Annotated in this window: 56 protein-coding genes (2 of these 56 cut by a window edge); 12 read left to right on the forward strand and 44 right to left on the reverse strand. The window is 60.4% G+C overall.

Annotated features, from left to right (window positions below):
• The 20 genes from P3T17_RS28875 to P3T17_RS28970 form a co-directional block, all read right to left on the reverse strand.
• On the reverse strand, window positions 1-1,229 hold the 5' portion of the coding sequence (locus tag P3T17_RS28875; RefSeq protein ID WP_429409828.1) for an amidase. It extends 298 nt beyond the left edge of the window; 1,229 of the gene's 1,527 nt are visible here — the first part of the coding sequence; its start codon is at window positions 1,227-1,229; its stop codon lies off the left edge, out of view.
• A 34-nt stretch (window positions 1,230-1,263) separates the two neighbouring features.
• Window positions 1,264-1,908: a GntR family transcriptional regulator gene (locus tag P3T17_RS28880; RefSeq protein ID WP_254369000.1), complete on the reverse strand. Its 645-nt coding sequence runs from the start codon at window positions 1,906-1,908 to the stop codon at window positions 1,264-1,266.
• Between the two features lie 40 nt (window positions 1,909-1,948).
• Window positions 1,949-3,229 (reverse strand): amidase, encoded by a 1,281-nt coding sequence (locus P3T17_RS28885; protein ID WP_429409830.1) that lies wholly within the window; start codon window positions 3,227-3,229, stop codon window positions 1,949-1,951.
• Window positions 3,226-4,248, reverse strand: coding sequence for an ABC transporter substrate-binding protein (locus P3T17_RS28890; RefSeq protein ID WP_429409832.1), 1,023 nt, complete (start codon window positions 4,246-4,248; stop codon window positions 3,226-3,228). Before P3T17_RS28890 ends, P3T17_RS28885 begins: the two co-directional genes overlap by 4 nt.
• Window positions 4,245-5,063, reverse strand: a complete 819-nt coding sequence (locus P3T17_RS28895) for an ABC transporter permease (protein WP_429409834.1) — start codon at window positions 5,061-5,063, stop codon at window positions 4,245-4,247. Before P3T17_RS28895 ends, P3T17_RS28890 begins: the two co-directional genes overlap by 4 nt.
• Window positions 5,060-5,929, reverse strand: coding sequence for an ABC transporter ATP-binding protein (locus P3T17_RS28900; protein ID WP_083611678.1), 870 nt, complete (start codon window positions 5,927-5,929; stop codon window positions 5,060-5,062). The genes P3T17_RS28895 and P3T17_RS28900 overlap by 4 nt, the downstream gene beginning before the upstream one ends.
• A gap of 113 nt (window positions 5,930-6,042) precedes the next feature.
• Window positions 6,043-6,843 (reverse strand): carboxymuconolactone decarboxylase family protein, encoded by an 801-nt coding sequence (locus P3T17_RS28905; protein ID WP_429409836.1) that lies wholly within the window; start codon window positions 6,841-6,843, stop codon window positions 6,043-6,045.
• A gap of 66 nt (window positions 6,844-6,909) precedes the next feature.
• The gene (locus P3T17_RS28910) at window positions 6,910-7,296 is read right to left on the reverse strand and encodes a cupin domain-containing protein (protein ID WP_074267991.1); all 387 of its coding nucleotides are present in this window, start codon (window positions 7,294-7,296) and stop codon (window positions 6,910-6,912) included.
• 17 nt (window positions 7,297-7,313) lie between these two features.
• The gene (locus P3T17_RS28915) at window positions 7,314-8,219 is read right to left on the reverse strand and encodes an NAD(P)-dependent oxidoreductase (RefSeq protein ID WP_074267990.1); all 906 of its coding nucleotides are present in this window, start codon (window positions 8,217-8,219) and stop codon (window positions 7,314-7,316) included.
• Between the two features lie 33 nt (window positions 8,220-8,252).
• On the reverse strand, window positions 8,253-9,602 hold the full coding sequence (locus P3T17_RS28920; protein ID WP_429409839.1) for an MFS transporter: 1,350 nt from the start codon (window positions 9,600-9,602) through the stop codon (window positions 8,253-8,255).
• 32 nt (window positions 9,603-9,634) lie between these two features.
• Entirely contained in the window at window positions 9,635-10,030 is a 396-nt protein-coding gene (locus P3T17_RS28925) for a carboxymuconolactone decarboxylase family protein (protein ID WP_074267988.1), read from the reverse strand.
• A 147-nt stretch (window positions 10,031-10,177) separates the two neighbouring features.
• Window positions 10,178-11,608 (reverse strand): aldehyde dehydrogenase family protein, encoded by a 1,431-nt coding sequence (locus P3T17_RS28930; RefSeq protein WP_429409842.1) that lies wholly within the window; start codon window positions 11,606-11,608, stop codon window positions 10,178-10,180.
• A 28-nt stretch (window positions 11,609-11,636) separates the two neighbouring features.
• A complete protein-coding gene (locus P3T17_RS28935) occupies window positions 11,637-12,524 on the reverse strand; it encodes an NAD(P)-dependent oxidoreductase (protein ID WP_429409844.1) in 888 nt (295 codons plus the stop codon).
• Window positions 12,525-12,536: 12 nt separating this feature from the next.
• Entirely contained in the window at window positions 12,537-12,863 is a 327-nt protein-coding gene (locus P3T17_RS28940; RefSeq protein WP_122156458.1) for an NIPSNAP family protein, read from the reverse strand.
• Between the two features lie 67 nt (window positions 12,864-12,930).
• Window positions 12,931-13,884: an NAD(P)-dependent oxidoreductase gene (locus P3T17_RS28945; RefSeq protein WP_429409966.1), complete on the reverse strand. Its 954-nt coding sequence runs from the start codon at window positions 13,882-13,884 to the stop codon at window positions 12,931-12,933.
• Between the two features lie 33 nt (window positions 13,885-13,917).
• Window positions 13,918-15,294: an MmgE/PrpD family protein gene (locus P3T17_RS28950; RefSeq protein WP_429409968.1), complete on the reverse strand. Its 1,377-nt coding sequence runs from the start codon at window positions 15,292-15,294 to the stop codon at window positions 13,918-13,920.
• Window positions 15,295-15,304: 10 nt separating this feature from the next.
• A complete protein-coding gene (locus P3T17_RS28955; RefSeq protein WP_429409846.1) occupies window positions 15,305-16,090 on the reverse strand; it encodes an SDR family oxidoreductase in 786 nt (261 codons plus the stop codon).
• Between the two features lie 12 nt (window positions 16,091-16,102).
• Complete coding sequence (locus P3T17_RS28960; RefSeq protein ID WP_429409848.1) at window positions 16,103-16,903, reverse strand: N-acyl homoserine lactonase family protein; 801 nt, start codon at window positions 16,901-16,903, stop codon at window positions 16,103-16,105.
• A 74-nt stretch (window positions 16,904-16,977) separates the two neighbouring features.
• Complete coding sequence (locus P3T17_RS28965; protein WP_429409850.1) at window positions 16,978-18,378, reverse strand: MFS transporter; 1,401 nt, start codon at window positions 18,376-18,378, stop codon at window positions 16,978-16,980.
• Between the two features lie 86 nt (window positions 18,379-18,464).
• A complete protein-coding gene (locus tag P3T17_RS28970) occupies window positions 18,465-18,758 on the reverse strand; it encodes an SDR family NAD(P)-dependent oxidoreductase (protein WP_429409852.1) in 294 nt (97 codons plus the stop codon).
• Between the two features lie 89 nt (window positions 18,759-18,847).
• On the opposite strand from P3T17_RS28970, the gene P3T17_RS28975 reads away from it, so the two are divergent.
• Window positions 18,848-19,096: a hypothetical protein gene (locus P3T17_RS28975; protein WP_429409854.1), complete on the forward strand. Its 249-nt coding sequence runs from the start codon at window positions 18,848-18,850 to the stop codon at window positions 19,094-19,096.
• 49 nt (window positions 19,097-19,145) lie between these two features.
• Here the strand turns inward: P3T17_RS28975 and P3T17_RS28980 are convergent, their stop codons facing one another.
• Together P3T17_RS28980 and P3T17_RS28985 are read right to left on the reverse strand one after the other, a co-directional pair.
• Window positions 19,146-20,120, reverse strand: a complete 975-nt coding sequence (locus tag P3T17_RS28980) for a 2-dehydropantoate 2-reductase (protein ID WP_074267978.1) — start codon at window positions 20,118-20,120, stop codon at window positions 19,146-19,148.
• Window positions 20,121-20,175: 55 nt separating this feature from the next.
• A complete protein-coding gene (locus tag P3T17_RS28985; protein WP_429409856.1) occupies window positions 20,176-21,144 on the reverse strand; it encodes an AraC family transcriptional regulator in 969 nt (322 codons plus the stop codon).
• Between the two features lie 157 nt (window positions 21,145-21,301).
• Between P3T17_RS28985 and P3T17_RS28990 the strand changes: the two genes are divergently transcribed.
• Window positions 21,302-22,696, forward strand: coding sequence for a dihydrolipoyl dehydrogenase (locus tag P3T17_RS28990; protein ID WP_429409858.1), 1,395 nt, complete (start codon window positions 21,302-21,304; stop codon window positions 22,694-22,696).
• A gap of 5 nt (window positions 22,697-22,701) precedes the next feature.
• Here P3T17_RS28990 and tehA read toward each other — a convergent pair whose 3' ends face one another.
• Entirely contained in the window at window positions 22,702-23,673 is a 972-nt protein-coding gene (tehA, locus tag P3T17_RS28995; RefSeq protein ID WP_429409860.1) for a dicarboxylate transporter/tellurite-resistance protein TehA, read from the reverse strand.
• A 165-nt stretch (window positions 23,674-23,838) separates the two neighbouring features.
• Window positions 23,839-25,416, reverse strand: coding sequence for a UxaA family hydrolase (locus P3T17_RS29000; RefSeq protein WP_429409862.1), 1,578 nt, complete (start codon window positions 25,414-25,416; stop codon window positions 23,839-23,841).
• Between the two features lie 128 nt (window positions 25,417-25,544).
• Here P3T17_RS29000 and P3T17_RS29005 point away from each other — a divergent pair, with 128 nt between their 5' ends.
• The gene (locus P3T17_RS29005) at window positions 25,545-26,522 is read left to right on the forward strand and encodes a LysR family transcriptional regulator (protein WP_429409864.1); all 978 of its coding nucleotides are present in this window, start codon (window positions 25,545-25,547) and stop codon (window positions 26,520-26,522) included.
• On the opposite strand, the gene P3T17_RS29010 is transcribed toward P3T17_RS29005, so the two are convergent.
• The 15 genes from P3T17_RS29010 to P3T17_RS29080 form a co-directional block, all read right to left on the reverse strand.
• On the reverse strand, window positions 26,492-27,397 hold the full coding sequence (locus P3T17_RS29010; protein WP_074267973.1) for an SMP-30/gluconolactonase/LRE family protein: 906 nt from the start codon (window positions 27,395-27,397) through the stop codon (window positions 26,492-26,494). The genes P3T17_RS29005 and P3T17_RS29010 overlap by 31 nt on opposite strands.
• A gap of 78 nt (window positions 27,398-27,475) precedes the next feature.
• Window positions 27,476-28,396: an ABC transporter permease gene (locus tag P3T17_RS29015; RefSeq protein WP_254369089.1), complete on the reverse strand. Its 921-nt coding sequence runs from the start codon at window positions 28,394-28,396 to the stop codon at window positions 27,476-27,478.
• A gap of 74 nt (window positions 28,397-28,470) precedes the next feature.
• Window positions 28,471-29,436 (reverse strand): ABC transporter permease, encoded by a 966-nt coding sequence (locus tag P3T17_RS29020; RefSeq protein WP_429409866.1) that lies wholly within the window; start codon window positions 29,434-29,436, stop codon window positions 28,471-28,473.
• Window positions 29,433-30,944, reverse strand: a complete 1,512-nt coding sequence (locus P3T17_RS29025) for an ATP-binding cassette domain-containing protein (protein ID WP_429409868.1) — start codon at window positions 30,942-30,944, stop codon at window positions 29,433-29,435. The genes P3T17_RS29020 and P3T17_RS29025 overlap by 4 nt, the downstream gene beginning before the upstream one ends.
• 64 nt (window positions 30,945-31,008) lie before the next feature.
• Window positions 31,009-32,025 carry an ABC transporter substrate-binding protein gene (locus P3T17_RS29030; protein ID WP_429409971.1) on the reverse strand — a complete coding sequence of 339 codons (1,017 nt, stop codon included), beginning with the start codon at window positions 32,023-32,025 and terminating at the stop codon, window positions 31,009-31,011.
• A 204-nt stretch (window positions 32,026-32,229) separates the two neighbouring features.
• On the reverse strand, window positions 32,230-32,856 hold the full coding sequence (locus tag P3T17_RS29035; protein WP_429409870.1) for a DAK2 domain-containing protein: 627 nt from the start codon (window positions 32,854-32,856) through the stop codon (window positions 32,230-32,232).
• A gap of 14 nt (window positions 32,857-32,870) precedes the next feature.
• A complete protein-coding gene (locus P3T17_RS29040) occupies window positions 32,871-33,881 on the reverse strand; it encodes a dihydroxyacetone kinase subunit DhaK (RefSeq protein WP_074267968.1) in 1,011 nt (336 codons plus the stop codon).
• A gap of 19 nt (window positions 33,882-33,900) precedes the next feature.
• Window positions 33,901-34,902 (reverse strand): ABC transporter permease, encoded by a 1,002-nt coding sequence (locus tag P3T17_RS29045; RefSeq protein WP_074267967.1) that lies wholly within the window; start codon window positions 34,900-34,902, stop codon window positions 33,901-33,903.
• Window positions 34,899-36,452: a sugar ABC transporter ATP-binding protein gene (locus P3T17_RS29050; protein ID WP_429409872.1), complete on the reverse strand. Its 1,554-nt coding sequence runs from the start codon at window positions 36,450-36,452 to the stop codon at window positions 34,899-34,901. Before P3T17_RS29050 ends, P3T17_RS29045 begins: the two co-directional genes overlap by 4 nt.
• A 66-nt stretch (window positions 36,453-36,518) precedes the next feature.
• Complete coding sequence (locus P3T17_RS29055) at window positions 36,519-37,622, reverse strand: sugar ABC transporter substrate-binding protein (protein ID WP_074267966.1); 1,104 nt, start codon at window positions 37,620-37,622, stop codon at window positions 36,519-36,521.
• A 77-nt stretch (window positions 37,623-37,699) separates the two neighbouring features.
• On the reverse strand, window positions 37,700-38,356 hold the full coding sequence (locus tag P3T17_RS29060; protein WP_429409874.1) for a class II aldolase/adducin family protein: 657 nt from the start codon (window positions 38,354-38,356) through the stop codon (window positions 37,700-37,702).
• Window positions 38,353-39,432 carry an S-methyl-5-thioribose-1-phosphate isomerase gene (gene mtnA / locus P3T17_RS29065; RefSeq protein ID WP_429409876.1) on the reverse strand — a complete coding sequence of 360 codons (1,080 nt, stop codon included), beginning with the start codon at window positions 39,430-39,432 and terminating at the stop codon, window positions 38,353-38,355. The genes P3T17_RS29060 and mtnA overlap by 4 nt, the downstream gene beginning before the upstream one ends.
• Before the next feature lie 44 nt (window positions 39,433-39,476).
• Window positions 39,477-40,733 carry an S-methyl-5-thioribose kinase gene (gene mtnK / locus P3T17_RS29070; RefSeq protein ID WP_429409878.1) on the reverse strand — a complete coding sequence of 419 codons (1,257 nt, stop codon included), beginning with the start codon at window positions 40,731-40,733 and terminating at the stop codon, window positions 39,477-39,479.
• A gap of 39 nt (window positions 40,734-40,772) precedes the next feature.
• The gene (locus P3T17_RS29075) at window positions 40,773-41,468 is read right to left on the reverse strand and encodes a GntR family transcriptional regulator (RefSeq protein WP_429409880.1); all 696 of its coding nucleotides are present in this window, start codon (window positions 41,466-41,468) and stop codon (window positions 40,773-40,775) included.
• Window positions 41,469-41,556: 88 nt separating this feature from the next.
• Entirely contained in the window at window positions 41,557-42,486 is a 930-nt protein-coding gene (locus tag P3T17_RS29080; RefSeq protein WP_429409882.1) for a LysR family transcriptional regulator, read from the reverse strand.
• Between the two features lie 163 nt (window positions 42,487-42,649).
• On the opposite strand from P3T17_RS29080, the gene P3T17_RS29085 reads away from it, so the two are divergent.
• Window positions 42,650-44,053: an MFS transporter gene (locus P3T17_RS29085; RefSeq protein ID WP_429409884.1), complete on the forward strand. Its 1,404-nt coding sequence runs from the start codon at window positions 42,650-42,652 to the stop codon at window positions 44,051-44,053.
• Between the two features lie 45 nt (window positions 44,054-44,098).
• A complete protein-coding gene (locus P3T17_RS29090; protein ID WP_074267961.1) occupies window positions 44,099-45,160 on the forward strand; it encodes an isocitrate/isopropylmalate dehydrogenase family protein in 1,062 nt (353 codons plus the stop codon).
• Between the two features lie 50 nt (window positions 45,161-45,210).
• On the opposite strand, the gene P3T17_RS29095 is transcribed toward P3T17_RS29090, so the two are convergent.
• On the reverse strand, window positions 45,211-45,567 hold the full coding sequence (locus P3T17_RS29095) for a cupin domain-containing protein (RefSeq protein ID WP_429409887.1): 357 nt from the start codon (window positions 45,565-45,567) through the stop codon (window positions 45,211-45,213).
• A gap of 187 nt (window positions 45,568-45,754) precedes the next feature.
• A complete protein-coding gene (locus P3T17_RS29100; protein WP_429409889.1) occupies window positions 45,755-46,696 on the reverse strand; it encodes an aromatic alcohol reductase in 942 nt (313 codons plus the stop codon).
• Window positions 46,697-46,997: 301 nt separating this feature from the next.
• Here P3T17_RS29100 and P3T17_RS29105 point away from each other — a divergent pair, with 301 nt between their 5' ends.
• Entirely contained in the window at window positions 46,998-47,900 is a 903-nt protein-coding gene (locus P3T17_RS29105; RefSeq protein ID WP_429409891.1) for a LysR family transcriptional regulator, read from the forward strand.
• A gap of 347 nt (window positions 47,901-48,247) precedes the next feature.
• On the opposite strand, the gene P3T17_RS29110 is transcribed toward P3T17_RS29105, so the two are convergent.
• A complete protein-coding gene (locus P3T17_RS29110; protein ID WP_074267957.1) occupies window positions 48,248-48,706 on the reverse strand; it encodes a hypothetical protein in 459 nt (152 codons plus the stop codon).
• A 470-nt stretch (window positions 48,707-49,176) separates the two neighbouring features.
• On the opposite strand from P3T17_RS29110, the gene P3T17_RS29115 reads away from it, so the two are divergent.
• The 3 genes from P3T17_RS29115 to P3T17_RS29125 all read left to right on the forward strand — a co-directional run bounded on the left by P3T17_RS29115 (window position 49,177) and on the right by P3T17_RS29125 (window position 52,817).
• Window positions 49,177-50,328, forward strand: coding sequence for an aminoacyl--tRNA ligase-related protein (locus P3T17_RS29115; protein ID WP_429409893.1), 1,152 nt, complete (start codon window positions 49,177-49,179; stop codon window positions 50,326-50,328).
• 384 nt (window positions 50,329-50,712) lie between these two features.
• Window positions 50,713-52,428 carry a methyl-accepting chemotaxis protein gene (locus P3T17_RS29120; RefSeq protein WP_429409895.1) on the forward strand — a complete coding sequence of 572 codons (1,716 nt, stop codon included), beginning with the start codon at window positions 50,713-50,715 and terminating at the stop codon, window positions 52,426-52,428.
• A gap of 14 nt (window positions 52,429-52,442) precedes the next feature.
• Entirely contained in the window at window positions 52,443-52,817 is a 375-nt protein-coding gene (locus P3T17_RS29125) for a hypothetical protein (RefSeq protein ID WP_429409897.1), read from the forward strand.
• Between the two features lie 57 nt (window positions 52,818-52,874).
• Here the strand turns inward: P3T17_RS29125 and P3T17_RS29130 are convergent, their stop codons facing one another.
• The gene (locus P3T17_RS29130; protein WP_429409899.1) at window positions 52,875-53,759 is read right to left on the reverse strand and encodes a LysR family transcriptional regulator; all 885 of its coding nucleotides are present in this window, start codon (window positions 53,757-53,759) and stop codon (window positions 52,875-52,877) included.
• A gap of 126 nt (window positions 53,760-53,885) precedes the next feature.
• Between P3T17_RS29130 and argC the strand changes: the two genes are divergently transcribed.
• Window positions 53,886-54,812 carry an N-acetyl-gamma-glutamyl-phosphate reductase gene (gene argC / locus P3T17_RS29135; RefSeq protein WP_429409901.1) on the forward strand — a complete coding sequence of 309 codons (927 nt, stop codon included), beginning with the start codon at window positions 53,886-53,888 and terminating at the stop codon, window positions 54,810-54,812.
• Between the two features lie 38 nt (window positions 54,813-54,850).
• On the opposite strand, the gene P3T17_RS29140 is transcribed toward argC, so the two are convergent.
• The gene (locus tag P3T17_RS29140; protein WP_429409903.1) at window positions 54,851-55,627 is read right to left on the reverse strand and encodes an SDR family oxidoreductase; all 777 of its coding nucleotides are present in this window, start codon (window positions 55,625-55,627) and stop codon (window positions 54,851-54,853) included.
• 103 nt (window positions 55,628-55,730) lie between these two features.
• Between P3T17_RS29140 and P3T17_RS29145 the strand changes: the two genes are divergently transcribed.
• Window positions 55,731-56,162: a winged helix-turn-helix transcriptional regulator gene (locus P3T17_RS29145; RefSeq protein ID WP_074267952.1), complete on the forward strand. Its 432-nt coding sequence runs from the start codon at window positions 55,731-55,733 to the stop codon at window positions 56,160-56,162.
• A gap of 324 nt (window positions 56,163-56,486) precedes the next feature.
• Window positions 56,487-57,289 carry the 5' portion of a DUF3466 family protein gene (locus P3T17_RS29150; protein ID WP_429409905.1) on the forward strand. Its footprint extends 382 nt past the window's final position, so only the first 803 of its 1,185 coding nucleotides appear in the window; its start codon is at window positions 56,487-56,489; its stop codon lies beyond the right edge, outside the window.

Here is a 57,289-nt window from a genome sequence, read left to right on the forward strand (position 1 = left end):
CCCAGCCAGCGGTAGTAATTTTCGAGCGGGCGTCCATCCATCTCCGTGAGCGCGACCTGTTGCCAGGGGAACGGCGAGACGGGACAGGTCGGCGAAACGATCAGATCGTACGTGTCGAACGCGGCCTGGAAGCGCCGAAATATGCGGGTCTGCTCTGCATGCGCCCAGACGGCGTCACCGAGCGACATGGCCAGCCCCATCTCGTAGTTGGTACGCGTATTCGCTCCCAGCAGATTGGGGTCACGCTCGTAGATCTCCTTGAAGCCCGCGATGAAATTCTGCGCGCGAATCACATCGAAACAGCGGTTGACCTCGCCCAGCTCAAAACTCACCGGTTCGCAGACACCGACGTAGCCCGACAGCGCCGCCATCTTCGCGCGAAACGTCTGCCGCGTAGCTTGAGATACCTCGCAGACTCCGAAGTCTTCGGTGTACCCGATCCGCAACGCGTTCAGATCGACGTCGCGTGCCCGCAGAATGGTCCGGAAATCGCACTCGACGCCGAGCGGTTCGCCACCGTGCAGGCCCACCGTCGCCGCCATTTGCAGCCGCATATCGGCCACGGTGCGTCCCATCGGGCCCGACACGGTCAACGGCGACCAGCCGAGCAGACGGCTGTCGCCAGGCACGAGTCCCGGAGACGGGCGAAATCCCACGACACCGCAATACGCAGCGGGAATACGCAGCGAGCCGCCGGTATCGGACCCCGTGCACAAGGGCAGCATGTTCGTCGCCAACGCGACGGCAGAGCCACCGGACGAGCCGCCGGCGTTCAGCGCGGGATCGAAGGGATTACCGGTGGCGCCCCATACCGCGTTGCGTGTATTGGCGCCCGCACCCATTTCCGGCGTGTTGGTCTTCGCGGTCAGAATTGCGCCCGCGGCGCGCAAACGCGCGACCATCGCGTTGTCGTGAGCGGGCACGTTGCTGCGAAATATCGGCGAGCCGTAAGTCGTCAGCAGACCGCCAGTTTCTTCCAGGTCCTTTACACCTAGCGGCAGCCCATGCAGCAAACCCAGTTTTTCACCACGCATGACCGCCTGCTCGGCAGCGCGTGCTTCGCTGCGCGCCTGTGCGAAACGCGTCGCCGCGAGCGCATTGACGCTGGGATTGACGGCTTGCATCTGCGCGATACAGGCGTCCAGTAGTTCGACCGGCGAGACCTGGCGGCTGGCGATCAGACGCCTGGCGTCTACCGCCGACAACGTGTTCAATGCAACGGAATCCATATGCGGGCTTTCCCGGCTGATGATTGAGGGACGATCAGCCCGATTTTCTCTGAAGCCGGCTCTCCGTGTCGAGCCACTGGTTCACGTACTCAACCACGGCGTCGCGGGTATTTTCCAGGTGGCTACGGGTTTGCGCATATACGGCGTCGACATCGCCCGCCTCGTAGGCAGCGAGAAGTCCTGCATGCTCGCGATTGTTCGATGCCATGATGTCTTCATTCACATGCATCGAAAGACTCACGTAAGGACGCGCCGCGAGCGAAAGCGATTCGCACATGTCGAAGAGGCGCGTGTCCGCCTGGCTCTTCACCAGATGCGAGTGGAAGTCTTCGTTCAGCAGCGACCACTGTTCCGGCGATGTGGTCGCCTCCATCGCGTCGTGCGTGCCTTGCGCCGCTTCCAGATCGGTTGCCGTAATCTGCACGCAGGCGCGCTGCGCCAGCATTGGTTCGAGCATCATGCGCAGTTCATAGATGCCGGTCACATCCGCGAGCGTTAGCCCTCGGGTGACGACGCCCTTGTTCGCGTCAATCGAAACAAGGCCTTCTGCGCGTAAGTCGCGAAACGCCTCACGTACCGGCGTCGTGCTGACGCCAAGACGCTTCGCCACCTCCTCCTGACGCAGATGCGTGTTAGCCGGATACAGCCCTTGCAGGATTTCCGCTCTAAGCGTACTCAATACATATTGTTGAGCTGTCCGATAGAATCTGGTCAATGCCCTACCCCAAAACAGTTTCGATCCACGCCGCGGCTTGCAGGGTCGGCAGATCGTCACCCTGTCTGCCCAGCACCTGAAAACCTAGCGGCATGCCGTCCGGAGTTTGCCCCGCAGGCACCGTCACAGCGGGAACACCGAGAAAACTCCACGGCGCGCAGAACGTCGCGTCACCCGTATCGGCGAGACCCTCGGGCGCTCCACCCGTTGCTGGTACCGTCACCAGCGCGTCGCAGCCGTCGATGAAACCAGCAAATTCGCTGCGTAGCTTCGCCTGAAGCGCCAACGCGGTTTCGTACTTTTCTGGTGACACCGCTGCGCCTGCGCTCGTCAGCGCAAGCATATGCGTACTGATCAGGTCCGGATGGTCCGCTGCTAACGGTCCGATCGCGCGAGCTGCTTCAACCTGGAGAATGGTCTGCAAGGCATCGAGCATCGACGGCATCGCGTCGAACGGATCGAGTTCGACCAATGTCGCGCCCGCAGCCTGCAGACGCGCGAGCGTGGCATCGAAATTGGCCTTCTGTTCCGGTGTCACACGGTCCCAGAACGGCGTACGGACAACACCGAGCTTACGCGGCGGTTGTGCCGTAAAGTAGGTATGCCAGGCATCGAGACTTTCGAGCACCTCGGGTTTCGCGTCGACGAACAGCGCGTGACAAAGTGCAGCGCCTTCTACAGTCCGGGCAAAAAATCCCACGTGGTCCAAAGACGGCGCCAACGGATGCACGCCCGCCTTCGATACATTGCCGTGACTCGGCTTATAGCCGACCACACCGCAAAACGCTGCAGGCCGGATCACCGAGCCGACAGTCTGCGTGCCGACCGCAAGCGGTACGATGCCTGCACCGACCGCGGCAGCCGAACCACTCGACGAACCGCCTGGCGTATGAAGCCGGTTCCACGGATTGACCGTCGGACCCGGCTCGCGCCAGGCAAATTCGGTGGTGACGGTCTTGCCGAACACAATGCCGCCGAAGTGGCGAATCCGTTCGACGATCCACGCGTCCTCGGCAGGCTGAAAACCTTGATAGATGGGCGAGCCGTAGGTCGTCGGCATGTCGTGCGTCGCCATCAGATCCTTCACGCCGATCGGCAAACCAGCCAGCGGTTTAGCCACTGCGTCCACGGTCTCGTGGCTATCGGGCCGGTAAACGAAAGCCTTCAGCCATGGTTCGCACTCTTGAGCACGCAGCTGCGCGGCTTCGAGCCGCGCGCGACAACGCTGCGGATCACCGCGACTGGCAATCAGTTCAGCGATAAATGCGCCACTCTGCTCACTCATTTCGCACTGGCCTTGGCAAAGGAATCGTCTACCGCGCTGTCGTACGTGACACTGCCCGGTTTGATATTGCCGATGTATTCCTGCAGGTCCAGCGCATTGCGGAACGCCTGCTGCGAGATGTCGGGGTTCGCCGCATAGATTTTCTGACTGATCAGACGGTCCACTGCAGTCTCCACGATCTTCTTGTCGAGCGTCGGAAATTCCGCCACGGCGACAGCCTTGGCCGTATCGGGCGATTGCTGGATCAAAGCTTCCGCCTGCGCGACCGATTTCACAAAGGCCGCCACCATCGCAGGCTTCGACTTGATCGTGGCCGCAAGTGTGTCCATCGTCGAGAAAGCGTAACCGCCAGGGTAAGCCTTGGGAAACGCATAAAGAATCTTGTAGCCCGACGCGATTCCCTGATCCACTTGCGGCTCATAGATTGCAGCGGCCTCGGCGCGTCCTGCCGAGACGGGCGCCAGTTCAGTGCCGATCTGCACCGTATTCAGATTGACGCCAGCGACTTTCTCTTCCTTGATCAGGCGCTGCAGCAGATAGGTGCTGGTCGACGGCGGCAATGCGGTCGACACCGTTTTGCCCGCGAGGTCCGCTGGATTCTTCAGCGCCGAGTCGGGCGGCGTCAGGATCCACACCGGCACGCCCGCCACGACATTCGCCACGTTAACGAGCGTTGCGCCTTTGAGGTTAGCCAGCACCGCGGTCATCGGATCCTGCAGCGAGAAGTCGGCGTGCCCGCCGATCACCGCGGCAACGCCTTGCGCGCCGCTGCCGGCCGTGACCTTCTGCACGTCGAGACCGTTCTGCGCGAACAGGCCCTTGTCTATCGCGACATAGAGCGGCAGATACTGAATCGATTGAAATGCCTGGTAGACCACAACTTTTTCCGGCGCGGCTACTGCGGGCTGACTCGCCGCCATCGCAAACACCGCACCGGTCGCGGCGCCAAGCATGAACCGGTTAAGCGTCACAATGCTGAACGACGACGGTTTTCGCTGCGAGACAAGAGACTGCTTCATCGCTTCGTTTTCCATGAAATGATGCGGTTTTCCGCGAGTTGAACGATCCAGGAGAGCAGCGTCGCCATCAACGTCAGGATGATGATGCCGAGCCAGACTGTATTGAGGTCGAAGAGCGAGCCTGCCACGAACACGGCATGACCAAGACCTGCTTGCGACGCGATGTATTCGCCTACGACAGCGCCGATCAACGCGAAGCCGATATTCACGCGCAGCGTCGAGAAGATCCACGGTAGCGCGCCCGGCACGATCAGTTTGCGAAAGATCATCCCGGGCTTCGCCTTGAAAGAGCGAAACAGGTTCAACAGATCCTGGTCGACTTCGCGCGCGGCGGCGCAGGAGGAAATCATCGCAACCGCGAAAGTGGAGATACCGGCCAGCCAGACTTTCGAGGTCATGTCCGAGCCGAACCAGATGACAATCAGCGGGCCGAGCGCAATCTTGGGAATACTGTTGAGAATCACTGCAAAGCCTTCCGTGACACCCGCTACGCGCGGCACGAACCAGAGCAGCAAGCCGATCCCGATCCCCAGACCGCTGCCGATCACGAGTCCCAGCACGGTCTCATACAGCGTCGTCAACGTGTCCGTAATGAGACTGCCCTGCGCGAGCCCCACTGCCGCGGCTTTATAGATGCCGAGTGGCGAGCCGAACAACTGGCCGTTGATCCACCCGCGCCCAGCGGCCACCTGCCACAGCACAACGAGCGCCACCATGATCAGCGTCACAACGCCACTGGTCGCTCCCAGGCCTTTCAGACGCCGCACACGCATACGCCGTCCCGCTGCTTGTGCTGTCATGACTGCATCACTCATGTCGACGCTCCTGCATGATGAATCGTATTGCTGCGCAGACCGCCCCAGATGCGCTTATGCAAGGTGCGAAACTCCGGCGCCTCGCGAGCCGATACCGCCGTGCGCGGCCCCTGCGTAGACAGTTTGACGTCGACGGAGTCTTCGATGCGCGCAGGCCGGCCGCCGAGCAGAATCACCCGGTCGCTCATCGCAATCGCCTCTTCGATGTCGTGCGTGACGAGCACCACGCTGGTTCCGCTGCTTTGACGCAGCGCCATGACGTCGTCCTCGAGTGCGAGGCGCGTTTCATAGTCGAGGGCCGAGAAAGGTTCGTCGAGCAGCACGAGGGTCGGGTCGACCAGCAGTGTGCGGGTCAGTGCAACCCGCTGCCGCATGCCGCCCGATAACGCCTGTGGATAGGCATCGACCACCGAGGTCAGCCCATAGCGCGCGAGCATCTCACGGGCGCGGGCGATGTCGTGAGGCGTTACCTTTCTGTAGAGCTCGATGCCCAGCAGCGCGTTTTGCAGGACCGTGCGCCACGGCATCAGCAGATCTTTTTGCAGCATATAGGCGATGCGGCCCGCACCGCCGTCCGCGCGGCGGCCGACTTCGATACGCCCGCTTTGCGGGCTAAGCAGTCCCGAAACCAGATTGAACAGCGTGCTCTTGCCCGCGCCGCTGCGACCGACGATCGAGACGATCTCCCCCGCTCCGACGCTGAAATTCAGCCCGGAGAAGAGCGCGGTTCGCACGCCGTCGTCGGTTTCGAATCCATGGTTAAGACCTGCAACCGTAAGGCGGGGATCCGGCCGGACATTAGGAGAAGAAACCGCCTTTACGGACTCGGACGATGTCGTCGAATCCGGCGTGTTCGGTGTGTTCATTGGCAAGCCCGAAATCCGTTGTGCACAATGCACAATGAGCGAAAAAAATTCGGATCACAACTCGCCATAAAAAAATCTAGAGATTTACACCGATGCCTACCGAAGGCGCTTTGTCAGGATGGCGGTGCAGTTTCTTTAGTTTTTTGTAATGCCGCCTCAAGCAACGGCGCACCGAGTTCCGCACCGTGAATGCCCGTCGTGCTGACAATCTCCAGCAGTTCCATGATTTCCTCGGCCGTTGCTCCGTAGCGCAGCGCGTTACGCATGTGAAGCTTCAGTCCCGGGACGTACAGATGCGTGGAAGAAGCGTCAAACGCGCAGTAGATCAGTTCCTTGACCTTCGGACTCAGCACGCCGGTTTTCCATGGCACCGATGAAAACTCGACGTAAGCTTCAAACAGATCGGGATCGAGTTCAAGCAGCCCCTCCCAGGTGGGATGCCAGTAGCCACGGTTCTTCTCGAAAGCGGCCTTCAGTGCGAGCCTTCGATCGTCGAGCGGCACGGGGCCTGCACGCAGGCCCTCTTCCTCTAGCACTTCGAGCAGTACCGGCACGCCTACATTGCTTGTATGGATGCCGATCGTGCACACCAGTTCAAGCACCTCCATCAGTTCATTGCGCGTCGCGCCGAACGACAAGGCGCGCTGCAGATGATGCGCGACGCCCGGCGCGTACAGTTGCGTCGCACAGGCATCGGCGGCGAGCGCGATGAATGCCCGGACCTTGTCGCCAAGATGGTTTTTCCGCTGCGGCACGCAAGAAAACTGCAGATAAGCCGCCACGAAACCCGCGTCGAGACGCAACATGCTCTCCCACTCGGGAGACCACGCACCATGCACGCGGATGAATTCGTCCTTGATATGCTGGACGTCGTGCTCTTGAGATGACGGCTTGCCTGACTCGCTTGAACTCATCGCGTTGTTCCTGTCGAAAGCGGGGATGGCCGTGTGTGCGCCATCCTGTTGGTGCCACGATCAGCGTCACACGCCGGCCGGATAGTCCTTCTCTGCGACTTCTTCCTGCCACGTCGCCTTGCCGAGCGATGTCGCGATATGCACCATATAGCTGCTGTCGCTCGCGCCATGCCAATGCCGCTCGTTCGGTCCAATGAAGACGATGTCGCCCTGGCGAATCGGTTGGGGAGCTTCTCCATCCTTGCATATCCAGCCCTTGCCAGCCGTGACCGTCAATACCTGACCGTACTCGTGCGTATGCCAGTAAGTTCTGCCTCGCGGGGCAAACAGCACCGTGTTGATCGTAACGCCATCAGTCGCCGGCATCACCGGATCGGCCCACACCTCGCCCGAAAACGTCTCGCCCCGAAGCTCCGATTTCGCGCCGTCCGTCCTGCCGTGAAATACCTTCATGCCTGCTTCTCCTTTTCTCAGTTGTCCTTGCCAGCGTCATGCAACCGCACGCCGCCCGACACATCGCCGATCGCATCGACGACCCGATTGCTGATCACATCGCCATAGCCGAGTGCCGTACCAAGGCCGAAGCTCGCCAACGGCCCTGCGGAATTCAGCGACATTACGCCCAGTTCTCGCACGCGGTCCACATAGAGCACCACGTCTTTGGTCATCAGCTTGCCGGTGAGACCGCCTTCCAGATAATCGCCGTCGACGATCTTCGGAAAGCGGTTCAACGTTGCAAAGTTGACCCCGCTGCTGCTGTTCAGCACATCGAGCAGCAGATGCAAATCGAGGCCGGCTTTTTTCCCGGCCACCATCACTTCAGCGCTCGCAGCAAGGCTCACCGCATTCAGAAAGTTATTCAGCAGCTTGGTCGTGTGGCCTGTTCCGCTCGCGCCCATGTATGCGATCTTTGCGCTGATCGGCTTGAATGCCCATTTCAGCTTGTCGACCGCGCCGGCGTCGCCGCCCACCATCAATGTCAGCGTGCCCTTTTCAGCGGCCGCTGCTCCGCCCGAGATGCCGGCGTCGACATAGTGAACGCCACGTTCTGCGAAACGTTTTGCCAGGCGGATGGTGGAACTGGCCGCAGCCGTGCTCAGATCGACCACGACCTGCCCCGAACGGCAATGCGCGAGCACACCATCCTCCCCTTCGACCACCGCCTCCACGATTTTGCTGTCCGGCAGGGACATCATCACGACATCCGCGAATGCCACGACATCGCGCAGCGTACCGGCAGGCTCTGCGCCAGTTGCCGCAATACGGTCCTTCACGGTATCGAAGCCGAGTACAGCAATACCTGCATCGACGAGCCGTCTCGTCATCCGGCCACCCATGTTGCCAAGGCCGATAAAGCCGATCCGATTCTGATTCATGAAACGCGTCCCTCTTAAAGAAAAACAGTTGCTTTAGAAATCGACGTCCTTCGTTTCCGGGCCCATTAGCGCGCCGACCATCCCAATCAGGCCACCGAGGCACAGCAACGCGACCGCCGTCATACGCAGCGGCATGAATGCACTGAGCCAGTTCATATAGAACGCGTAGAACGACGGAATGATCACGGAAAGACTAAAGCCGACGCCGAATCCGGTTGCGCGCACATCGGTCACGAAGCGCTCGTTGATGTACGTGACGATAACGCCCCATGGTGACGTCACGAGAACGGCAAGCACACAGACGAGAGAAATAATTGCTGTCAGGGACAAACCGTCGACATTAGCCAGCACATACAGCAGCGCCGCGCCAACCGTCGCGATCAACGGTCCGACGATGACAAAGAAACGGCGGCGTCCGATCCGTTGCGCGATCAGCCCCGAACCGATATAGCTGAAAAACAGCACGAAATAGGTGATCATCAGCGTCGATGCCATCTGGAAGCCCGACAGGTGCAGCGTTTTCACGAGCAAGCCGGTGGGCAGAAAGATCGTCACAATGTTCTGTGTGAGCCAGAAGCCGGTCATCATCACCAGCACCTGCAACAGGTTGCGTCCGCTCTTGCCGCGAATCAGGTCGGTAAGCGGCAGTTTTTCGGCCTGCGCCGCTTTGTCAGCGGTGTCGCTTTGCCAGATTTCCGACTCCGCGACCTTGCGCACGTAGTAGGTCGCGAGCACACCAGCGAGCGCCGCGCCCAGCACGAAAGGCACACGCCAGCCCCACTGCGCATACGGCGAATTCATGCCGTTGAGCGGAAAGAGCGCGAACATCAGCATCGCGACGAGGTTGATCGTCACATAGGCTGCAGGAAAGCCCGCAATGATGAAGCCGCCGACGAAGCCGCGCTGCTCTTTCTTCGAGTATTCGATTGCGAGCGGCATGGCGCCGGTGTAACCGCCACCCAGAAAAATGCCGTCGACAAAGCGCAGCAACACCAGCAACCAATACGATGCGAGGCCGATACTCTGATATCCGGGCAGCAGCGCAATCAGCAACGTGACCACCCCGAAACCCGTCACCGACCAGATCGACGCCTTACGTCTGCCGATCCGGTCCGCGATCATGCCGAACAGCAATGCGCCGACCGGCCTGCCGAGTAAAGTTGTGATGAAAACCAGAGACGCCAGAATCGTCTCTGTCCCGGTCGAAAGATGCGGCGGTTGAAAAAACCCGAGCACCGGCGAGAGTACGACGACCGGTAGGTAAATATCGAACATGTCGATAAACTCGGAAAAGAACGCGCCCTTGATCGCATTGCGCCTTTTCGTTTCGATCGACTGCTCGCCTTCCGACTGGACTACGTCATTGGCAGTTATGGTTTTCATCGTTGTCTCCTGGGTGTTGGTCTGCCACGTAATCAGGCCGTCGAGTTCTCCGCCTCGTAGGCCTTGATCGCTTCACTCGCGACGCGGAATGCCGCCAGCGCAAGCGGTGCTCCGCAATAAACAGCTGCCTGCATCAACACCGCGCGAATCTCGTCGCGCGTCACGCCGTTGCGCAATGCGCCCCTCACGTGCACCCCCAGCTCGTGGTGCTGGCTCATCGCCGTCAGCATGCCGAGGTTCAACATGCTGCGCGTCTTGAACGACAACGTCGTATCGCCCCAGATATCGCCCCAGCAGCATTCGGTGACGAACTTCTGCATCGGGCGATTGAAGTCATCCGCGTTGGCCCACGACTTCTCCACGTGCCCTGCACCGAGTACCTCCTTGCGGTTCTCAAACCCTTTGTCGAAGCGTTCGTTGTTGTCCATGGTGAAATCCTCTCTGGTTCATTGCGGTTTCAGATTCAAACCGTCCTGTTGCCGGACACGCTGATTGTCAGACAATGCAAAAGTGCAAATTTTTTTGCCCCATCCGGTCTAGCCGAACCGGGCAGTCCAACAATAAAGCGGCTTTCGTCAGACCGGACCATATCCGACCATCGACTTCGTCTCCAGATACTCGCGCAGGCCGGCTTCGCCCCACTCACGGCCATTGCCTGAGCGCTTGTAGCCGCCAAACGGCGCACCGAAATCAGCCGCGGGATAGTTCAGGTGCACACCGCCTGCGCGCAAGGCCCGGCCTACTTTGCGTGCACGCTCGAGGTTGCCCGATTGCACGTAGGCGGCAAGGCCATAGTCGGTATCGTTGGCAATGTGGATTGCCTCCTCTTCCGAGTCGTACGCGATGATCGAGAGCACCGGGCCGAAGATTTCTTCGCGCGCAATCGTCATATGTGGCTTCACGTCGGCGAAAACCGTGGGACGCACGTAATAGCCATGCTCAATGCCCGCAGGCAGACCGGTGCCGCCCGTCACGAGCCGTGCTCCTTCGTCGATGCCCTTCTGGATCAGCGTCTGCACGCGGTTGAACTGATTACGGTTAACGAGCGGTCCGAGTTGCGTAGCCGGGTCGTCGGTTGGACCCATACGGTAAGCCTCTGCAGCACGCTTTGCGATTTGCGCGGCGTCGTTCATCAGATGACGCGGCAAGAGCATACGGGTAGGAATCGAGCACGACTGACCGGAGTTCGTAAAGCACGCTGCCAGGCCACGCGTCACGGCCTCGTCGAGGTTGACGTCGTCGAGCAGGATGTTCGCGGACTTGCCGCCAAGCTCCTGAGCGACGCGCTTAACCGTAGGCGCTGCCGCCTGCGCAACCAGCACACCCGCGCGCGTCGAACCGGTGAACGAGACCATGTCGATGCCCGGATGCGACGCGATCGCCGTGCCAACGCCAGGCCCATCGCCGTTGACCAGATTGAACACACCGGCAGGCACTTGCGCTTCATCGAGCACCTCGGCGAACAGCAATGCGCTCAATGGCGAATACTCGCTGGGTTTGAGCACCATCGTGCAACCGGCCGCGAGCGCCGGGGCGATCTTCACGACAATCTGATTGATTGGCCAGTTCCATGGCGTAATCAACCCACATACGCCGATGGGCTCCAGCACGACGCGCGTGCTGCCACGTTGCTCTTCGAAGTCAAAGCGCTCGAGCACGTCGATCAGCGCATTGAGATGCGCCGGGCCGCGCGCGGCCTGGCCGCTGCGAGCAAAGGTAATCGGCGCCCCCATTTCACGGCGGATCAGTTCAGCGAATTCGTCGTAGCGGCGCTCGTAGACTTTCAACACGCGTTTGAGCAGGTCGACGCGTTCGCGGACATCCGTGGCGGACCACGCCGGAAACGCCCGGCGTGCGGCGGTCACGGCCTGATCTACATCTTGTGCGTTGCCGAGCGCAATCTGCCCAATCGTTGTTTCCGTGGCCGGATCGACCACATCGAAGCGGATCTCGGACAAGGGCTCGACCCATTGTCCGCCGATAAAGAACTGCGCTGTGTGTGACATGATGGACTCCGAATCTGCTGGTTTCAGTTCAGGATGCATCGCGAGGCAATAGCCGGTAGAGTTCCGTGTGATCGGTGGACGGTGTCGAACGCTGCGCTGCCTCATCCCAGACTTCCGCGCACATCGCACCGAGCGTCATCGGATAACCGACGGATTGCCCAAGGGCCCGCGCAATCTTCAGGTCCTTGTTCATCAGCTGAAGCGCGAATCCTGAAGCAAACGTGCCGCTCAGCATGAACTGCTTCACCTTGTTCTCGGACGTGTTGCTACGGCCCGACGACGCATTCAGCACGTCCGTCATCACCTCGGGTTCGATGCCGAAACGCTGCGCAATGTGCAACGCTTCGACAGTCGCCGCGAGGCCCGCGGCTGAGACGTAGTTGTTTAACGCTTTGGCGGCATGGCCCGAACCCGCGGCGCCAATGTGAAGCACGCTCGTTCCCATCGCATCGAGCAGCGCCTTGCAGCGAGCGAGGACTTGCGCATCGCCGCCGACCAGGATCGCCAGCGTGCCCTCCTTCGCCCGCTTGACGCCGCCCGAGACCGGCGCATCGAGATAGGCAAGACCACGCTCTTCGAGCGTCGCACCGAGCTTGCGCGAACGCTCGGGTTCCGACGAACTCATGTCGATGACGACCGCGCCTTTCACAAGCCGGTTCGCCCAACCGTTAGCACCGTCTCCCAGCAACACGCTTTCCACGATCGCCGAATTGGGCAGCATCGTGATCAGCACGTCTAGCTCCGCGGCGTTTTCGGCTTGCAGGCGCTGGCCGCCGGTTTGTGCGGTCAGCGTATCGACACGAGCGGCATCCGCATCGTCGAGATATAGCTCGAACCCGCTACCCGCAAGACACTGCACCATCGGCGTACCCATCATGCCGAGTCCGATGAAGCCGATGCGTTTCGGTTGGGTCATGACATGCGTCTCCTACTTCAACGCCGAGAAGGCCGTCGGCGTCAGAAAGTGATTTTCAACGCGCTCGACAATCGGCTTCTCCGCTTCGGTTGCGGATCGCTTGGCGATCCACTCCGCGTCCGCCTGGAATGCGTTCCACTTCTGCTCGCGCTCCGCGAGACTCTCCCACTTCACCATGTAGGTGAGCGTGTGATTGCTCGGACCGATCAGCGTGGTCCAGAAGCCGATTTGCTCAATGCCGTATTTCTCGAAGAATCCGAGCGTGATGCTGGTAAAGCGATCGAGCAACGCCGGCAAACGCGTGGGGGCGCAGTGATAAATACGCATTTCAACGATCATGTAGTTCTCCAGTTAAGGTTGTGTGGTCTTCTATTGTGCTGTATTTCCGCAGCGGCGATCAGGCGCCTCAGTCCGTAAGCCCTTCGTTAGACGACCAACGTTCGACGTATTTGACGAGTTCGGTCATATCGCGCTTCGTGCCGTCCTGCATTGCCGCGTAGTTCCATACCTGGCGCGCAACATTGCCCACCCACATCGGCACGCCGAGGGCCTGGCATTCTTCGACGGCAAGACCGATGTCCTTGCAAACGCTGCCGATTGGAAAGCCGAAATCGAAGGTGCGCGGTAGAACCTGCTTCGGAAACTTGTCCAGCGTCGCGCCGTTTTTGCCGCTACCCGCGTTGATCACAGACATCATGACTTCGGGATCGAGGCCGCCGCGCATCCCTGCGACGAACGCCTCGGAGGTGATGGCGAAGGCAGTCGACGACAGCATGTTATTCAGCAACTTCAACAACTGGCCCTGTCCAGGTTCTTCGCCCACGATGAACACCTTGCCCAGTACTTCGAACAATCCACGCACTTCGTCGACTGCCGCCGGGTTGCCTGCGGCCATGATCGCAAGCGTGCCCTTCTTCGCGCCTGCTGCTCCGCCGCTGACGGGTGCATCGACAGTTGCGATGCCTTTTTCCAGCAGTCCACCGGCGACTTCCTTCTCGGTGCGGGACCCGACGGTCGACAGGTCAACCAGAATCTTCACGCCGCTGCCTTCAATCAGGCCGCCATCGCCTAACGCGACCTGCCTGAACACGGCTGGAGTGGGCAGGCTTGTAAACACGATGCGTGCGTTGTCGGCTACTTCGCGAACAGATTTCGCTGCCCGCGCGCCAAGCGCTGCGAGTTCCGCGACCGCCTGTTCGTCGCGGTCGTAGACAATCAACGGGTGACCGGCTTCGATCAGACGCCGCGCCATCGGACGGCCCATCACACCCACACCGACAAAGCCGATTTGATTCTGTTGCTCACTGCTCGACATGATTTCCCTCATCCATGAAAGATCGTTTGTTTCGCGTTGCTGCAGCGCTGTTTCAGCTTCGTTTCTGCTTCGCAGCCGTCAAGCCGCTTGCGTTGGGCGCGCCATGCGCATCAACGTTGCGGCATCCGGCTCACGGTCGAAGCGCCATAACATCTCCGTCAGCGGTTGCGGCTGAACGCCGGAGCCGCCATATGCGGCCAGCTCGCGCAGCTTCGCCGCCAGTTCCTCATCCGTCAGCGGCGCTGCGAGGCTGCCGCGCCCGGCATCGACTCGCCGCGATACGGACTCTCCCGAACGCAACACGATGCTGACCTGCGCCGACTCGACATCCCACAACGCGTCATCGATGAAATGCAAACGGTCCGCGAAGGCCTTGAGCGAACGATCGGCGACCGCCTCGTCACTGAACTCGGCGAGACCCGCTTTGCCGCGCGCCAGGGTCACTGCAACGGCATGTTGCGCGCTGACCTGCGATTCACGCCCCGAGCGCACGCCGGGCCGGTCGGTCCGTTCACGCAGCAGCGGATGTCCGGTCAGCTCGACGCGCTCGATATCGTCAAGCGTCCAGCTCGCGTCGCGACGCAACTCAAGACACGCGTCGATGACCGGGTTGAGCACGACACCACACGGATAGGGCTTATATGTGTTCGACGACAACGCCCAGTCACGTCCAAGGCCATCCGTGATCGCATCCAGATCCGGTCTGGCAGCGCTCACGCGCAAATATCCGCGTGCTCCTTCGAGCGGAGCGTCGGGACCCGAAAAACCCTCTGCAGCCAGCAGTGCAGACAACAGTCCATTGCGCGCCGCGTTCCCGACGCTAATGCTTTTCGACATCGTGCCAAGTGTTTCAACCAGACCGCCCGCCTGCGCCGATGCATTGCCAAGCGCCCAGACGATCTGTTGTTCGTTCAGCCCGCGGGCTTTAGCGACCGCCGCGGCGGCACCGAAGACGCCGCACGTCGAAGTGATATGCCAGCCGCGCTGATAGTGTTCGGGCGACAACGCGTTGCCGATCCGGCATTCCACCTCTACGCCAAGCACGAACGCAAGAAGCAGCGCTTCTCCACTGATCGTTGCGGACTCCTCCTGCGCTTCTGCCAGCGCAAACAGCGCGGCCGCGACCGGCGCGGTTGGATGGATGATCGTCGGCATATGCGTGTCATCGAAATCGAAGACATTGGCGCTCATTGCGTTGAGCGCCGCCGCGTTCAACATGTCCGTCTGATCGGCCCGTCCGATCACGCTGGCGCTCCGATCCGCGCGAAAGCGGCCGTAGACTGCGGCCGCCTTGTTGATCACTTGATCGTGACAACCGGCAAGCGCAACCGCGACATAGTTCACCAACGCGCGTTTCGCCTCGTGTCGTACAGCAGCCGGTATCCCGGACCATCCGGTGGTGGTGACGAATCGCGCCAACGTCTGCGTGATCGCGTTTGCCGGGATCGTTTGCATCGCGAAGGAATCAACCTGCAAGCCAGCCTCCTTCGATCGGCATCAACGCACCGGTGATCTGGCTTGCCGACGGGGAGCACAAGAAGACGATCAGATCGCCGACATGTGCCGCATCGATCAACTCGCCCGTGGGTTGCTTGCCCTTTAAAAACTCATGCACCGCATCGTCACGACTTAGCCCGCGCACATCCATCAACTCGTTGATGCGACCGTCGATGTTCGGCGTCAGCACCGAGCCAGGGCAGATTGCGTTGCACGTAACGCCCTGATTGAGCGTCTCGATCGCTACCGAGCGCGTGAGTCCGAGCAATGCCGTCTTTGTCGTCACATAGTCCACGCGATTTGCCGTCGCGCGTGCGCCGTACACGGAGGTCATATTGAAGATGCGCCCCCAGTTACGCTCGCGCATGCCGGGCAACGTCAACTGGATGGCGCGAAACGCTGCCGTAAGATTAACGGCCAGTGCGTTGTTCCAATGCTCGATGGGGAACGACTCAATGCCCGAGAAATGGCGCACCACCGCGTTGTTGATCAACACATCGATCGTTCCAAGCCGCGCACGAGCCGACTCGACAAGCGCATCGACGCCGTCGATTGCCGAAAGATCGCCGCGCAAGTAATGCACCCCAACATCGAACGACGCAGCGAGTTCGCGAGTCGTATGTTCCATACCTTGTGCGTCTTCCAGACCATGCAGGACGATATTGCAGCCCGCCGCTGCAAGCGCCCTCGCCATGGCCAGACCCAGTCCGTCCGACGAACCGGTTACGAGCACATTTTTGCCTTTTAGCGCCATGTAGTCTTTCCCTCAGCGCGGCGCGACATCGAGACGCACAATCCAGCCTTCCGTCTCGCGATCATGTGCCGGGTAACGCGCAAGCACATCCGGATCGTGACCAGGAATCACATGATTCGGCGACGCGGCGAGACGATGGGCGGTTTCATAGCCTTCCAGCATGTCGCCGACGTTATACACAATCGGGAACGGCCGATGCTCCTGCATGTTCGCGTAGAAGTGCGACGCATCCGACGCCAGCACGACCCATCCGCGCTCAGTATGGACGCGCACGATCTGTAGACCGTTCGTATGGCCGCCGACCCAATGCACGGTGATGCCCGGTGCCACCTCCGATGCGCCGTCATGAAACCGCACGCGTCCATCGAACAGACGGCCGACCATCGACTTCACATCTTCCGGTTCGAACGGGTGGCTGAGCGCGTGATGGCACATGCAACGGCCCGTGCAATAGGCCATCTCGCGGTCCTGTACGTGATATCGCGCATGCGGAAACAGCGCGTGGTTGCCCGCATGATCGTAGTGCATGTGGGTGATGATCACGTCCTCGACGGACGCAGCGGCGATGCCGATTTTCTGCAAACCGTGCTCAACGGAGTTGGTAATCGTGCGGCCACGTTTGTCGGCCATCGGTTGATCGAACCCGGTGTCGACGATAAACGTGCGCGTATTCCCGACCACCGCCCACACGAAGTAATCGAGCGGCATCGGGACATCATGCGAATCGCCGCCGATAAAGTTGTCGCCTGAGCGGCGCTCGAAATGTGCGTACTTGACTGCAAAAATCCGGTAATTCTCGATCTGCGATGACATGTCTCGGGTGTCCTCGTGATGGATGATTTGCAACGTGGCGCTTCAACACGCCCTTGACTCTGCGGCGTCCGGTTTCATCTGATTGCTCCGGCTGCGCCGCTCTCGATTGCGTCAGGCGATGCAATGCCCGCTTCCTCTTCGATGGCTTCGAGCGAGCGCCGTTTTGTTTCCGCGCCGATCAGGCCAACGATCAACGCCTGAGCAAGCAGCGTTCCGACAATCAGCGTCAACACACCGGCGATGCCGAACCTCATAAACGATGCTGCGACTGCGTAAGGAATAGCGATGCTAACGGCACGCCCGACGGTATTCGACAGCCCCGCCCCGCGCAGCCGCAAGCGGGTCGGAAACAGTTCGGGGACATACGTCGCCACACTGAAAGACGACAGCACGTAAATGCAGCACGTAATCGCAAAGCCCAGCGAGGCAATTGCAACGGCGGACTGCGCGAACGGATAGGCGACGCCAAACGCCGCGCAGATCAGCGAAAACAGCACGATTCCCCATTTTCGCCCCGTCCGCTCGGCAAGCAGAAACGCGATCAGCGAACCGACCGGCCCTCCCGCGAACATGACGGCCGTCAGCCCCAGCGAATTGGACACGCTATGCCCCTGCTTGACGAGGAACGTCGGTATCCAGCTGACGAATGCGTAATTGACCGTGAAAAGCGCCACCAGCACCGTAATGCCGGTAATGGTGCGGCCCAGCAGTTGCCGGGAAAACAGTTCGCGGAGCTGGCCGTGATCTTCCTGATCGATGCGGCGTGGAGCCGCTTCGTTTGCATGGGAGGTGGCAGCATCCACGCCACAGGCAGCTTCAATACGCGTCACGATGCCTGAGGCTTCCTCGGCGCGGCCACGCGCTTCGAGCCAACGCGGCGACTCCGGCATCGACTTGCGCAGGAACCACACCACCAGTGCCCCGCAGCCGGCGATCGCGAACATCCAGCGCCAGCCGTAGTGGGGAACGATGAGCCAGCCGAGAAACGTCGAAAGAAACAGCGATGTGTTGATGATGAGGTTGAGGATGGTGCCGAAACGGCCGCGCCAGACGGCCGGAATGAACTCGCTGAGCGTGCCGTAGCCCACCACGATTTCCGCCCCCATCCCAATCCCCATGATGAGGCGGAAGGCAATGAGCCATGGCATCGACGGCGCAAACGCAGCCGCAATCGAAGCAAAGCCATAGATACCGAGGTTGAACTGATAGCAGAAGCGACGCCCGAAGCGGTCGCCCAGGACACCTGAGAGCCATGCTCCGGTCATCATGCCGATGAACGTAACGGACACGAAGGCGGCGTTGAGGCCGAGCGTGGATTCGCCGCTATGGATCATCGCGGCAAGCACGCTGCCTGCGATGTAAATGTCGAACGAATCGAAGTACATGCCGGCTGCGATCAGACCGAGCAGCCGCCAGTGGAAGCCGGACAGCGGCAGGCCGTCCAGACGTGCTCCTACGCTTGCATAGCCCGGCATGATGGCGTCTCCGTCTCTATCGGTCTTTGCCCACGAGCCGCCCGGCACCCCGGATAAGACGGCAAACGTAAAGCTGATAAGTCAGTCTATACGCCTGTCATACAATCCGTCAAGAAGACGAATATTCGTGTTGGCTGACAATGCGAAAATACTTCATGAATGCTGATCCTCTCAAGCGTGCCCGCCTTCGCGGCGACCACGCTGTCGTAGTCGGCAATGTCGACTTTCTCCGTATGCACCGCGCCCTTGCCAACGGCGTTCACGTCGGCGCTCGCCTGCTCCAGGGTCGCCTCGTTGATGTCCCACACAACCAGCTTCGCCCCGGAAGCGAGAAGCCGGTGGCCGACCGTCAGCCCAATGCCCTGCGCGCCGCCTGTCACGATAGCGACACGGCCAGGCGGACGGTTGCCAGCGTATGAAGTGATCTTCGAACAACGACACCGTCGTATCGAGCACCAGAGCGAAAACGGTGAGCAGCAGAAAGGGAGCCATCGACAATCCAGGGATCGTCATGGCGGTGCGAGCGCTGATAGAGGATGATCTGTGCAGCGGACGGCTGGTGGCACCGTTCGAACTGCGGGTGCCGACGCCGGGTGCGTATTATCTCGCCTGCTCACAGGTTAGCTCGGCGTCGCCGCAATTGCTTGCCTTCGAAACGTGGCTCGTTCAGGAGGCGCTGGACTTTGAAAAGGCCCTGTTGCAGCGCGTGCCGGAGTGAAGGAAGGCAACGGCCGAAACTGAAACCCGGGCCACCGTAAACCTGACTATCAATAGAGACCCAAGGTGCGCGCATGCAGGCGCGCGAGACCTAGCAACGCATCGATAAACGGTGTCGGCACATCCGTGATCTGCCCCAGTTCTCGCACCGCACCCACCAAAGCATCGATCTCAACCGTCTTGCGAGCCAGAACGTCCTGCAGCATGGATGTTTTCATCGCGCCCAGTTTCAACGTTACTGCATGCCGATCGCTCGGCTGTTGATCGATGGTGATACCGAATCGCGCACCGATCTCCTTTGCCTCCAGCATCGCGTGCGTAACGAAGCCGCGTACCAGGTCGTCGCCCAGAATCTTGTCGGTGGTGGCGCCTGTAATCGCGCTGATCGGGTTCATTGTCATGTTGCCCCACAGCTTGTACCAGACGTCCCGCTGAATCTGGTCTGACGCCGAGGCGTTAAAGCCGGCTGCCGCGAACGTCTCCACGAGTTTCGCGACCCGCTCGCTCGGCTGTCCGGATGCCTCGCCGAGGATGAGGCCGTTGCCCTGGTGATGCCGGATCACACCCGGCGCGTCCTGCAGGCAACTTGCGTGCACCACGCAGCCGACCGTCTGCGCGCTGGGAATCGCTGCTGCTATGGCGCCCTCCGGATCCACCGATGTCAATCGCTTACCCGCAAAGCCCGAACCGAGACCATCGCAGAACCACCACGGAATGCCGTTCATTGCCGTGATGATCGTAGTATTTTCGGTCAGCAACGGCGCGATGCCGGCAGCAACCGCAGCCATCGCCGGTGCCTTCACCGCGACGATCACGATATCCTGAGGACCAAGGTCCGCAGCGTGCTCGCTGGCCGCGACTGTCGATGCCGTCGTCTTGCCACCCTCCACGAGTTGCAGGCCGTTTTCCCTGAGCGCGGACAGTGTTGCGCCTCGCGCGATCACGCTGACGTTATGCCCCGCCTGTGCAAGCCTCGCTCCCATCCAACCGCCAATGGCGCCGGCACCGTAAATACAGATCTTCATGCTTGAATCCTTGTAGCGGGTTTCAACCCGATCAAAGCCTGGCGGTCTGATCATTCTATGCCGCTTCGACCTTGCCGCCCAAAGTCCGGTAACGTGACGGCGTCACGCCTATCAGACGCTTGAAAACACGCTGGAATGCAGCGTTCGACTGATACCCCACCATCTCTCCGATCTCGGCGACACCCACGTTCGACTCAAGCAGTTTGTGCCCGGCGAGCGTCATCCGGATATCGGTCAGCATGTCGGTCGCGGAGCGGCCGATCACATCCTGGAACTGTCGTACAAACGTCGCTCGCGACATATTGCACAACGAAGCAAGCTGGTCGAGCGTCCATGGCTTGTCCGGTGTTTCGAACATGGCCGTGACCGCAGGTTGCAGGCGCGGCCGTGCCGCGAGAGAGAGCAAGCCATGCGGCGGTTGCGAGCCGCCGCTTGCAAAGCGCAACGTCAAGGCGAACAGGGCGGCCGAAAGATGATTGATCAATGCCTCGCTGCCCGGCCCTTCGTCGACCGACTCCTCACGCATCAACTCGATCAACCGAGTGAGCCGCGTGCTCGCTGGCGTCCCTGTCGCTTCGCTACGGCCGTTCGCGGTGCCGCCAGCGCTTTCAGCGCTGTGTACCACGAGGCGTCCGGGTAAATGCTCGCGCAGCAGCCGGTCAGGCACGGCACCAATCAGAAACCGGCCGCACAGGATGTCGGCACGCGCGCCCGAGCCTTCGTTCTCTGCGATCAGCAACGAGACGTCTTGCCGTTCGACTGGCGGCGCCGGCGGACGTCCGCTGCCGTCGTGGATCCGATGCGCGCCGCCGGTTGGAAACAGGACGATGTCTCCTGCAATCAGCTGCTCGGCAGGACCGCTCCCATGCTCCAGCACCGCCTCACCCGAAAGCAGCACGTGGTACGGAATCTCGCGCACGGCGGCGCTGCCCTGTGCAATCGCCCACGGCGCACCGAAATGACAGCGCACGTCCAGACGGCCGCTGACGGGGATAAGGGCAAGGACTCGACTGAGCAGATCCATATGAGCCGCTTGAGCAGATTCTTGAGTCGGTTGAGGATTAGCGCCGAGGGGGTACGCGCCTAAAGTTACAGGTAATCAAGCAGCAGATTCTACCCGAGCATGTCTCGATGAGCCTGCGGTGCTTCTCCCTTCATCGCATCATGGTTTCGAGGAATTCATGAACACAGTCCAGACCGATGTAGCCATTATTGGTGCCGGCAGCGCTGGTTTGCCGGCGTATCGCGCTGCGAAGGCGGCCGGCGCGTCCGCGATTCTGATTGAAGGCGGACCGCATGGTACGACGTGTGCACGTGTCGGCTGCATGCCATCGAAACTGCTGATCGCCGCCGCAGAAGCAGCGCATGCCGCGCAGCACACGGCGCCGTTTGGCGTGCACGTCGATGGGACGGTTCGGGTCAACGGCCGCGAGGTCATGCAACGGGTGAAGAGCGAGCGCGATCGTCTGGTGGGTTTTGTGCTCGATAGCGTCGACGCGATTCCGGCTGCCGACAAGTTGACTGGGTATGCCCGCTTTATCGACGACGGCCTGCTGCAGGTTGGCGACCATACACGTGTGAGGGCACGCAGCGTGGTGATCGCAACCGGTTCGTCGCCGGTCGTCCCGGCGAAGTACCAGGCGCTTGGCGAGCGCGTCATCGTCAATGACGACGTGTTCGAATGGTCGGACCTGCCGCGCAAGATCGCGGTGATCGGCGCAGGCGTCATTGGGCTCGAACTGGGACAGGCGCTTGCCCACCTCGGCGTAGACGTGACAGTGATCGGCGCGCGCGGACGCGTTGGCCCCCTTACGGATCCGGCTATCAAGGCGTATGCCGAACGGACCTTCCAGAACTCGTTCCGTTTCGAAGCCCAGGCCGAAGTAGAAGCGGCAACGCGCGTGGGTGACGCGGTGCAGATCCGCTTTCGGACCGGCGCTGGAGAGGTTGTCGAGGACACGTTTGAATATGTGCTGGTTACGGCTGGCCGCAAGCCGAATTTCGAAAAGCTTGCACTGCATAACACTTCTCTTACGCTCGATAAGCACGGTGCCCCTATCTATGATCCGCTTACGCTGCAGGCAGGGGCGCGCCCTGTGTTCATTGCCGGCGACGCAAATGGCGTCCTGCCGCTATTGCACGAAGCCGCGGACGAAGGTCGCGCCGCGGGGACAAACGCTGCCCGCTTCCCGGACGTCGCACCGTTGAAGCGCCGTGCGCCGATCGCCGTGCTGTTTTCGAACCCGGGCATTGCGATGGTCGGCGCGCGACACGCCGATCTGGAGCCGGGCACGTTCGCAACCGGCGAAGTCAGCTTTGAAGACCAGGGACGCAGCCGCGTGATGTTGAGGAATCGCGGCTTGATGCATGTGTATGTGGACAAGGCGAGCCGGCAGTTTCTGGGCGCGGAGTGGATCGGTCCGGATGCCGAACATATTGCCCACCTGCTCGCCTGGGCACTGCAAATGAAGCTGACAGTGGATGCAATGCTTGAGATGCCCTTCTATCATCCAGTGGTTGAAGAAGGTTTGCGCACGGCACTACGGCACGCTGTGGCCGCGTTACAGTTGCCTTGAACGCGTCACTTCATAAACAGCTTCCCTAGCAACAGCAGTCGTAACGTAGCGACGAAGAGCGCCAGAATCGCGACGTTAAGCAGCACAAACAGCGGCAATGCAAGGACATCGACCGCCGGGTGAGCATGCACGCTAGCCGCGTGCATGCTGGCGAGCACCAGCGCGGTCGCCCCGAAGCTGAAGGCCCAGTACGAGGGCGAAAATCCCGTCTCCACGAACCAGTGCAACAGGCGCGATAGCAGCAGCAACTGCAGGACCGCGTAGCCAAACAGGCCCAGAAACACCATGTCGATGCTGTTGTGGGAAATTGCAAGGTACGCGATCGAAGCCACGGCGGGCGGCGCAAGCTGGATGCCCAAGGTGGGACGAATCGCGTGCGCCAACGGCTCGGACGTATAAAGCCGGTTGGTAATCACCGACTCGAGTGCAAGCCACGAGAAAAGACCGGCGCCGAAAAACAGCTTGGCCGCGTCTGCATATCCAATCGAACTCAGCGCGATGGAGGACACGAAATTGCCGGCCACGGTGGGCAGATACATGACGGCTGTCGTGTCTTCGTGCCTGCGGCCGCCGCGCAATAGCGCGCCGGAGCGGTACGTAGAAAACCCAAGCTGGCCCGCCGCGCCCAATATCACCAACACGGACCCCGCGCTATCGCTCCAGGTGGCCACCCACGCTCCGACCAGGACCGTCGAAACCGGCACAAGCCCGATGAAACAGCAATGTATGGGGTGTTCGAACTCCGTCATCGCGTCGTCGTGGTCGCGCATCCACTTGGTTACATAGCCAACCAGTAGAACAAGCCATACCACTGCGGTCAGTGTAAAAAGTGCTTCGCCAATCCTCGCGTCCACGCCCCAGACCACATGGGCAAAACGCCAGCAATTGCTCAACCCTGCCATTCCCAGGACGATTCCGAACGAAGAGGCCGGAACGGAAAAGTGACGCACTTGCGGAGACACCGAAACAGTGGACATGACTTCCTCCGAGGGCTGATGTCGGCCGGGGCCGGGCTTGCCCGTCCAGACGTATCAACACTATAGGCGTCACTGTTCGGCACGCAACCGGAAGTTAGTCGCAGCACACCTTGGCCAGCGCGCGGCGGCAGCAAGCGGCTCGTGCAGGAGCGTCGTTAGGTGCCCTCAGGTAATCGCCCCGATCTGCCATGGCACGAACTCGTTCTGTCCGTAGCCGTGGACCTCGCTCTTGGACATCGTGCCGGAAGCGGTGGCCAGCATCAGTTCGAAGATTTCCTGCCCCAATTCGTCGACGCTCTTTTCCCCGTCGAGGATCGTGCCGCAATTCAGGTCGATGTCTTCTTCCTGCCGCTTCCACAACGCGGTGTTCGTGCCCAGCTTCAACGACGGCGAAGGCGCGCAGCCGTATGCGGAACCACGTCCTGTAGTAAAGCAGATCAGGTTGGCGCCGCCTGCGACCTGCCCCGTTGCCGAAACCGGATCGTAGCCGGGTGTGTCCATGAAGACGAGGCCATGTGCGCTGACGGGCTCGGCGTAGCGATACACGTCCACAAGGTTAGTCGTACCGCCCTTCGCTACCGCACCCAACGACTTCTCCAGAATAGTCGTCAGGCCTCCTGCCTTGTTGCCCGCAGACGGATTGTTGTTGAGGTCGGCATTCATCCGCGCGCAGTAGTCTTCCCACCAATGGATGCGTTCGACCAGTTTCTCGCCCACTTCCACCGAGACCGCACGGCGCGTCAGCAAATGCTCTGCACCGTATACCTCCGGCGTTTCGGAGAGAATCGCGGTCCCGCCATGCGCAACCAGACGGTCGACCGCAGCGCCAAGCGCGGGGTTTGCCGTGATGCCCGAATAACCATCGGAGCCGCCGCATTGCAGACCGATCACGAGATGGCTGGCATCGACCGGTTCGCGCTGTACCTGATTCGCCTCGACAAGCATCGCCTTGACGGTTTCGATTCCCGCGGCCACCGTGCGCGCGGTGCCACCGGTGGCCTGGATCGTCATCGTCTTGAGCGCGGCGCCTGGCGTCAGGCTTTCGCTACGCATGAGACCTTCGATCTGGTTGGTCTCGCAACCCAGGCCCACAATCAGCACTGCGGCGAAGTTCGGATGCCGCGCGTACCCGCCGAGTGTGCGGCGAATCAGGCCAAGCGCCTCGCCTTCGGCATCGACCGCGCAACCCTGGCCATGCGTCAAGGCAACGACGCCGTCCACGTTTGGAAATGCCGCAAGCGCTTCGGGATGGATATCGCGCCGGAAATGGTCGGCTATCGCGCGCGCTGCCGTCGCCGAGCAGTTCACCGAGGTCAGAATGCCAATGTAGTTGCGAGTCGCGACACGTCCGTCCGCGCGCACAATCCCCATGAAGCGCGCGGCTTTAGTCTGCGGTTCCAGCGGCTTCGCGTCGGCGCCATAGGCGTAGTCGCGATCGAATTGTCCCATCGACAGATTCTGCATATGGACGTGCTCACCCGCTTCGATCGGACGACTCGCAAAACCGATGATCTGCCCATAGCGCCGCACCGGGGCACCCGTTTCAATTGCACGTACAGCCACCTTGTGGCCCGCGGGGATCAGGCCGCGCACAGCAAGACCGCCGCCAATCTGCGCGCCCGTGACCAACTGGTGCCGCGCGATCACCACGTCGTCCTGCGGATGCAGGCGCACCACCGGCTCCGCACTTGCGGACACATTGCCGGCGGATCCGGCCGCGGTATTTTCAGCCTCGAACGTCATGATGACTTCTCCAGTTCTTTAAAGCCACGAGGGGAACAGGCCACTCTAAGCCTGCCTCTGCCAAACTTCCAATCGCACCTTGAGTACAATCGATTCCAAATGGTTATGAGCTAATTGGTGCTTACCCTATGTCCAGATCGCCCGCTGTGCCTCCCCCGAGTGTGCTGAGCCGACTACGTTTCAAGCATCTCCAGCTGCTCGATATTCTCGGACGCACCCACAATCTGCGTATCGCGGCCGAGCAAATGCATATGACCCAACCCGCCGCAACGAAGATACTGGGCGACATCGAGTCCATGTTCGGCGCGCAATTGTTCGAGCGTTTGCCGCGGGAAATGCGGCCCACCGATCTCGGCGTGCTGTCTTTGCGTTACGCGAGTGCCGCCGTGGCCGATCTGGGCAAGTTCGCCAGCGAGTTCCACACCATGAAAAGCGGCGGCTATGGCCACCTCGCGATCGGCGCCATTACCGCATCAACCGCGCAGGTCGTCGCCGCGGCGATCAAGGAAATCCAGCAGCAACGGCCGCGGCTCATCGTCAGGCTGATCGACCAGAGCAGCGACCAGTTGGCGATCTGGCTCGAAGAGAAAAAACTCGATCTGATGATCGGCCGTCTGACCGAAGCGCGCCAGGAGACCCTCTTCAACTTCGAAGACCTGTCTGCGGAGCCGGTGTGGGTCGTCGTTGGACGGCATCATCCGCTGCTCAAACAGGCGTCTGTCGAGATCGCCGATCTCGGCGCGTGGCCGTGGATTCTCTATCCGCCGGCCACGGCGATCCGCCATCTGTTCGACGAGACCTTCGCCGCCGCCGGGATGCAAGCGCCCGTCGGCATGGTCGAAACGCCATCGATCTTCTCGACGCTCGAACTGCTGCAGGCCACGGACATGATTTCGCTGCAGCCGCGTGCCGCCGTCGCGAAGTATATCCAGAGCGGACTGCTCGGCCAGCTCGTCGTGCCTATCCGGCGCACCATGACGAACTATGGCGTCATCACCCGCAAGAACGAAATTCCGTCGCAGCCCGCTCAGGAGTTCATGGCGATCCTGCGCACCACCGCCGAGCGGCTCGGCGATCACGTCGCTGTGCCACGCACAGCGACATAAAGCGAGTACAGCGAAGTATTCGCGGCAATAAACAGACGATTGCGATGCAGGCCGCCGAAGGTCAGGTTAGCCACCACTTCCGGCAACAGGATCTTGCCGAGCAGCGTGCCGTCTGGCGCGTAGCAATGCACGCCGTCGAGCGCACTGGTCCAGAGGTTGCCGTACTCGTCCACTCGCATGCCGTCGGGAACGCCCTGCTCGATCTCGACGAACACACGCCCGTTGCTCAGCTTGCCGCCCGCCACATCGAGAACGCGGATGTGATGCGGTGCTCCTTCGATATGCGAGGCAGCTGAATCCGCGATGTAGATGCGGCTCTCGTCCGGTGAAAAGGCAAGCCCGTTAGGCTTGACGAATTCGTCCGACACCAGCGTGACTTCGCCGCTTCCGGGCGTCACGCGATACACGTTGCAGCGGCCAATCTCGCTGTCGGCACGACCACCTTCGTAATCGCTAAGGATGCCGTAGTCGGGGTCCGTGAACCATACCGAGCCATCGGATTTGACGATTACGTCGTTGGGCGAATTCAGCCGCTTGCCCTGATAGGCGGAAGCGAGCACGGTGATGCTGCCGTCGTGCTCGGTACGCGTCACACGGCGCGCGCCGTGTTCGCAAGTGACAAGCCGCCCTTCGCGGTCACGCGTATTGCCATTGGAGAAATTCGAATTCGCGCGAAACGTGCCCACACCCATGTCGGGCGCCCAGCGCAGCATGCGGCTGTTAGGGATGTCGCTCCAGACGAGGTAATCGCCCGCGGGAAAATATGCCGGGCCCTCGGCCCACAGACAGCCTCCGTATAGCTTTTCGAGCTGTGCGTTCGGTTGCAGTAAGGCGCGAAAACGTGCATCGTGAACTTCAAAGTCTTTAGGTTCCATTGTCTTTGTCTTCCCATTGCACTTGAGATTAAGCCTGGGCTAACCGAGGCTCGAACCGCTGCGTTTGGTCTTGCGTTGCTAGTAGCGCGCCGAGCGGCCGCCTGCCGCCACCACGACGACAATAATCAGTACGCCGTACGCAATCGAGCGCACGCCGGCACCGGCGCCCAACGCGTTGAGCACGGCATTGGTGAGGAACAGGAACATCGAGGCGCCCCACACACCGATGACCGTCGCGCGGCCGCCGGTGACCTGGGTGCCGCCGATCACCACTACTGCAATGGAGATCAGCATATATTCGACGCCCATATCTAGCGTCGCGCCACCCGACACGGCAGCGAGCAGTACACCTGTGAGCGCCGCAATGCCACCGGACAGCATGTACACCTTGCAGCGCGTCGCCTCGACACCCACGCCCGCCAGCCACGCCGCTCGCGGATTCTGGCCGACCGCGGAAAGACCGCGGCCGAATACCGTCAGATGCAGCAGGACCGCAATCACAACCGACAACGCCAGCGCGATCAACGCGAGATGCGGCACACCGAGCAGGTGACCATTGGCAAATGTCTCGAGCGCGACAGGCGGCGCATTCATGCCGCTGCTTTGCGTGATCGCCACCGACTGGATAATGAAACTCGACGACAACGTCGCAATGATCGGCGGGATACGAAGCACACGAATCAGCAGATAGTTCGCGAGACCGACGACGACACCGGCAGCGAGTGCAGCAACGAAGCCGGCGAGAATGCCATACGCGCCCATCACGTGAACGCCGATCATGCCCGCGAGCGCAATGACGGATGGTACCGACAGGTCGATATTGCCCGGCCCCGACGTTATGACGAGCATCTGCCCCAGACCGACCAGCACCATGAAGACGCCGAACACCAGCGCCGTCAACACGACGTTGCCGGCAATGGAAATCCCAAACACGACCGCGATGAGGATGCCTACGCCGATCGCCCCGACGAAGGACCAGACCCACGGTGCGCGCAGCATGCTGAGCCGCACAGCGAGCGTCGGTTGCGCGTCGGCGCCGGAGCTTGCCGTGGATTGAAGTTCGGACTGCGGGTTCATCTGCGCCCCCCGCTTCGTTGCAGCAAGACGCGCAGCGACAGCACCGCAATCAGGATCACGCCTTGCATGCCCACCTGCCAGTCCGGCGAGATGTTGAGGAAGGCGAGAAACGATGCGGCCACGGTGAGCGTGATAGCGCCCAGCACGGCTCCCCAAACGGAGACCCGTCCGCCGACAAACTCGCCGCCGCCAAGTATCACCGAAGCGATCGACAGCAGCGTGTAGCGCAGTGCGAGGTTCGGATCGGCGGAAGTCGTCAGGCCGAGCAATGACAGGCCGGAGCACACCCCGAAGAAACCAGCGACGCCGTATAGGATGGCGCGGCTCTTGACCATCGACCAGCCAAACCGGCTCATCGCCCGAGGATTACCGCCAGCACCCCTCACCCGCACGCCTGCCGACGAACGCATCAATAATAGATGCCCCACCAGCGCGATCACGACCGACCATACTATCGGCGCGGCAATCAGCGGCGTTTGATACGTCATCAGGCTGCCAAGCCATTGGGGGCTGCTGCCACCGGGCGAAGGCAACAGTAACACCGCGAGTCCCGTCCACACGAACGACAGGCCGAGCGTGACCACAATCGATGGAATCTGGCGGAATTCGATCAACGCGCCGATCGCCGCATAGGCCAGCACGCAACCTATCAGCGCTACGATGCCGAGCCACGGCTCGCGCACGCACAAGGTCGCGCCAATGCACGCGGTCAGGCTGACGAACGCGCCGATCGACAGATCGAGATCGTTCACGGTAATGACGGCCAGTTGCGCGAGCGTCGCAAAGACGATCGGCACGGCAAGATTGAGCAGCAGTCCCAAGCCGAAGTAACTGAACGTCGCCGGCTGCAGGACGAAGATGGGCACCAGAATCACCACCAGCGAAAACACCGGCAGCAGCGCCCTTAGCCTTGCATTTCGGACGTTGCGGACATTGAGCCCAGTTGCGACGGAAGGCGTCATGCGGCTTGCTCCTCGAAGCTGGCTGCGAGGAGTACCTCTTCGGTGCATTCGTCCGCGTGCAGCACGCGCGTGACGCGGCCAGAACGAAACACATAGGCGCGATCGCAATATGCGAGTTCGTCGTTTTCCGTGGTGTACCAGATAAACGTGCGTCCGTTCGACGCCTCGCCGCGCACGAGTTCGTAGATGTCGCGCTTGGTGCCGATGTCGACGCCGCGAGTCGGATCGTCCATCAGGATCAGGTCCGCGTCGGAGGCCAGCGCGCGTGCGAACAGCACCTTCTGCTGGTTGCCGCCCGAGAGCGACAGGATGCCTGCACGGGTCGCGGCGCCGCGAATGCCGATCTTCGCGCGCCAGTCCTGCACCAGCTTGCGTACGCCGTCGGCATCGACCAGCCAGCGCTTGCGCAGACCGTTCGACGCACCATACAGAGAGCGGATCGCGAGGTTCTCGCTGATCGACCAGAGTGGGAATACACCGTCGTCAGCACGATCGCCGGCCACAAACGCCACGCGCGTCGCTGCACCACGGCGGGTGGAGTCGCGATAGATGGCGAGCAATGCTTCGGTTTGGCCCTGCCCTGCGAGGCCCGCAAAGCAGACAATCTCGCCGCGCGCCGCGTTGATCGTCGAGCGCTTCACTGCCGTGGGCCCAACCTGCCACGTGAAATCAGCGGCGTTGACATTGCCCTGCGCGCGACCGGCCTTTTGCGTTTGACGCCCGACATCGACGTGCTGCCCCATCGCACGCACAATTGCATCCTGAGTCAACGCATCGCGCGGCAACACCGCGGCCGCCATGCCGTCGCGCATCACCAGCACGCGGTCCGCGACGCGTTCGATCTCGCCAAGCATGTGGCTAATCAGAATACAGGTGATGCCACGGCTCGCCGCCTCACGGATAAAAACCAGCAGCTGTCCGGCGGTATGCGCATCGAGGCTGGACGTCGGCTCATCGAGAATGACCAGCTTCACCGGCGCAACCACCACCGTAAAAGCTCGAGCGATCTCGACCATCTGACGTTGTGTTAGCGTCAGGTCCGCGACCAGTTCATGCCCCTTCAGACCATGGCCCGGAAAAATCGCGTCAAGCTGTTCGACCATCAATGCGGTTGCTTTCTTGCGCCAGCCGCGTCCTTTGAGTTGCGGATGCAGGATGCACATGTTCTCCGCGATCGACAGGTTGGCGCACAGGGAGAGCTCCTGGAACACGCAACGCACCCCTGCTTCGCGTGCCACGTTAGCGTCGTAGTGGCTGACGGGCAGGCCCGCCACCGAGAGCGTGCCGTGATCCGGCGCGTACACGCCCGCGAGCACCGCCATCAGCGTGGACTTGCCCGCGCCGTTATGACCGGCGACGCCGACGCATTCGCCGTTCCGGAACGCAAAGTCAATGCCGCTCAGCGCCTTGACCTGGCCGAACGTCTTGCCGATACCGGCAAGACCGATCAGTACCTCGCCAGATACGCCGCCGGGCGAGCCCGATGATTCACCGAATGAAACCGTCATAGATCCCTTCGTTGTGCCGACGACGGCCAGCGGCGACCTCACGCATCGCCGCTGGCCTGTTGCCTTATTTCGAGTCGACGACCTTGAGCACTTCGTCGCGCGTGTATTCCTTGTTGGCAAGCTGGCCCGGCGGCGTTTTGGCGAGCACCGAGTCGAGCTCGTCCGCTTTCACCTCGAGCAGCGGCATCTGGATATCGTGCGGCAGCTTTTTACCCGCCAGCAATTGCTGGGTGATCCAGAAAGCAAACGTCGAGCAACCCGGCGGGATGGTGACCGACAGCGTCTCGTAACTGCCCTTCTTGCGTTGCTCGGCCCACCACGCCAGCTCTTCCTGACGATTGCCAAGAATGATGATCGGCGTCGGACGGTTAGCCTCGGCGAACGCCTTCGCCGTGCCAAAGCCGTCGCCACCCTGGTCCACGACACCGTCGATTTTGGGCAGCGTCGGCAAGATACCGGCTACCTGCTTTTGCGCAACCGTCTGGGTCCAATCGCCATGCACGGAGCCCACGATCTTCAGCCCTGGGTACTTCTTCAGCTCGTCGACGATACCCTGATGGATTTCGTCATCCACGGAAACGCCGGCAAGACCGCGGATCTCGAGCAGATTGCCGGTGCCGTTCAGGCGTTTCGCCATATAGTCGACCTGCATCGAACCGAGTTTGCGAAAATCGACCGTGATGCGATAAGCGCAGGGCTCAGAGGCGATGCCATCGAACGACACCACCGTCACCCCTGCGCCGCAGGCCTGCTTGATGACGCCATTGAGCGCGGTGGGCGACACGGCATCCACCGCAATGCCTTTGAAGCCCTGCAGGATCAGGTTCTGCATTTGCTGCACCTGCTCCGTGGCCTGATTCTCCGCGGTCGTGAACGTCGGCGCGGCGGCGACCACCTTCTGCTTGACGGCGGCATCGGCGACATTCGACCAGCTCTTGAGCATCGCCTGACGCCAACTGTTGCCCGCGTAGTTGTTCGAGAGCGCGATTTTCAGCGACGAGGTATCGCCGCTCGCTGCCTGTGCACTGGCTGTATTGGTAATGCTGACGCAAACCACGGCGGCAAGAATGCCGCAGGCCACTTTCGATCTCACGTGATGTCTCCGTTTTGGAATTGTAAAGAAGCAGATCTGAGGCACTTGGGACGAGCGGTAGCCGCGGGCACCGTCCGCTCCCCGCCAAGTCTAGTACGAGGGAAGACGTTATCCAATTGCGTATTCCGCGCAACCGATTCCTGCTGGTTATCGATCCGACAACGTAAACCCTGATCGAAACCGCTCATTGTTCTATGCCTGCAGCGCCGAGCGCAGCGCTTCGAGAAAACGCAGATACGCTGTCGCGCCTGGATCGGCATGCCCGATGCTGCGCTCCTGCACCCATGCGGCGCGCCCCTTCTTCGATTGCTGGCTCGCCGTCGCCGTTACCTGCTCCCGCGATTTCGCAATCATCGCGTCGAGCACGGCATCGGTGGAGCCGGATGTGGCTTCGAGCGTATCGAGGCTAGGCACGAGAGCGTCGAGCACGGTCTTGTCGCCCACCTGGCTTTTGCCGCGCTCGATGATCCGGGCTGCCACCGCACGCCCGATCGCCAGTGAATCGGCTTTATCGATCGCGTCCTTGCCTGTCACCGCCTTCGATGCAGCGAGCAGGCCGCCGCCGATCAGCGCCGCGAACGTCGACGGGTTCGCCGTGGAAAATGCCTTTCCCGAAGCAAGCAAAAGTTCGGATACCGATGCTGTTTCGGGCAACGCGCCAATCGCCTTGACGACCGCGGCCGATCCGGATTGCACGGTGATGCCGAGATCACCGTCGCCAAGCGCGGCATCAAGCTCCCGCAACTCTTCGGCGTGAGTGGGTAAAGCAGTAAGCGTACGCGTGAGCAAGTCACGCAGTTCAATGCAGGAAAGACTCATGACGTTCCCCTCTTTCAGCTTTGCGACCAGTCATGAAAGAAAGGTGAGCGCGCAGGCGCGGCGAGCAGCGCTTCAAGCTCGTCGTCGACCAGCATGATCGTGATCGAAGCACCGGCCATTTCCAGGCTCGTCACATACTCGCCCACATACGAGCGTGCAATCGTCAAACCCTGCTCTGCGATGAGCGCGGCCGAACGTCGATAGAGCAGATACAACTCTTCGAGCGGCGTGGCGCCAAGCCCATTGATCAGCACTGCTACACGCGAACCCTTGGGCGCCGCGAGATCGCGCAAAATTTCTCCGGTAAGCCGCGTAGCGATTTCATCCGCCGTTTCCAGCTTGCCGCGATGCGTGCCCGGCTCGCCGTGGATGCCAATGCCAATCTCCATCTCGCCTTCGGGCAGCGTGAAGGTCGGCTTGCCGGCTGCGGGCAGAATGGTCGGCGACAAACCCACGCCCATCGTGCGGCACTGGTTGTTCGCCTTCGCCGCGATGCGCGCCACTTCCTCTAGCGAATCGCCGCGCTCCGCCGCTGCGCCCGCACACTTGAAGACGAATACCATGCCCGCCACACCGCGTCGGTCAGCGCTACGTTCGCTGGGCGCGGACGCTACGTCGTCGGTCAGCAATACGGTCTTCACATCGATGCCATCCGGCTCCGCAAGATCTGCTGCCAGATCGAAGTTAAAGACGTCACCGCCATAATTGCCGTACACATAGAGCACGCCGGCGCCACCATTCACTGCTTTGGTCGCTTCGTAAATCTGCTCGGATGACGGCGATGAAAACACGTTGCCCACCGCCACACCGCTGCACAGCCCCTCGCCCACATAGCCGAGAAAGCCCGGCATGTGTCCCGATCCGCCGCCTGTCACGATGCCCACGCGGCCCTGCTTCGGCGCATCCGCGCGCACGAGCGCGCGGCGGTCGGCCGTTGCTGCCTTGATCCAGCCCGGATGTGCGATCAACAGCGACTCGATGATTTCATCGACGAACTGATCGGGCTGGTTGATGATCTTTCTCATGCGTGTCTCCTGAATGAGGTTAGTTCTTGCGGCGCTGACTGAGCGCGTCGAGCATGACGGCAGCGAAGATAACGCCGCCCTGAATGAATTGTGTCCAGAATGGATTGACGCCGAGCAGCGACAGTCCGACGTTGATCACGCCGATCAGTACCACGCCAATGAACGTGCCCACGATCGAGCCGCGCCCGCCCGCAAGCGACGTACCGCCGATCACCACGCCGGCGATCACCTGCAATTCGAGTCCGTTCGCCGCCGACGGCAACGCCGAATTCAACCGCCCTGCGAGCACGATGCCCGCGATGGCCGCTGTCACGCCTGCGAGCGTGTACGTGAGAAAAATCACGCGGCCTACCGGAATGCCCGCGAGCCGCGCGGCTTCCTTGTTACCGCCGACCGCGAACACCTGATGTCCAAACGTGGTCTTGCGCAGCAGCACGTGACCGACGATAAACACCACTAGCATCACGAGCATCGGCGCTGGAAGGCCTGCTACGCTCTTCGCGCCGAACGCGGTGAACGAATTGGGAAAATCGAACTTCGTGCGGCCATCGGAGATGGCGAGCGTGAGACCGCGCGCCATTGCCATCATCGCCAGCGTGACAATGAATGGCACGAGCCTGAACCACGACACCGAGAAGCCATTCAGCGCACCCACGATCGCACCGACCGCCAGCGCCACCCCGAGTCCGCCGATCCCGAGCCCGACGTTCCCCGCCGCCGATCCAGCCATGACGGTCGCAGCCACCATGCCGCTCAGCGCCACGAGCGACCCGACCGAGAGGTCGATGCCCGACGTGATGATCACGAAAGTAGCGCCGACTGCCGCAATGCCGACCACCGAGACCTGCACCATGACGTTGGTCAGCGTGCTGGTGGTCAGGAATTCCGGCGATGCGATCGAGAGCACCACACAGATCAGCACGAGCGCCGCGAAGAGCGGCCCGATGCCGCTGCGCAGTTGCCGGATGAGGCGCTGCGAGAACGCCTCCGAATCCGCCTGTTTGGTTGTCGTGGACGTCATGTCCCTACTCCTGTCGTAGCCCATTGAATCACCGTTTCCGAATCCGCCTTGTCGCGAGCAATTTCCGTGACGATGCTGCCCCGGTACATCACCAGCACACGATCCGACATGCCGAGCAGCTCCGGCAGTTCAGAGCTGACCATGATTACCGCCGCGCCCGACCGCGCCATGGAAACCATGTGCGCATAGATCTCCGATTTCGCGCCCACGTCGATGCCGCGCGTGGGCTCGTCGAGCATGATGACGGCCGGATTCGTGGCGGTCGCACGCCCGAGAATGACCTTCTGCTGATTGCCGCCCGAGAGGTTGCCAGTGATCTGCATGACCGACGGCGCACGCACGCCGAAGCGCGTGCTTGCCTCCTGCGCGAGTGCACGCTTGCGGGCATTGCTGACGAAACCGCCTGTGGCAAGCGCCTTCAGGCTCGATAGAGCAACGTTTTCCTCGATACTCGCTTCCAGCACGAGGCCTTCGAGTTTGCGATCCTCGGCGGTGTAGACGAGACCGTGTTGCACGCCGTCGCTAGGCGATTTGATGTTGACCTTCTGGCCACGCACGATGATTTCGCCTTGCGTCACCGGCAACGCGCCAAAGATCGCCTTCAGCAATTCAGTGCGCCCTGCCCCTGCGATGCCCGCAATGCCGAGGATCTCGCCCGCTCGCACACTGAGCGAGGCGTGCCGCACGATGGGCGGGCTCGCCAGATCGCGCACCTCCAGCACAACCGGGCCATATTCGCGCGGCTCCCACGGATAGAACGATTCGAGGTTGCGCGCGACCATCGCCTGGACAAGCTCCTGCTCGGTCCATTGCGACATCGGACGCGCACTGACGGTGACGCCGTCACGCATGACGACCGCCGAGTCCGCCAGTTCGAACACTTCTTCCAGGTGGTGCGAAATAAAAATGATGCCCATGCCCGCTGCACGCAGACGGCGCACAACGGCATAGAGGTTCGCGATATCGCCACGTTGCAATGCGGCGGTAGGCTCATCCATCACAAGGATGCGCGCCTCGCGCGCGACTGCTTTCGCGACCTCCACGAGTTGCCGCTTGTTGAGCGGCAGATCGCCAAGGCGCATTGACGGCGACACGCTCTCGAGCCCAACTTGCGCAAGCGCCTTGCGCGCATCGTCATTCGCTTCGCGGCGCTTCACGAAGCCGCCTTGCGACGGCATGCGCCCAAGGAACAGGTTTTCCGCCACGGTCATGTCGTTGACCAGCGAAAGCTCCTGGTAAATCACCGCGACGCCCGCGTCGATAGCAGCGTGCGTCCCTCGCCCAAGCGGCACGCCGTTGATCGCGATGCTTCCCTCATCAGGCTCGTACGCACCCGACAACGTCTTGATCAGCGACGACTTGCCCGCGCCGTTCTCGCCGACAATCGCCATCACGTGACCGGCTTCCAGCGTCAAGCTCACGCCGCGCAAGGCCTTCACGCCCGGAAAACTCTTGACGATGCCTTCCATGCGCAACAGCGGCGCATGACCGCCCGGCGTGGCGGCGAGCCCGCCGCCTACCACCTCCGGCACATTCGTTTCGGCACTCATGTTCGATTCTCGTCTGGCTTGAAGCATGCGGCCCGCAATGCGGGCGCGCATGTTCGCATTTACAGATTACTGGCTGACCTGCAGCGACCAGAGGCCGTACTTCTTGGTTTCATCGGAGTCGATATTCGACTTGTCGATCAGCAGCGTCGGCCACGCGTAGTTCGCCGGCACGTCCTTCTTCGCTTCGTAGTCCGTGATGAAGCTCAGCGCCTTGGCCGCCATTTCGATCGGGTTCTGCGAGATCGTGGCGTCCTGCTTGCCTGCGCGAATCGCCGACAAGGCCTGCGCCGTGCCGTCCGCGCCGATCACCATGATGTGATCCTTGTCGCCCAGCGGCTTGTAGCGGTTCGCGTTGTCGATCGCCTTTTCCGCACCTACCGTGTTGTCGTCGTTCGCACCGAACACAGCGTCGATCTGCGGGAATTTCTGCAGAATGTCCGTCATGGCATTAAGCGACTTCTCCTGGTCAAACGCGCCTTCCTGGCGTGCCACGATCTTGATGTCCGGATACTTCGCCATCTCGTCGGAGAAGCCTTTCTCGCGATCCGTTGCGGCAGTCGTGCCGACAAGGCCGATCAGGTCGACTACATTGCCCTTCGGCGAGCCGTAACGCGCCTTCAGTTGATCCGCGATCCACTTCGCGCCTGTCGCGCCGAGGGCCACGTTATCCGACGCCACGAACGAGGTCACCTTGCCGCCGTCCGAGCCGCGATCGAGCATAAACACGGGAATACCCATGCTATTGGCTTTTTCTACGGCCGGAATGATTGCCTTCGAGTCGATCGGGTTCAGCACGAGTGCATTCACGCCCTGGCTCAGTAGGTTGATCGCGTCATTGACCTGCTGCTGTGCATCGCCGTTCGCGTTGGTCTGTACGAGGTCGAAGCCCTGATCTTTGGAGCCCTTCTCCACACCCAGCTTCAGGCCGACGAAGAACGCGTTGTTGAGCGTGGACACCGAGAAACCGATCTTCGTCTTGCCACCCGCTGCGGGTGCCGCACTTGCCACTGCCGGTGCGCTTGCGCCCGCGTCGCTCGCCGCCGTGCCCGAAGACGATGGCGATTCGCTCTTCGAACAGCCTGCCAGCACCGTAGCCGCACACAGGACCACCGTTCCCGCCGTGGCGCCGAGCTTGCCCCATGCATCGAATCTTCCTGAATTCCAAGCCATGTCTGTCTCCGTTTTTCACGTTATTAAGGCGGTTTTGCTACGCGTTGCAGATGTAGCGTGCGATGCAACGATCAGTTCTACTGCGTTCTCTTCGGACCATAACTTCTGAACTTCTCTACGACGATCTGCATCTCTTCGTCGGGTAGCACGGGCGGTGTACCAAGCTGGCAAGCCAGCAGGTACTGCTTCGCCAGCACTTCGACCTCATGCGCGAGCCACAACGCACGCGCAAGATCGGGGCCCAGCGCGATCACGCCATGATGCGCAAGCAGACAGGCGCTGCGTCCTTGCAGGGCGGCGACGGCATGATCGGAGAGCGCCTGGCTGCCGAAGGTCGCATACGGTGCGCAGCGAATGGAGTTGCCGCCAGCCGCTGCGACCATGTAGTGATGAGCGGGCATATCGCGGCCGTGAATGGCAATCGCGGTGGCCGCTGCCGAATGCGTGTGGACGATCGCATGCGCGTCCGGCCGCGAGTGCAATATGTCCCGATGAAAGCGCCACTCCGACGAGGGTCTGGCCTGATCGAGCACCGGCGACGGTTCCTTGATGTCCATCGGCAACCAGACAATCCCGCTTGCCCGCAACTGCGCGGCCGGAACACCGCTTGGCGTGATCAGAAAGCCGTCGAGCCAGCGCGCGCTCACATTGCCGGAGGTCCCCTGGTTGATGCCCAGGCGCTCCATTTCGCGCACGGTAACGACGATCTGTTCGCGCAAAGCGTTTTCGCTCATGCCGCGTCTCCTTCCATGGCGAACAGCGTTGCAAGGTTTCGCGCAAAGGGCGCCTTCACGATGCCGCGCTCCGTGATAAAGCCGGTCACCAGCTCGTGCGGCGTCACATCGAATGCGGGATTGCTAACCTTCATATTGGCTGGTGCGATACGCTGACCATAGAGGTGCGTGACTTCATCGTCACGGCGTTGTTCAATCACGATGGCGTCGCCCGTTGCCGTGTGCAGGTCCAGCGTGGAGGACGGACAGGCCACGTAGAACGGGATGTCGAAATGCCGCGAGACGATCGCCAGCGCCAGCGTGCCGATCTTGTTGGCGAAATCGCCGTTAGCCGCAACACGATCCGTCCCGACGATCACCACGTCAACGAGTCCGCGCGCCATGAGCGAGGCCGCCATGCTGTCGGTGATCAGCGTCACGTCTACACCAGCCTGCTGCAACTCATAGGCGGTGAGGCGCGCGCCTTGCAACAGAGGGCGGGTCTCGTCGGCGTAGACGCGGAATTTCGTACCTGCGGCGTGCGCCATGTAGATCGGAGCGGTTGCCGTGCCCAGGCCAGTCGTGGCGAGCGCCCCCGCATTGCAGTGGGTCAACACCCCGCAACCTTCGGTGATCAGCGGCAAGCCGTGTTCGCCGATGCCTTTGCACAGCGCGCGGTCTTCGTCGTGGATTGCGACAGCTTCATCGATCAATACGCGTAGCAGCGACGCCGTTTCGCTCGCAGGCGACGCCTGCGCCGCCTGAAGCATGCGCCTGAGGCTCCAGCTAAGATTGACCGCCGTGGGCCGCGCGCTGTCGAGATACGCCGCCTGCTTCGCCAGTTGCGCGCGGAACTCGGCTATTGGCAGATGCAGACTCGCGCGCATCGCCACGCACAATCCGTACGCTGCAGCGACGCCAATAGCCGGTGCACCGCGCACCCGCAGTTCGTGAATGGCGCGCCAGACTTCCTCGGCTGTCGTCAGTTTTTCAACGACGGTTTCATGCGGCAAACGCGTTTGATCGAGGATCGACAAGCCGTCGTTTTCCCATGCGATGGTCGCGGGAAGGTTAGAAATGGACGGCGTGGAAACCATGTGTGCTCCGTAGGCATCACGGGTTGAAAGGGAATGGGCGCGGGTCATGAGGCAGATCCAATCTCCCGCGCAAGACCGATGACGTCTTCTACACCTGTCAGCGAGGCGCGTTGGATTAGCAGCGTTTCCGCACATTGCAGGCAGCGCACTTCGATCGCGGCGCGGGCAATATCGTCAGGAATACGCGTGATCTCTGCCACTTTTGCCATGCCGACAATGCGCCGGATCATCTTGCATCCTGCAAAGCCGAGCGTGTCCGCAAAGAGTTGTTGCATGAAGCGCGCCCTGAACGCATCGGCGCATACGCGACTCGGGTCGTTGCCGATGAAATGCGTCTTGCTGCGCCCTTCGTGATCGCGCCAAAGCGCCTGAAACTTTGCCGAGAAGCCTGACCAGATGTCGCGCACCTGATCGAGCAACCACGCCTGATACGGTTCCGGCGATGCGCCGTTGACGCGGCCATGCCAGTCGCGCGAGAAATAGGCCAGCAGCAGGTTGGCGATGATTGCGCCGACGTCGAACGCCATAGGTCCGTAGAAAGCGAACTCGGGATCGATCACGTAGGTCTCGTCTTCATTGACCATGATCGAACCGGTGTGCAGGTCGCCGTGAATCAGCGTCTCGGCATGGTTCATGAATGCCCACTTCATCTCGCCAACCGCGGTGCGCAATTCGGGCGTGTACCGCAACCGGTCAATGGCCGCGCGTGGCAACGCCGCGCTATAGACGTTCGAAGAATGGTCCTCGAACGGATACGTAAATACGAGATCTTCAGTGATCCTGCATAGTTCGCTATTGACCGCAGCGGCCATGGCCTGCTTCTTGATGTCGGGCGCGAGAAAAAGATCCGAACCGAAAAACAGCGTATTGGCGAGAAACGTGGAGAGATGGTCGGCGAGCTTTGGATACAGCACGCCATTCATTAACCCCTGGCGCAGAATGCAATGCGACGACAGCCGCTGCATCACCATCAGGAAGAGCTCGCTGTCGGCATGGTAGACCTTCGGCACGTGCTCCGGGCATAGCGCACCGAAGCGCCGGAGCGCTGCAACCTCGCGCTCGAGCCGCTCGCGCGTGAGCGGCCAGGTCTTGCCTACAAGCCGTAGAAACGGCGGGGCCTGCTTGACCACCACGCTCTTTGCCGGCGTCCTCGCATTGCTCGCGAAGTAGACGTAGTTCAGATTGCCGTCGCCGACTTCGGCAATATCCAGCTCAGCCGGCTCGCCGAGCAGCTTGTGTACAACAGGAATGCCTCGCAGATACGCCGACAGCTCGGACGCATTCAACGCCTCAAATTCCATAGTGCCTCCTCCGCGATCGACCCAACCGCGCGCCCGCTATCAGTGACGCTTGCGTACCAGGTCGAACTTGAAGATGCTCGTGTTGTAATAGTCGTTGCTATAGCAAAGCGGGTCGCCGCTTTGATCAAAATCCACTTCGTCCAGCAACAGGAACAACCCAAAGCCGTCGCCCAGTTCGGGCAGATCGCGCGGTGTCAGGATGGTCGGCTGGATCGATGAATGCGTATGCGAGAGTCGCCTCCCGGTACGGTAGAACATGGCAAACAGCGATTCGCCTAGCTCGCCGTTCGCGGCATCGAACACCTGCTTCGGGACGATGTCGATGCAGTACGCCGCCACGGCATCATCAGCCCTTCTGACCCGCTCGATCCGTACACACGGATCACCCGCTTTCAGTCCCAGCTTTTCGGCCAGACTTTCCGATGCCTCGATGTGCTCAATCTGCAGACGACTGGTGGACGGCACCGCGCCGACGCTCTTGATCATATCGGTCACAGACATCAGATCATCGAGACCGCCCTGCAATTTCAACGAAACTTGTCTGATGAAGGTACCTCGACCCTGCACACGCGAAAGCAGCCCGTGCGAGATCATCTGCGCCACGGCTTCACGCAAGCTCGAGCGTCCCACGCCCAGCAATTCGCAAAGCTCGATCTCCGTAGGGATCTGATCGCCCGGTTTCAGGCCCTTCTCGCGAATCATCGCAAGAAGCGAGTCCTGAATCTTGTCGCTCATCGATCGTTCTACGCTCAGGCGCATACGCAGGTCCATCCGTTGTTCTTTTTTAAAGAATACATCAGACGTCTGATGTTTTTCTCAGGATTTACCCTGGCTGATGCAGCCAGGGCGCGTCGGCAAGCCGGCCTTCAATGAACTCCTTGAGCAGTCTGACCCGTTCCGGCAAATGCGGCCGGTACGGCGCAATCCACTGAACGTCGGAGTCCAGCTTTGCGTAGTCACGCAACACGTGAGTCAGGCTCCCGCTCTGAATGTGCGCGTAGACATCCCAGTACGGACGAAGCGCGATGCCTGCCCCACTCATTGCCCAGTCACGCAACGCCTCGCCGTTGTTGCTGGAAAGCGGGCCCGAAACGCGTACGTCGATGGTCGATTCCTCGACGCCCGGCGGCGATACACGATTCAGGCGCCACACGTACGATGGCATGTCGCGCTCGAGCATCAACAGGCACGTATGGCGCGAAAGATCAGCGGGCGTCTGCGGCATGCCCGCACGCTGCAGATAGTCGGGCGCCGCGACAATCACACGGTTGTTCTGCGCCAGAGTGTGGATGATCCATTGCGTGGACAGGGGGCGCCACAGCCACACCGCAGCATCGAAACCCTCCGCCTGGAGATCGGGCAACGTGTTCCGGAGATGCAGTTCGATCCGAACGGATGGATACAGGCGCGAAAATGCGTCGATGACCGGTGCCATCCACTGTCGACCAAAGCCGACGTTACACGCCAGCTTGATCAGACCTACCGGCGTGGTGCTGAAATCCGCAATGCGGGCCTCAAGGCTTTCAAACCCTGCAACCAGTTGCATGGCCTGCTCGCAATAGAGATCGCCTTCAGGCGTGGGCACGACGCTACGGGTGGTCCTCCTGAAGAGACGCACGGCCAGTTGAGCTTCAATCTGCGCAAGCCGCTTGGTGATGGCTGCGCCGCTCACCCCCAAACGCCGCGCCGCGCCGATCAGACTGCCCGTTTCCCGCACCGCCAGCACCAGCATCAGGTCCGCTCGCTCCAGCATTCCTAACCTCAGGTAAATAAAGAAGTGAGCCATTATGGTATTGCAAGATCGCAATGAGGCGCCAAGAATGCATTGATGCAGCGGCGATGAATACGGCGTCGCAACAAAGTGCTGCACGGCGCGCCTAATGATGCGCAAAGCCACTATAAAGACGGAGACAAACATGGAACTCAGCTTGCCGTCAGCGCTGCGAAGTAACTACGCGATCATGGCGAGAATCGACCGGTTGCCGAGGTCGCGTCATCTGATGAAGATCGTCGCGCGAATTGCTGCGGGCGGCTGGTTTGAATTCTTCGAACTGTTTATGCCGGGCTTTATTTCGTTGGGTCTGGTGCGCTCCGGCATCTATACGATCGCCAACAAGGGCTTGCTGGATGTTCATAGCTTTGCCAGCTTTCTCGCTTCGTTCTTTATCGGCATGTTTCTTAGTACTGCTGCTTTCGGCGCGGTGTCCGACCGTTTTGGACGGCGCGCGGTGTTCGTGTATTCGATGATGGTCTACTCGGCTTCGCAGTTTGCGGTGGCCGTCCTCAGCGATCCGTTGCTGATCGATCTGGCGCGCTTCATAGCCGGCTTTGCCGTCGGCATGCAACTCGTGAACAACGATTGCTACGTCACGGAGCTGACTCCCCGGGCGAGCCGGGGCCGCTACATGACGACTTCGTACATCTTCGTGCTGTCGGCCATTCCAGTGGCGGCCTTGCTTGCTGCGATCCTCGTGCCGCTCGATCCGTTCGGAATCGCTGGCTGGCGGATCGTCGTGATAATCGGCTCGGCTAGCGGCCTGATTGTTTTCCTGCTGCAACGCGGTTTGCCCGAATCGCCGCGCTGGCTCGAAGTCCACGGCCGGGTGGAGGAGGCGGACCGTGTGGTACGTGAGATCGAACAGGCTGTGGAAAACGAGCGTGGCGAGCCTTTATCCGCGCCTGACCTGAGCGTGCCGGATCCGATTATCGAAAAAGGGCGATGGAGAGAAATCTTCAGCCGCTTCTATCTGCCGCGCACGATCATCGTGTCGCTGTTCCAGTTCTCGCAGACCATTGCGGTGTTCGGCTTTACCGCATTCGTGCCGGTGCTGCTCATGCATCACGGATTTTCGATCGTCCACTCGCTCAACTATTCGCTCGCGATCGTGCTGATGGCGCCGGTTGGCGCCGCCGTAGGCAGCTATTTTTCCGAACGTATCGAGCGCAAGTGGCAGCTCGTTTTATGCGCCTGTCTGATCGGCGTGGCGGGAACGTTGTTTGCCACGGGCCACAACGTGCCGCTGATTGTCTGCACGGGTGGACTGATCGCGCTGGGCAACAACTGGATGATTGCCATCTTTCACCCCTATGCGGCGGAACTCTTCCCTACGCGCATTCGTGCCCGCGCCATTGGTTTCACCTTTTGCTGGAGCCGCGTCAGTTCGGTTTTCGTCGGCTACTGGGTGGGCGATCTGATGGCCAGTTATGGTCAACGCGGCGTGTTCCTCATGATTGGCCTTGCGATGGCAGCGATCATCGTTGGTATCGGCGGGTTCGGTCCACCGACTAACGGCCGCAGCCTTGAAGAGCTTTCGCCATGAATCGTATCGATCATTAGACATCCTCATTTGAACGGAGAAAGCAGTATGAAAATAGGTATTCTGGAAGGCGACGATATTGGTCACGAGGTCGTGCCCGAGACGGTGAAAGTGATGCGAGCGGCCGCTGAGGCGACCGGTCTTGAGATCGACTGGCATCCCATTCCGATTGGCCGCAAGGCGTACGACACGCTCGGCCATACGTTGCCTCCCGGCACTCTGGAAAAACTGGAATCGCTCGACGGGTGGGTGCTCGGACCCATCGGACATATGGCTTATCCGAAAGTGCCTGAGGCAGTCAATCCGCATCCGATCTTGCGCAAACACTTCGATCTGTTTGCGAATATCCGCCCTTCCCTTTCGTATGCCGGCATTGAGTCGCTGCATCAGAACGTCGATCTTGTCATCGTGCGGGAGAACAATGAGGGGTTTCAGCCAGACCGCAATGTTGTCGCCGGGTGCGGGGAATTTCGGCCTACTCATGATGTGACCATTTCGGTGCGCGTGATCACCCGCGCCGGGTCGTCGAAGGTGTTGCACGAGGCGTTCAAGCTGGCACGATCGAGACGCAAACAGGTCACCGTGGTTCATAAGGATACGGTTTTCAAGCTCGGCTGCGGCATGTTTGTTGAGGAGGCCAAGCGTATCGCGGCTGAGTATCCGGATGTGGTCATGAACGAAGCGATTGTCGATACGTTCGCGATGCGTCTCGTGATGACGCCGCAGAAATACGATGTAATCGTCACCACCAATATGTTTGGCGACATTCTTAGCGATGAGGCAGCGGGACTTGTTGGAGGTCTCGGTTTGGCGCCGGGGCTTTCAGCTGGGCCGCGACATGCGATGGCTCAGGCCACGCATGGGTCGGCCCCCGACATTGCTGGTCGCGGCATTGCAAATCCGTACGCGATGGTTATGTCCGGGCAGATGCTGCTTGATTGGCTCGGGCGCAAGCATGACGTCGCCAAAGCACGCGAAGCCGCTGTGCTGATCGAGAAAGCGGTGGGCACCGTTATGCGTGAGAAGCGTTCGCTTACGGCTGATCTGGGTGGGACCAGTAAGACTCATGAGATGGGTGACGCTATTGTGCGGGCCATTGGGCAAAACTAATCGGTGCGGAAGGGGCTTCGAGGTTTGGCCGCAAGTACCCGTCGATTCACTCAAGACGATCGCGGCCAACCCGATGGTGCTTCGCACCTGATCATCGTCGCGTTGGCCTTTTCAACCGTCAGGTTAACCGAGCGTGCGCCGTGGGGTCGCGTCCGATGACGCATACCCGCCGGCACAGTGAGCAGCTGGCCGGATTGGACGTCGACCGATCCATCGTCGAAATCAATGGTGAGCACACCCTCAATGACGAGGAATGTTTCGTCAGAGTCGGGATGCAGGTGCCAGAAATATGGGCCGTCCATGACGCTCAAATGAACATCGTGGTCGTTCACGCTGGTCAGAACCCGATTTGAGTAGCCCTGAAGTGTGTCACCCGCGAGCGCACCAATGTCGATCGGCTCGATCATGTCGTCTCCCGTGAAGCGCCGTTGGACTAACACTGCACGGCGCAGGCGCGCCGCGCTTTCCATCGTCCCAGCATAGCCCGCGGTTGAAGCGTTCTCCAAGCCAAAAATTCTCTTGAGTATGTGAGCGGAATTGACCGGTCGCGGCAGAACCAAACCGGTTGGGTTCGGTTCTATGATGACGGAATGATCAGGTAGTCCTTGCAGCTTCGCTTACCACGGCGTTGCTTCGCATCCACTCCTCGAGCCCGCTGACCGCGATACCCCGTTGCGCGTTGAACGTGCTTTGCTGATCCCACGCTACACCGCGCCCTTCCGCAAAAACAACACGATACTTCCGCAGAGAATCATCAGGTTCCTGGACCAGTTTCCGCTTCAGTTCATCCACGCTCCAGGCACTGCGAAGGACTTCCGTGCCCATCAATCTGTCAATCGTGTCCGCCAGTTGCCGATAAGTCACTGTGTCGCCCGCGATGTACACCACCTGGTTGGCAATTCTCGGCTCCGAGAACACAATCTCCGTGGTCAGCGCGCCGATGTCCTCCGCCGTCGTCACCGTCACCGCGTTGTCCCAACCGCCCAATGCGTTCACAGTGTTCCGGGCCAGATCCACAACGCCGAACGCTGGTTCGAACAGGAAACTCGTAAACATACCGGTCGAGACAATGACCCATTCGGTCTGCACTTGCGAGCGGAGAAGATCGCGCACGTCGAGTTGTTCGTCGAAGAGATCCTGCGCGCTTCCTCTACCGATCACCTCATAGTCGACGCCGAATTGCCAGGGGAAATACCGTTTGACTCCGGCATCCAGCGCGGCTCGGGCGAGCTTGAGTTGTACACCTGGACCGCCGACAAACCCGGTGCATGAAATGACGGTATCGAACCGTCGGAAAATGGCCGCGAGCGCAGCGCCCGATTGGTCCGAAAGATCTCCTGGAACGATTTCGACGCCTAACGAGCGTAGCTCTGCCACGTCCTTCTGTTTGACGGGGTCCGTAGACTGGATGGTCGCCGGACGGAGTAGCACTGCCACGGGGATGGCGGCAGGCGCCGTTCGGCGCACCAGTGTGCGCACTACAGCCATGCCGAGCTCGCCAGCGCCTAGAACGAGAATGCCGTTGTCGTGCAACATATGCGTTACCTCTTTGAAGAAATGGAGTTGAGTAGAAGCGGAGTTCGCGACCGGACTACGTAGCACTCGCTTTGTGCTGACTGGAGAGTCGGGCCGTCGAATGATCAGGAGTGTAGGGGCGCACAGGCGCCGCATTGTTCGCCGTGGCGGAATACAGAAAGCATCCGCGGCGAATCAGCCGGCTCCACTCGCAAGCCGGACAGACTCATTGGGCGGGAACGTCCCGCGGTGACGGTATGATGGGTGTCCCTCAAGCTGCCGGTCGCGCTCTGCTGACGACCAGACCCAACGCCGACCACGTATGGACAAACTTCTGGCAATGACCACCTTTGTACGCGTCGTCGAGGCACAGAGCTTCAGCAAGGCAGCGGAGACGTTGTCGATGCCTCGATCGTCCGTCACGACAGTCATCAAGAATCTGGAGACTCATCTTGGCACGCCGCTGCTCAGGCGCAGTACCCGAACGCTCAGCCTGACCGATGCGGGCGCGCGTTACTTCGCATCGTGCCAGGCCATTCTGTCCGACATTGCGAAAGCGGAGATCGACCTCTCCTCTGACGCAATGACCCCGCGCGGACGTGTGCGGGCAGGTATGCCGGGGCTGATCGCCCGGGCGATCGTCTTGCCGAGGCTGCCCGAGTTCGAGAAGCGCTTTCCGGACATCGAACTGGTGCTAGGGCTCAGCGACCGACCCGCGGACCTGATCTACGACGGCATTGATTGCGTCATCCGCACTGGCGAACTGACGGACTCGACTCTGGTAGCGCGTCGGCTCGGGCAACTAGGTTGGCTGACCTGCGCGTCGCCCGGCTATCTCAGGGAGCATGGCGAGCCCGATTCGGTGAGCGCGCTAGGCGCTCACCGCGTAGTCAACTACATATCGAATGCGACCGGCCGTCCGCTTGACTGGCGCTTCAAGGTTGACGGTGAAGATCTTGCGATCACGATGCAAAGCCGTTTTTCCATCAACGAAACGGAAGCCTATTTGCAATGCGGTCTGGAAGGCCTGGGGCTGATCCAGATATCACGATTCGCAGCATCTCCCTACCTGCAAACCGGACGGCTCAAGGAAGTGCTGGCTGACGTGCGATGCACGCCGGTACCGATTTCCATTGTCTATCCACTTGGCCGGAATGCAAGCGCCGCGATCAAGGCATTTGTCGATTGGATCGTCGAGATCGCGACGACAGCTTCGTTTCAATGACGTGTAGCCCGAAGCACTATCAGGAAACGGGTGTGCGGATGGTTGAAACACCCTTCTGCCTTGCGATGCCTCGTTAGTCGCCGCCTTGGTAAAGTTCACGCATCTGCGCTGCCTGGCCATTTTTCTGAGAATCTTCCAGTTCACGCATCACTTGCTCGCGTGCAGCAACTCGATGTTCGGGAAGAGCTCCCTGAGGAGAAGCGCCAATCCGGCTCTGAAGAGCTCGTGATCATCGACGATCAGTACGCGCATTTCATCGTCTCCCACAACCGCATTCAAGGCGAGCGGCCATTACACAGCGGACGATGCTACATCTGTAGCAATCATCCGCTGTGTTCACATCGATTTCATCTGACCGGTTCAATCTTGAAGGCATCGACCGCGACACCAAGGTCTACACCCTCCCCGCTGCCGCTCAACGCCATCGACGTCGTTCCCTTCGTCAGCACCTGGGCAGTACCGCTATTCCCCACGCCGGCCGAAGCACCAGCCTGCGCATAGCTGCCGTACACATCCCTGATGCTATAGACATTGCTGATATCGCCGTGGCCGGTGACGTGGAACTTGCCGGCCGTCAGGCCGCCGCCGTGCACGCTGATCGTGACAGCGGCCTTTTGCCCATTATCGCAAGTTACTCTGCCGCGCCCTTCGGCATGTTGATAAATCGCCGACCATCCGGACATGCTGAAGGTCAGATGGCACTTCACCGGTGCACCGGCTGCCTGAGCCGAGGTGGCGGTCAAACCAGTCAGGGCACCCACGCACAGCAACGTGGCGGCAGTCGATACAAGGGTACGCTTGCTCATAGAAGTCTCCTGGCACATGAATAAACGTTATCAAGTGTAACCATCATTCGGCGTTTCGGCAGGACTTTTCCGGCAACTCATGGCCAGGCTTGGTCAACCCGCCCCTGCCTGCAATGGGGGTGCGCAACGCTCGGCTTTGCCACGGGAGGACCGGGGTTGCGGCGACGCCGCGTTTCAGGCAAAGTAATATTCACTGAGAAGAGGATGCCAACCGGCGCCCCACCTTAAGCGTATCAACGCGACCAATCCTCGGTTTTTGGACAGAAACAAGACGTCATGGAATTTTTGAGGAACCTTCCGCAACGACCTCCGGTGCCCGCAGTAGCGGCCGGAGTTTGCTCGCGACCTCAAAATGCGCACAAGAAAGGCTAGTCGCCTGCGCCTTGCGTGAGACTGAACGATCCGGACGCCCCCTGCGGGCGTTTTTTATTTTCAGACCTATTTTTTCGCTGAATTTAAATCCGGAGCACATGATGAAATTCTCACAGCAGTTTTTCTCGAACAGCTTTTTTGAGCAAGACAACGACAGGCTTGAGCTGACCGACCTTGCTCGCAAGTCATGCCTTATCCACCAGGACGCTGCAGGACTTTACTCGTGGATGTCACTGGGATTGAGAGCCCAACGCCGCGTCGAAAGCATTGTGCGCGAGGAGATGGACCGAGCCGGGTTCTGCGAAATGCAGATGAGCCTTCTGCAGGATGCCGACCTGTGGCGGCAAAGCGGGCGGATAGACGTCTACGGCGACGAGCTGATGAGGTTGACCAACCGGACCGGCCGTCTGTTTTGTCTGGGTGCGACGTGCGAGGAACTGGCCACCAACATGGTCAAAACTCACTACAACAAGACAGACATGAGCGTGGGCCTCTATCAGTTTGGCAACAAGTACCGTGACGAGTTAAGGACGCGAGGCGGATTGGCGCGGGCCAAAGAATTCATCATGAAAGACGCCTATACATTCAACGCTACGGAGGAAGGCGCACGGAAGGCGTATGAGGCCGTTCGCGAAGCATATATCCGCATCTTCCGCCGCCTGCAGCTGGACGTCGTCATAAAGTCTTCCGACAACGGGGAAATTGGCGGCCGAAGTTCGGAGGAGTTTCACGTCCTCAGTGAGCTGGGCGAGGACGAAACCGACGGACGCAAATCGCTTGAGTGTGCCCACATCTTCGACCTTGGCGACCGCTACTCGAAGGCTATGGGACTAGTCAACGCCAAAGGCGAGTTCGTCAAAATGGGCTGCTTCGGAGTGGGTATCTCGCGTCTGGCAATGCTCCTGCTCAACCGTCAGCGCGACGAGCGAGGATTCTGGGGCAGCGAGTCGTTCAATACTTTCGACGTCGTGCTGACGGTCATCGATTGGGACCGCCAGGCGCACCAGGAGGCAGCCGAGGCAATGCGGCGCGATCTGCAGGCGAGAGGACTGAGCGTGCTCGTGGACGACCGCCAGGCGCAAGCTGGCAAAAAGCTCGCCGATGCCGAGCTGATCGCGTGCCGGCAACGCGTGGTAATCGGCAAAAACGCAATCGCCTCCGGCCGCTTCGAGTGGATGAACCGACGAACGATGGCGCGCGCAACCGCGACGGCGGGAGAAGTCGCGGATCTCTGCGCGAGACAGCTCTAGCAACACGAGCCGCGAATCGCTACCAACGTCGCTTCCATGAACCGGCGGAAGTCCTCGTGCACGAATCGCGAGATAAACAATCCGTCGGGCAAACTCCTCGGGCGAAACTTATATTCCCAACGTATGTGCGTGCCCCGGTCGCTTCCTGATAAGCGAAAATCCGAAAGCGCGTAGGTGACGTATCGACCCGTATCGTTCGTGAGACTCCATATCTCGAACAGAGTCGGCACTCCATCTTCCCTACAATAGCAAGGGAAGTGCTTACGAAAATTCCAATAAAAACTTACAGTAATTACCCTTATCAGGATTCGCTAATCGACTTAGCATTCACCCTTCGCGTGACATACGAATAAATTACAGACCAATGTCGAGCCGGGGTGAATTGTGAAATCGAGTGTCAGTAGTAAGCTTTTGTCCGTGGTTATCCTGCTTGTGCTTAGCATGGTGAGCTTAAGCGTGTTTTTTCTCGTCAAGCTCGACGAGTCTAACGCGCGCTCGGCCCAGATGTATGAACGAGACTTCCGCGACGTTTTGACGATAGGCGAAGTCGATGGCCTTCTCACCCGATCCGATATCAATATTCTGCGCATGATCGCGATTGGTGATCCTGCGTCTATTGCGATCTGGAAGCAGGAGAACAACGACCGCTTCACCGCAGTGGACAAGGCGCTAAACGAACTGGCTGCGCATGATGACGGCACCCAGGCCAGCGTAATCGCGAATTTGCAGAATGCCTACCAGCGCATGCAGGCCGGCATGAAACACCAGGTCGCGCGAATCGAAGCCGGCGACATCAAAGGCGGAGCGGAGGTTAACCGGCTTGAAGTTAAAGAGAATGCCAATCAGGTATTCAGCATTCTGACCGCCATGAAACAGCATGTGCAATCCGCTGCTCAGGCAAAGCTCATTGACGAGCAGACGGCCGCCAGTCACCTTCGGATTTTATCTATTGTGATCGTGGCCCTTGTATCGCTGCTGGCCATGATCGTTGGTATTCGGGTTGTCCGCTCGGTAACGACGGCGCTGCAAACCGCGCTTGATGTCGCAAATCACATCGCGGCAGGAAAGCTCGGCAATGACATCGTCAATGTTTCGCTCGACGAATCCGGTCAACTTCTGGATGCGCTCAAGAAAATGGACCGGCAACTCAGCGATACGGTGCGCGGAATCAAGGCAACCACCGAATCGGTCACGGTGGCGTCGCGTGAAATCGCCAGCGGCAATACCGATCTCTCCGCTCGCACGGAGCAGCAGGCGAGCTCACTGGAAGAAACCGCGGCCAGCATGACGCAGTTGACCGAAACGGTGAAACAGAACGCCGACAACGCCCGCCAGGCGAATGCCTTGGCCACCCACGCTACGGACATAGCCGATGCGGGTAACGACTCGGTTCAGGCCATGGTCGGGACAATCGGGGAGATCAGCAGCAGTTCCAGCAAGATTTCCGAAATCACAGGCGTGATCGAAGGGATTGCGTTCCAGACGAATATTCTCGCGCTGAACGCTGCTGTGGAAGCAGCGCGTGCTGGCGAGCAGGGTCGAGGCTTTGCCGTCGTAGCCAGCGAGGTTCGCAGTCTGGCTCAGCGTTCGGCCGCCGCAGCCAAGGAAATCAAGGAACTGATCAGCTCTTCCGTGACGACGATCCACGAGGGTGCGCAGCAGGCAACCGAAGTCAGCGCCACCATGGGTCGGGTCAAGCAGGCGATCAAACAGGTTTCCGATATTGTTGGCGAGATCGCCGCGGCGTCCGAAGAACAAAGCCGCGGCATCGAGCAGGTGAATCAGGCCGTCAGCCAGATGGACGAAGTCACGCAACAGAACGCGGCGCTCGTCGAGCAGGCTGCCGCCGCAGCTCAATCACTGGAAGAGCAGGCGATCAGTTTGAAGGATGCCGTGGCCGTGTTCAAGGTAGCCGATACGGGGCAATTCGCGTCACACGTCGCGACTCCGCAAAGCAAGCCTCGCCTGCCTGCTCCCAAGGCTCCCGCCGTGCGTCGTACGGAGCCACAAAAGCCGAAGGCTGCCGCCCGGGCTCCCGAGGCTGACAGGCACGCTGCTGCCGTTGGGGATACCGGGAAGGCCGACTGGGAAACATTCTGATCTGCAGATACATCATGTTCAGTCTCTTCAAAATGCAGAGCGACGACGCAGACGTTGAGGCGGCCCTGGTTTCACCGGCGCAATCGTCGCCGGTACCGGCCCCTCAGTCCGCGATAGCGAGCGACGACACGTTGCTCGATTCACTCGCGACCCTGTCAACGCTAAACGGCGTCAGTCTGCTACAACACAGCGCACGCCTTGAAATCATCAGTGGGTTGCTGGCTTCCGTGTTGACCCGCTTGCCCCTTGCGATGCGCGAAGGTGTCGCCGAGTCGTTCCGAGGCAGGGTTGAGAAGCTGATGTCTCTCAGTGACGACCGGCCGTTGCCGGAAACGTACCACTCGGCGCTGTTGACCGAGGTCAACCGGTATTTGAACGCGCTTCGGTAGGCTGGGTACGAACTCTTTCTACGGAGTCAACCCAGCCGAAGCAACAAATAACGACCGCTATCTCAATCGCAGATCCCACAACACATCAAGTACGTGTTGTGTGGAATGCTCGACATACCCTGCACGATGTGCGATGCCGAGCCGGCGCCACAACGCAGGGCGCAGAGGACGCATAACGACGCGCCTGTCGGGCAATGGAGTACTAGCCTCGTGGGGCAACAGCGCCGCGCCGTAACCCGCTGCGACCAGACTCTTGATCGCGTCGTTGTAGTTAAGCTGGATGCGCGGCGCAGGATGGTGACCGGCGCTCGCGAACCACTCCGCACTCAATCGCGAGAGACGCGTGGTGGCGTCATTCAGAATAAGCGGCTGAGCAGCGAGCCATTCCGGCGTGACGCGAGCCGGACACCGCCAATGCGCCGGCACGAAAGCCATGACGGGGTCGCGACGCCATGGCTTTATCACGAGTCCAGCCGCCGGAGGCTGAGGCAGCGCGACCAGCCCAACATCCAGTGTCCCTCCCGCCAGTCGGGTTAGCGTTTCCTGCGAAGTGAGGACCGCAACCTGAATGTCGATAGCGGGATGGTCCTGCCGCAGCACATCCAGGGCTTGCGGCAACAGATGTGCGATTGCACCGGTCGACGCACCGAGTCGCACGCGTCCTGCAAGACCCTGCACCTGGCGTTGAACATCGTCCAATGCCTGCTCCGTATCGGCCAGCAGTCGACGCGCGCGCTCTACCAGCACCTCGCCGATCGCCGACGGCCTTACGTTTCCGCGCTTGCGTGACAGGAGCGGCGCCCCAATGCGGTCTTCGAGTTCTGCGATATGCAAGCTGACGGTCGGAGGCGCCAGGTGCAACGCACGCGCCGCATCGGCAAACGAGCCGCGGTCGGCAATGGCAACCAAGGTGCGCAAACGGTCCAGGCTGATCTCTCGCATAGCGGCGTCCTGATTCAGTAAATCTGAATGTGTACGTTATGAAATTCAACTTTTGCTATTGTAGCCGCGCGTAGAAAATGATGGCTCACTCTACTTGTTACAGCCCAGCCACCGGAGTATTCACGCATGAGCTCTCCCCTTGTTTTCATCGACGGTGACCAAGGCACCACCGGGTTGCAGATTCACGAACGGCTGCGCGACCGGACCGACCTGAAACTCTTTACGCTTCCCGCTGCAGAGCGTAAGGATCCCCGGCGCCGCGCCGAGGCCATCAATACCTGTGATATTGCCATTCTCTGCCTGCCCGACGACGCCGCGCGCAAGGCGGTAGACGCCATCGTCAATCCCGCCGTCAGAGTTATCGACGCAAGTTCCGCGCACCGCACGCACCCGGACTGGACATACGGCTTTCCGGAAATGACCCCGGGACAGCCGGAGCGGATAGCGAACGCACACCGGGTCACCAATCCTGGTTGCTATCCGACCGGCGCGATAGGTCTGCTGCGGCCTCTGTTGCAAGCCGGACTCATACCCGGCGGTTATCCGGTCAGCATTCATGCGGTGTCCGGCTACTCCGGACGCGGGCGCGCTGGCGTGGAGGAACATGAGGGGCCGGGCGCCGTCAACACGCCCGCCTACCAGGTATATGGTCTGGAACTCGCGCATAAGCACACCCCGGAAATCCAGCGGCACGCGGAGCTCACGCAGCGGCCCTTGTTCGTCCCTGCGTATGGTGCGTTTCGCCAGGGCATCGTGCTGACGGTGCCCCTGGAGCTGCGGCTGCTGGCGCCCGGCGTCGACGGCGCCGCGTTACACGCATGCCTCGCGCGCCACTATGACGGCATGGCCCACGTGCGCGTCTCGCCGCTGGAGGAATCGCGTGCCGTAAAGCACCTCGATCCGCAAGTGCTAAACGGTACGAACGACATGAACTTGAGTGTGTTTCTCAACCAGGAACACGGACACGTGCTGCTATCCGCCGTTTTCGATAATCTGGGCAAAGGGGCGTCGGGTGCAGCGGTTCAGAACTTGGACCTGATGCTCGCGCATTGATAGACGCCGATGCATATCGAGTGCTGACGCAACTTCTCTCAGACGCTGGCCGGCTTCGGACGGCCGAGTTTTACCATTTGCCGGAACATGAAGTGCGGTGCAACGCGGCTGGCAATCTTCAATATATTGCTCACGCCTGGGCGAATTTCGAGTTTTCCAGCCTCGATACCCGCAATGGCACGCTTGGCGAGCACGCGCACACTCATGCCTTTTTCGCCCTTCATTTCCTCGGCAAACTCGCCCCGAAATAGCGGTGTTTCGGTGCCCGGCGGGGCCAATTCGACTACGGACACGCAGGTGTCGGTCAACTGCGCCCTCAGGCACTGCGTGTAGGCATGAAGCGCGGCTTTTGACGCACTGTATATCGGGGCCGCAGGAAAGGGAATAAACGCCAAACCTGATGACACGTTCACAATCAGGCTGTCGTTCTGCTTCAAGAGCAGAGGCAGGAAAGCCTGAATCATCCACATGGGTCCCTTCAGATTTCCGTCGACTTCAGTGGTCAGATCACTCAACCGATGCTGCTGCCCCAGTTTGATATTGCGCATCACTCCCGCGTTGTTCATCAATGTGTTCAACGCTGGAAACTGGCCAGACACGGTTTCGTACAACGACTCGACACTCGTCGGATCGCTAACGTCACTTTGAAAAACATGGAGTCCCGGCACGGCTTGCCGTGCCGCCTCCAGCCGGTCGAGATCCCGTCCGGTGACGATCACCGTGTTACCCCGAGCGGTCAATTGCCTTGCCAACTCCAGACCAATCCCGCTGGTCCCTCCCGTAATCAATATGGTTCTTCCGGTCATCTTCATCATTCACTCTCTGTTTTGTTGAGCACGAGCCTAGTTTGACCGGCATACTCTCTAAAGGGAAGAAGGCACCAGACGGTTATATACGCACCAAAAGGAGAGCGTGAAAATGAAGCGAGTCCCAGATTTCACCAAGGAACAGATCGCTGCCGCGCAGTACTACGCCACCCTGACACCGCCGATCGATCTTGATCCTCGAATTGCTTCGTTAGTCACGGATCTCATCGGCCGAGTGGCAGACAAATGGACGATGTTGATTCTCGACGTGCTTGCTGAGAAGTCACCGCTGCGGTTCAGCCGGCTTGCCGAACTGGTTGAGGGAATCAGTCAGAAAATGCTCACCCAGACCTTGCGCGCGATGGAGCGCGATGGTCTGGTGACACGCACGGTGTATCCGGTCGTGCCGCCGAAGGTCGAATACAAACTCACAGACCTCGGGATCACATTGGGCGCTGCGTTTTGCGGAGTCTGGGTCTGGGCGGCCAACAATCTGGATGCAGTAGAGAAGGCACGTGGAGATTTTGACCAACGCCCCGCGTGAGGGATGCGCTTCGCTACATGGTTCGCCTTGCTGCTGACTTTCGCGCATTTGGCGTGAGAAGTCCAGCGAGGCGAGCGCTCTAATTCAAGCGATCGCTTAGTCCGCTATCGAGCAAAGCCACGCAATGGCAATTTCGCATTGTCATTAATTTGCCTCGCTATTTAATCAGTTGAAAAAAGGCATTCCATAGACTAGAGTGGACCGTAACTTCTACCCCGCTGTGCCGCACATAAATCGCAGTCGTTCTGACGTTGATGTCGATGTTGGTGCATATGCCTCTGAATGGTTAGGATTGCTTTTCGTGATCGCCCGGCGGTGTATGCCGTGACGCTCGCTGCCCACAGTTCTCACGAATTCCGAAATAGCACTGCATTCCTGGTATTGGCTGCGTCGTTGTCAAAATGCATTCGGCACGCTGACGGCCAGGCGGCCGATCGCGATCCAGGTTACGGCTCAGGAAAGGGGTTTGCCATGCGATCCACATTCAAGGTAGTTAGTAGTGTGTACTATGTACGCCGCGTCCTGATTGTTTTCACCACCCTGCTCGCGGTCGCCCCATTCCAGCTTGCCTCAGCCGAAAGTCTCGTCATCAAGGATCTCGGCGCGCTCCCCGGTAGCTTCAACTCCAGCAGCGCTCTTGGGATCAACGAGCGCGTCCAGGTGGTCGGCTATTCGATCACCGCGAGCGGGAGCACGCACGCTTGTCTCTTTGAAAACGGGGTGGTGACCGACCTGGGCACGTTCCCAGGCGGTAGCATCAGCACAGCTACCGCCATCAACAATCGTGGCCAGGTGGTCGGTTCCTCGAGCACCGCACGCGGGAACGACCACGCCTTTCTATATGAACACGGCGTGATGACCGACCTGGGTACGCTCCCCGGTGGCGACTTCAGCTCAGCTGCCGCGATCAACGAGCGCGGCCAGGTGGCCGGTTCCGCCTCCAACCTGCGCGGCTATGTGCACGCGGCCCTGTTTGAAAACGGGACAGTGACCGACCTGGGCACGCTCCCCGGTGGCACCGATAGCGGAGCTCTGGGAATCAACAATCGCGGCCAGGTGGTCGGCTATTCGTCCACCGCAGGCGGGTTCGCACACGCCTTTCTGTATGAACACGGCGTGATGACCGA

Origin of the sequence: Paraburkholderia sp. GAS82 (genome assembly GCF_050436285.1) — a bacterium.
GTDB classification, from domain to species: domain Bacteria; phylum Pseudomonadota; class Gammaproteobacteria; order Burkholderiales; family Burkholderiaceae; genus Paraburkholderia; species Paraburkholderia phenazinium_B.

Coding starts and splice junctions, on each gene's coding strand:
- P3T17_RS28885 (WP_429409830.1), bottom strand. CDS start 3,229: ATGAGTGAGCAGAGTGGCGCATTTATCGCTGAACTGATTGCCAGTCGC.
- P3T17_RS28890 (WP_429409832.1), bottom strand. CDS start 4,248: ATGAAGCAGTCTCTTGTCTCGCAGCGAAAACCGTCGTCGTTCAGCATT.
- P3T17_RS28895 (WP_429409834.1), bottom strand. CDS start 5,063: ATGAGTGATGCAGTCATGACAGCACAAGCAGCGGGACGGCGTATGCGT.
- P3T17_RS28900 (WP_083611678.1), bottom strand. CDS start 5,929: ATGAACACACCGAACACGCCGGATTCGACGACATCGTCCGAGTCCGTA.
- P3T17_RS28905 (WP_429409836.1), bottom strand. CDS start 6,843: ATGAGTTCAAGCGAGTCAGGCAAGCCGTCATCTCAAGAGCACGACGTC.
- P3T17_RS28910 (WP_074267991.1), bottom strand. CDS start 7,296: ATGAAGGTATTTCACGGCAGGACGGACGGCGCGAAATCGGAGCTTCGG.
- P3T17_RS28915 (WP_074267990.1), bottom strand. CDS start 8,219: ATGAATCAGAATCGGATCGGCTTTATCGGCCTTGGCAACATGGGTGGC.
- P3T17_RS28920 (WP_429409839.1), bottom strand. CDS start 9,602: ATGAAAACCATAACTGCCAATGACGTAGTCCAGTCGGAAGGCGAGCAG.
- P3T17_RS28925 (WP_074267988.1), bottom strand. CDS start 10,030: ATGGACAACAACGAACGCTTCGACAAAGGGTTTGAGAACCGCAAGGAG.
- P3T17_RS28930 (WP_429409842.1), bottom strand. CDS start 11,608: ATGTCACACACAGCGCAGTTCTTTATCGGCGGACAATGGGTCGAGCCC.
- P3T17_RS28935 (WP_429409844.1), bottom strand. CDS start 12,524: ATGACCCAACCGAAACGCATCGGCTTCATCGGACTCGGCATGATGGGT.
- P3T17_RS28940 (WP_122156458.1), bottom strand. CDS start 12,863: ATGATCGTTGAAATGCGTATTTATCACTGCGCCCCCACGCGTTTGCCG.
- P3T17_RS28950 (WP_429409968.1), bottom strand. CDS start 15,294: ATGCAAACGATCCCGGCAAACGCGATCACGCAGACGTTGGCGCGATTC.
- P3T17_RS28955 (WP_429409846.1), bottom strand. CDS start 16,090: ATGGCGCTAAAAGGCAAAAATGTGCTCGTAACCGGTTCGTCGGACGGA.
- P3T17_RS28960 (WP_429409848.1), bottom strand. CDS start 16,903: ATGTCATCGCAGATCGAGAATTACCGGATTTTTGCAGTCAAGTACGCA.
- P3T17_RS28965 (WP_429409850.1), bottom strand. CDS start 18,378: ATGCCGGGCTATGCAAGCGTAGGAGCACGTCTGGACGGCCTGCCGCTG.
- P3T17_RS28980 (WP_074267978.1), bottom strand. CDS start 20,120: ATGAAGATCTGTATTTACGGTGCCGGCGCCATTGGCGGTTGGATGGGA.
- P3T17_RS28985 (WP_429409856.1), bottom strand. CDS start 21,144: ATGGATCTGCTCAGTCGAGTCCTTGCCCTTATCCCCGTCAGCGGCCGT.
- P3T17_RS28990 (WP_429409858.1), top strand. CDS start 21,302: ATGAACACAGTCCAGACCGATGTAGCCATTATTGGTGCCGGCAGCGCT.
- tehA (WP_429409860.1), bottom strand. CDS start 23,673: ATGTCCACTGTTTCGGTGTCTCCGCAAGTGCGTCACTTTTCCGTTCCG.
- P3T17_RS29000 (WP_429409862.1), bottom strand. CDS start 25,416: ATGACGTTCGAGGCTGAAAATACCGCGGCCGGATCCGCCGGCAATGTG.
- P3T17_RS29005 (WP_429409864.1), top strand. CDS start 25,545: ATGTCCAGATCGCCCGCTGTGCCTCCCCCGAGTGTGCTGAGCCGACTA.
- P3T17_RS29010 (WP_074267973.1), bottom strand. CDS start 27,397: ATGGAACCTAAAGACTTTGAAGTTCACGATGCACGTTTTCGCGCCTTA.
- P3T17_RS29015 (WP_254369089.1), bottom strand. CDS start 28,396: ATGCTGCGCGCACCGTGGGTCTGGTCCTTCGTCGGGGCGATCGGCGTA.
- P3T17_RS29020 (WP_429409866.1), bottom strand. CDS start 29,436: ATGACGCCTTCCGTCGCAACTGGGCTCAATGTCCGCAACGTCCGAAAT.
- P3T17_RS29025 (WP_429409868.1), bottom strand. CDS start 30,944: ATGACGGTTTCATTCGGTGAATCATCGGGCTCGCCCGGCGGCGTATCT.
- P3T17_RS29035 (WP_429409870.1), bottom strand. CDS start 32,856: ATGAGTCTTTCCTGCATTGAACTGCGTGACTTGCTCACGCGTACGCTT.
- P3T17_RS29040 (WP_074267968.1), bottom strand. CDS start 33,881: ATGAGAAAGATCATCAACCAGCCCGATCAGTTCGTCGATGAAATCATC.
- P3T17_RS29045 (WP_074267967.1), bottom strand. CDS start 34,902: ATGACGTCCACGACAACCAAACAGGCGGATTCGGAGGCGTTCTCGCAG.
- P3T17_RS29050 (WP_429409872.1), bottom strand. CDS start 36,452: ATGAGTGCCGAAACGAATGTGCCGGAGGTGGTAGGCGGCGGGCTCGCC.
- P3T17_RS29055 (WP_074267966.1), bottom strand. CDS start 37,622: ATGGCTTGGAATTCAGGAAGATTCGATGCATGGGGCAAGCTCGGCGCC.
- P3T17_RS29060 (WP_429409874.1), bottom strand. CDS start 38,356: ATGAGCGAAAACGCTTTGCGCGAACAGATCGTCGTTACCGTGCGCGAA.
- mtnA (WP_429409876.1), bottom strand. CDS start 39,432: ATGGTTTCCACGCCGTCCATTTCTAACCTTCCCGCGACCATCGCATGG.
- mtnK (WP_429409878.1), bottom strand. CDS start 40,733: ATGGAATTTGAGGCGTTGAATGCGTCCGAGCTGTCGGCGTATCTGCGA.
- P3T17_RS29075 (WP_429409880.1), bottom strand. CDS start 41,468: ATGAGCGACAAGATTCAGGACTCGCTTCTTGCGATGATTCGCGAGAAG.
- P3T17_RS29080 (WP_429409882.1), bottom strand. CDS start 42,486: ATGCTGGAGCGAGCGGACCTGATGCTGGTGCTGGCGGTGCGGGAAACG.
- P3T17_RS29085 (WP_429409884.1), top strand. CDS start 42,650: ATGGAACTCAGCTTGCCGTCAGCGCTGCGAAGTAACTACGCGATCATG.
- P3T17_RS29090 (WP_074267961.1), top strand. CDS start 44,099: ATGAAAATAGGTATTCTGGAAGGCGACGATATTGGTCACGAGGTCGTG.
- P3T17_RS29095 (WP_429409887.1), bottom strand. CDS start 45,567: ATGATCGAGCCGATCGACATTGGTGCGCTCGCGGGTGACACACTTCAG.
- P3T17_RS29100 (WP_429409889.1), bottom strand. CDS start 46,696: ATGTTGCACGACAACGGCATTCTCGTTCTAGGCGCTGGCGAGCTCGGC.
- P3T17_RS29105 (WP_429409891.1), top strand. CDS start 46,998: ATGGACAAACTTCTGGCAATGACCACCTTTGTACGCGTCGTCGAGGCA.
- P3T17_RS29110 (WP_074267957.1), bottom strand. CDS start 48,706: ATGAGCAAGCGTACCCTTGTATCGACTGCCGCCACGTTGCTGTGCGTG.
- P3T17_RS29115 (WP_429409893.1), top strand. CDS start 49,177: ATGATGAAATTCTCACAGCAGTTTTTCTCGAACAGCTTTTTTGAGCAA.
- P3T17_RS29125 (WP_429409897.1), top strand. CDS start 52,443: ATGTTCAGTCTCTTCAAAATGCAGAGCGACGACGCAGACGTTGAGGCG.
- P3T17_RS29130 (WP_429409899.1), bottom strand. CDS start 53,759: ATGCGAGAGATCAGCCTGGACCGTTTGCGCACCTTGGTTGCCATTGCC.
- argC (WP_429409901.1), top strand. CDS start 53,886: ATGAGCTCTCCCCTTGTTTTCATCGACGGTGACCAAGGCACCACCGGG.
- P3T17_RS29140 (WP_429409903.1), bottom strand. CDS start 55,627: ATGATGAAGATGACCGGAAGAACCATATTGATTACGGGAGGGACCAGC.
- P3T17_RS29145 (WP_074267952.1), top strand. CDS start 55,731: ATGAAGCGAGTCCCAGATTTCACCAAGGAACAGATCGCTGCCGCGCAG.